Here is a 57,671-nt window from a genome sequence, read left to right as displayed (position 1 = left end):
GCGCCCAAGCCCCCGCTACCGTCTGATAAGGCGGTTTCTCGGTTCTGTGTTGACATGAGGGAAAGATAACCACTTGCCCCGAAAATTCAACCGCATAGCCCTAAAAATCACGAATTGCGGCGCGCGGGATCAGCAAAATAACGCCGGATGAATTCCCGATAAGAACACTCAGTAAAAGACAGGCCTGGGGCGCTATCACGTTCTATTGTCATTCAGCTTGTCAGGTTAGCGTGCTAATTTGTTGGGACTTCGCAACAGCATACGCAGCCGCGTTTTGCAGCCTAGCAAGGGACAACCGGCTAAATGTCAGCCGTCTTATCGCAGCACACTCTCGCCAGCTTACAGGCCAGCCAGATATCGACCAGACCGTCTTGCGATTGCGTGATTTATAGCACGCGACACCCCAGCCCGGCAATAGCGAAATATCCATTCGGACATATCGCGGCGATCCGCCGCAGACCTACCGAAATTCCATGCGCCGCCCGCCTGGGCGATCTGCGCAATCCCAAAACGGTAACCCACTGAGAAAAGGAAGGTACCATGTTCGAGCTATCGATCAACGGCCAGAAGGTCAGCGTTGACGTTGACGACGACACCCCGCTGTTGTGGGTCGTCCGTGACGAGCTGGGCATGACCGGCACGAAATTCGGCTGCGGCATCGGCATGTGCGGTGCCTGCACCGTGCATATCGACGGTGTTGCCCGCCGCTCTTGCGTGACGACGGTCTCGCAGGCTGTCGGGGTCGAGATTACGACCATCGAAGGCCTGTCGGCCGATGCCAGCCACCCCGTCCAAGAGGCGTGGCGCAACCTGCGCGTGCCGCAATGCGGCTACTGCCAGTCGGGTCAGATTATGCAGGCCGCATCGCTGCTGGCCGGCAATCCCAACCCCAGCGACAGCGAGATTGATTCGGCCATGACCGGCAACCTGTGCCGCTGCATGACCTATGTCCGTATCCGCCAAGCCGTCCGCGAAGCCGTGACGGCCATCAACGAGGGAGCTGTTCAAAATGGCTGACACCAAGTTCCAATCGGGCGGCAAGCGCCGCTTTGGCATCGGCAAGGCTGAAACGATGGAATTGACCCGTCGCGGCTTTCTGATTTCGGCGGGCCTTGCAGGCGCGGCCTTTGGCTTTCCGCGTTCCGGTCTTGCAGCGATGGACCCGGCGACCGCCGATGGTCTGCCCGTGCAGGCCGCTGGCGCGCGTTTTGACCCGACGATCTGGTATTGGATCGACGAGGCTGGCAAGGTCAACGTCCATATCAAACAGGCCGAGATGGGCCAACACGTCGGCACCGCCATCGCCCGCATCCTTGCGGACGAGCTGGGCGCGAATTGGGCCGATGTCTCGATCGAGCATGTCGATACCGACGCAAAATGGGGCTTTATGATGACCGGCGGTAGCTGGTCGGTCTCGCAAAGCTGGCCGCTGTATCGTCAGGCCGGTGCGGCGGGTCGCGTGGCTTTGGCGGATAAGGCTGCCGAACTGTGGGGCGTCGACGCATCGACCGTCACCATCACCAATGGCGTTGCAACCTCGGGCGACAACACCGCCACCTTTGGCGAGCTGGTTGCCGCAGGCATCACCCGCACCTTTACCGCTGACGAGCTGACCGCCCTGCCCCTGCGCCCGCTGTCCGAGCTGACTTTGGTCGGCAAGGATGTCGAGGCGCTGGATATCGCGACCAAGGTGAACGGCCAGGCGATCTATGGCATCGACGCCAAGATCGACGGCATGGTTTACGGCGCCCCCCTGATGCCGCCGACCCGCTATGGCGCTGAAATCACGGCGATTGATGACACCGAGGCAAAGGCCGTGCGCGGCTATCAGCAAACGCTGAAGCTGGACGACCCCTCGGGCATCGCGCCCGGCTTTGCGGTTGTGATCGCAGATACGATGTGGGCGGCGAAAAAGGCCGCAAAACTGGTCAAGGTCACCTGGACTCCCGGCTTTGGTGCAGACCTTGGCGAGGATGATTTCCAGGCCGAGAACGCCCGCCTGATCGCCGATCCGGCCAGCGGCGGCGTGCTGGACACCGGCAACAGCGATGTTGATCCGGTCTTTGCCAGCGCCGCGAACGTGTTCGAGCAGACCTATTCCACCGCGACCGTGCTGCACTTCCAGATGGAGCCGCTGAACGCGCTGGCCTTCCGCAATGATGATGGCATCTGGGAAGTCCACACCGGCAACCAGGCGCAATCGCTGACGGTTCCGTGGCTGCAAGCCGCACTTGGCGTCGGTGACGGTCAGGTCATTATGCGCAGCTATATGCTGGGCGGTGGCTTTGGTCGTCGTCTGTCGGGCGATTATGCGATCCCCGCCGCGCTCGCGTCGCAGCAGTTGGACGGTCGCCCCGTCAAGCTGGTCTTCTCGCGCGAGGATGACGTGGCCTTTGACGGCCCGCGTGCCCCCTCGATGTCGCAGCTGCGCATGGCGTTCGATGCCGACAACAAGGTCGTCGCGATGGATTCGGCCTATGCCGCTGGCTGGCCGACCAAAGCGAATATGCCCGCGGGTCTTGCGACGGGCACCAATGGCGAACCCTATGACCCGTTCGCGGTTGACGGCGGTGACCACTGGTATGAAACCGGCGCACAGCGTCTGCGCGCGATTTCGAACGATCTGGCCGTGCAAACCTTCCGCCCAGGTTGGCTGCGCTCGGTCGGGCCGGGCTGGACGAACTTCAGCCTTGAAAGCTTCATGGACGAGGCCGCCCACCATATCGGCGCTGACCCGCTGCAGTTCCGTCTGGATCACCTGACGGCCGAGGGCCGCAACGCCGGTGGTAACAGCCCGCTGGATGTTGGCGGTGCTACGCGTCAGGCGAATGTGCTGCGCCGCGTGGCCGAAATCTCGAATTACGCGAACGCCAGCCTGCCCGAAGGTTCGGCCCTTGGCCTTGCGACCACGTTCGGCCAATCGCGCGGTATGCCCACCTGGGTCGCCGCCGTGGTGCAGATCGCGGTCGATAAGGAATGGGGCGAGATCAAGGTCGAAAAGATCTGGATGGTCGTCGATTGCGGCGTCGTGGTTGATCCCGATGGCGCGCGCGCGCAGTTGGAAGGCGGCGCACTCTGGGGTGTCTCGATGGCGCTGTATGAGGGCACCGGCTTTGAAAACGGCATGGTGCGCGACCGCAACCTGGCCAGCTATACCCCGTTGCGCCTGATCGACACGCCGCCCGAAGTGCATATCGAACTGGTCGAAAGCACCGAGGCGCCTGTGGGTCTAGGCGAGCCGGGCGTGACCGTGATTGCCCCCGCAATCGCCAACGCCCTGTTCAACGCGACCGGCGTGCGGATGCGTCACCTGCCGATGACCGCAGATGATGTCGTCGCCGCGATCGAGGCCGAGGCTTAATCATGAAACAGGGCATGGCACCGAATTTTCACTGTGAATGGCCAGCGGCACCGCCGCTGACCACCGCGACCGCTGCCATGCCCACCCCCTTTCCGCGCATCCCGCCCTTGCCGATCCGTGGGAGGCCGCGCTGGCCTTTGGCGAGGGCACCGTCATTGCCCTGCTGACCAAGACCGAGGGCGCCGCCTATCGCAATATCGGCACCGCCATGGCCATCGCCCCCGACGGGCGCTATGCCGGTGCCATCACCTCTGGCTGTATCGAGGCGGATCTGGTCCTGCGGGCCGAGGCACAACGCCTCTCGAACGCCCCCACCTTGCTGCGCTATGGCGAGGGATCGCCCTTTTTCGACCTGCGCCTGCCCTGCGGCGGCGCGGCGGAAATTACGCTGTTTGCCTTGCGCGATCTGCCGGTGATAGCGGATCTGTCCCGCGCCCGTGCCCAGCGCATCGCCACCGGCCTCTTGCTCACCTCAGATGGGCGGCTGTCGCTGGCCCCCAGCGGGCAAACCGGTTTCAACGCCGATGGTTTCCTGACCCATTTCCAGCCCCCCTTGCGCTTTGTCGTCTTTGGCGCGGGGCCCGAAGCAATTGTTTTCTCGAACCTTGTGGCCAGCATGGGGTATGGGCAATTGCTGTTGTCCCATGCTGATAACACGCTGGACGTGGCCCGCACCGGCGGGCTGAATGTGCGCGAGCTGGGCCGTATGGCCGATATCGCTGCGCTGGGCATCGACCACCACACCGCCGCGCTGCTGTTTTATCACGACCACGATTACGAGCCCGAGATCCTGCAAGCGCTGCTGCAAACGCCCGCCTTTTATATTGGGGCGCAGGGCAGCCGGAACACCCAGCGCACGCGCCTTGGCCGTCTGCATGAGGCGGGCGTGCCCGAGGATCTGCTGGCCCGTATCCATGGCCCGATCGGCCTCATTCCCTCGACCCGCGACCCGCAGGCGCTGGCGGTCTCGGTGATGGCCGAGGTCATGCAATATGACAGCCAATTCAGTGCCTAAGACGGTCGGAGTCCTGCTGGCAGCCGGTCTGTCGCGCCGCTTTGGCCCTGAAAACAAGCTGACATTCGCGTGGCAGGGTCAGCCGCTGATGTCCTATGCCGCCGATGCGCTGGTGGGCGCTGGCTGCGAAAGCCTCGCCGCCGTAGTGTCTGACCCAGATGTTGCAGCGCTGCTGCCCGCCGGTTTCACCGCGATCGCGCTGCCCACCGGCCTGCCGATGGCCTCGTCCTTTGTCGCGGCGGTCGATCATGCGGTGGCGCTGGGGGGCCAGCGCCTGCTGATCTGCCTTGGCGATATGCCGGGGATCAGCGGCGCGCGGCTGCGCGAACTGCTGGCAATGCCGGGCAGCGCCGCCTGCACATGCGAGGGCGCGCGGATGCCGCCGATGGTGCTGGAGGCTGCAGATTTTACCCGCGCCCGCGCGAGTGCAAAGGGTGACCGCGGCGCGCGGGTGTTTTTGCAAAGCCTGTCCCCCCAGCAGCTATTGCCGCTGGAGGCATTCGAGGCTGTAGATATCGACCTAAGGCCCGATTCTAACTAAGGCCCTATTCTAACTAAGGAATGGCGCGCCGTAGCCGCCCGCCCGCCCAGCCGCCCAGCAGGCAGAACAGCCCGAACACCCAGCCCGACAGCGCGCCGGACATCGTGCCTGAGAGCAGCACCCCGACCGTGCAGCCCAGCGCGATCATCGCCCCGAACCCCAGCAGCATGCCGCCCACCGCCAGACGCGGAAGGCTGACGGCCCTTGGCAGCACCGGTTTGAACTGCCCGGCGATCTGCGCCGCAACAGCCGCACCCAGCACCAGCCCCAGCACGAATACCCCATTGCGCGAAGCCAGCGTTTCCTTGACCACCGCGATGCAGCCCCGCAACGTATCAAGGCCGATCAAGCGCTGCGGCAACCAGCCCTGACCTGCGGCATAGGTGCGGGCGATCGAGCCGACTTCGGCCGTCACCCCAAGGGGCGCGACGCGGAAATAGGCGATGATGGCAATCAGCGCGACGATCACCCCCGCCGTCACGCCGGGCCAGCGGTGCTGGAAAATCGCCTGCACGGGCTGCACAGGCTGTGCGGGCGCCTCTGGCGCAGGAAAGCGGCCAAAGCGGATCAGCAGCGCGGCCAAAGCCGCAAACCCCGCCAGTGCCAGCGCCAGCGCGCCGCCATGGCCGAAAATCGCAGGCAGCCAGATCACCGGCCCCGCCGATCCGAACAGCAGGTACAGCGGGTTCCACGCCAGAAACCCCAGCACGAACCCGACCAAAACGAAAACCAAAACGGGGATCGATGCAACGCTCCCCTCGCCCAGCCGATACAGATGCGCGCTGATACAGGACCCCGTCAGCCCCATGCCAAGGCCAAAACACGTCGCGCCCAACACCAGCGGCAGACCGATCGGGCCGATAAAGGCATCGGGCGGCAGCCGTCCTGCAAAGGGGTCAGGCACCCAGCCATGCAGCACCGCCGCATAGGCGATGGTGCCGCCCGCCAGCGCCGTCAGAATCGACAGTAGGCCGCGCGGATCGCGATCCGTCAGAAAATCGTTGTAATTGCACCAAAAGCAAAAGCGCGACCGCTGCAGCAGGGCGCCGAACGCCACCCCCAGCAGCATCGACAGTGGCAGTGGGCGGTTCAGACTGTCGCGCGCCGGGATCAGCACCAGAAACACGACGATCAGCAAAGCAAGACCCGCCGCAACCCAAAGGTTACGGCGGGCGGCAAAGGAAGCAGTCACCATCTGGATCAGAGACCCGTCCAGACTGTACCAGCCGGGTTTGTTACCGGAACGCCGACAGAATTACCATATTCCGTCCACGACCCGTCATAGTTTTGCACATCGTAACCCAGAATACGGCTGAGGGCGAACCACGTGTGGCTGGAACGCTCGCCAATGCGGCAATAGGTGATGACGGGTTTCGAGCCGTCGACGCCGGCGGCGGCATAGATCGCGCGCAGCTCGTCGGGCGATTTGAAACGCCCGTCTTCGGCCACGGCGGACGACCACGGCACGTTGACAGCGCCCGTCACATGGCCCGCGCGGATAGCGGTTTCTTGGAACCCTTCGGGCGCGATGATCGTGCCGCTATATTCATTGGCCGAGCGGATATCGACAATCGCATGGCTGCCGCTATCCGATGCGGCAACAACCTCGGGCAGGAAGGCACGCAGATCGTTATTCGCCTCGGCCAAGGTCACGGTGCCAGCGGCGGGTGCGGGCACGGCGCTGTCCAGCGGGCGCCCCTCGGCCTCCCACGCGACGCGGCCACCATCCAGCAGCTTCACATCCTCAAGACCGTAAACGTCAAACACCCAAGCGCCCCAAGCGGCGAACCAGTTGTTCGTGTCGCCATAGAGGATGATCGTCGTATCATCGCTGACACCAGCCGCTTGCAGACGGGCCTGCAAATCCTCGCGCGTGGCAATGTCGCGGCGCACGGGATCGACCAGGTCGGTATGCCAGGCGAAATTCACCGCGCCGGGGATATGGCCACGTTCATACACGCCGGGGTTCACGCTGACCTCGATCACGGCAATATCCGCGCTGCCGAGGTTTTCCTCCAGCCATTCGGTCGTCACAAGGGGGCCTTCATTGGCGTTTGCGACGCCAGCCATCAGCGCAAAGGCACCGACAGCAATCAACTTGCGCAGAAACATAGCTCATCCTCCTGTATTATAACGACATCCATTTGTCCGGCAGGAAGGTGGCAGAGCGGGCGGCACCGATCAATGAAACAGCTTGCCCCATTTTTCGCCCGAAAAAGAACGCGCGCGCCCGGTTTGCCAAGGCGCGCGCATAATTTTCACTTTTTCGTAGATAGGGGCGACGAATCAATCCTACCTTGCGTAAAGCCGGTCTAGGCGCAGGAACTTGTTCAGCACGAACAGCGCGATCAGCGTCAGCAGCATCGTCATGGCGGAAACGGCATGGACAGTGGGTTCCAGCATAAAGGTCGAATCCGCATAGATCCGCACCGGCAGCGTCGTCATCCGCGCCGTGGTCAGAAAGCTGGTCACGGTCACCTCGCCAAAACTGGTGAGGAAGGCCATGATCGAGGCCGCGGCCATCCCCGGCGCAAGACCCGGCAGGATAATGCGGAAAAACCGCTGGAACCCGTTCGCGCCAAGGCTGGCGGCGGCTTCCTCTTGGGCGCGGTCAAGTTGCAGTACCGATGCCACCAGCAGGCTGATGCAGAACGGAATCACAATCGCGACGTGCACCGCCAGAAGGCCAAGGAACGGCGGCAGGCGGAAAAAGATGCTCAGCAGTTGCAGCATCCCGACCCCGATCGCCACTCCGGGCAGCGACAAAGGCAGTGCCCAGAATACCGCCAGCCCGTTCAACCCCGGAAAGCGATAGCGCACCAGCGCAAAGGCCGCCGGGATCGACACCGCCAGCGAGATCAGCGTCGAGGCGACCGCCAGCCGCACCGAATTCAGGAAGGCCGCGGTGTAATTGCCGTTTTGCAGGACGATCTCATACCATTTCAGCGTGAAGCCGACGAATTTCGCGGAAGACGCCTGCGGCACGTCGTTAAAGCTTTGCATCACCACCAGATACAGCGGCAGCAGCAGCAAGATGATCGCGATCACCAACAGCCCGCGCGATATAAGTGGCCCGATCAGATCAAGACCGCGCACGAGCCATACAGGAATAGCGGGCAGACTGCTATTCGCACGCCCCTCGCCAGCGCGAGTCCAGGGCGTCAGCTTGCGGAACACCAGCAGCACCACGGCCGAAAACGCAAGGCTCGCCACCGTCATGACCAGCGTCAGCGCGGCGGCGATGGGATAGGACAGGTTTGTAATCGCCTCGCGATAGACCAGCATTCCGCTGGTCAGCACCCGCCCGCCGCCAAGGATCGTCGCCGAGACATAGGCGGTCGAAGCCATCAGGAACACGACCACGATCCCCGCCCGAAGGCCCGGCAGCGCCATCGGAAAGCGCACCGTCCAAAATACCATGCTGGGCGAGGCACCAAGGCTTTCCGCCGCCTCTTTCACGCGGGGCGATGTGCCTTGCAACACATCATACAGCGCCAGCACCACATAGGGCATAAAGACCTGCGCCAGTGCGATACAGACCGCGCCGTAATTATACAGCATATTGCGGAACGGCCCGATCCCCAGCCAGCCAAGGACGCCGTTCAAAATCCCATCGGGGGCCAGCAGCAGCACGATCCCGAGGGACCGCACCACGACGTTCGTCAGCAGCGGGATCAGGATCACCACAAAGGCCAAGGCGCGCCATTTTGCGGGCACCGAGACCAACCACAGCGCCAGCGGATAGCCGATAATCACCGACAGCGCCGTCACCCCGCCCGCCAGCGTCAACGTTTCCAACAACACGCGCAGGTAAAAGAAATCGCCTAGCACCATCGCATATTGCGCTGTGCTGGGGGGCCGCAGCAGCGGGCCGAACGGGTCGGAATAGGCATGCATCGACAGCAGCACGACAACCGCCATCGGCACCGCAAATGCGACCAGCAAAACCAAGGTGACCGGGGTTGCTAAACCCCGGCCGATATTGCGCGATGAGATCACCCTGCGATTTCCCGGGTAAAGCGGCTGGACCATTCAGCCTGCGCCGATGCGATATGTTCCCAGTCAAAACTGGCCAGACGGCTGACCTGATCGGGGGTCAGGATCTTGTCGGCGATATCTGCGGGGATCGCGACGTTGCTGACGGTGGGCGAGTAATAGGTCTGGCGCATATAGGCCTGCATGCAGGGCTCGGACAGGTGCAGGTTGATCCATTCCTCGGCCAGCACTTGGTTCTGCGTGCCGGTGGTGATGCAGGCGACGTTCATCGCAGCGCAGATGCCCTCGACCGGATCGGCGATGGTGATGCCGGGCAGCACGCTATCCTTGGCCATATTCGCCAGCGAGCCAAATTCGATCGTGATATCAGCGATATCCTGTTCGAACATCTGCCATGCCGCCTCGGCCGAGTTCTGGATCGCGGCAAAGGGCTTTAGCTCTTGCAGCTTTTGGAAACCGACGTCGATATTGAACTCATCGCCGCCATAGGTCTTCGCCAGCATCAAAAGCGCGGCAATGCCCTGCATCCCCGGCACGGTGGGCGAGGCAAAGCGGCCTTTCCATTCATCCTTGAACAGATCAGCATAAGAGGTGATCGGCGAGGACGCCTTATCCGTCTTATAGACGATGGTGCAGGGGTTGAATGCAACGCCGTAACCGCCCTGTTTGGCCAGCGGATACAGGTATTCGGCATTGGCGACGGCATCGGTCGGCGCCTGCGTCACGCCATCCGTCACCGCCTGACGCGATTCATAAATGTTCAGATAAATGACGTCAAAGCTAGGACGGCCGCGTTCCGCATAGGCGCGGGCACGACGCTCGCCCGTGCCGCCCAGCACATAGCTGACTTTGCAGCCGTATTTGTCGACCAGCGCAGGCTCGACGAATTCGCGAACGATCCGCTCTTGCGCGCCGCCCCAGATGCCGACGATCAACTCGTCCCCCGGCTGCGGCTGCGCGACAGCACTGCGGACAAAGTGGAAAGGCGCGGCAACCCCTGCCCCAAGGACCAATTTACCAAAGGTCCGACGTTTCATGATACTCATAGCTAAACCCCTGTTGTTCTTTTGTTTTTAGATGAACGTCACACTGCCGGGCAGCGCATGGACGGCGCAGGACGCCCCCACCGGCGGCACCGGCTGATCCGAAGGTGTCAGCAGCCGCACCCGGCCCGAGGCTGTCGCGACATCGGTTTCCACCGCATCGCCCAGATAGGCCGAGGCGATGACCGTCCCCTCCAGCACCTTTGGGCCGGCATTCGGATCAAACCTGAGGCGCGCGGCGCGCAGGACAGCGCGGGTCGATCCCGCCGGCGCGCCTTGCCAGTGAAAACCGGGAGCGGTGAAAATGTCGCCCGCCGTCGCGCCCTCGATCACCGCACGCTCGCCCAGGAACGAGGCGGTGAAGGCGTGGCGCGGATTGTCACACAGATCGCGCGGCGCGCCAATTTCGACAATCTCGCCCGCATTCATCACCACGACGCGGTCGGCCATGGCCAGCGCCTCGGCCTGATCATGGGTCACGAAAACGGTGGTGATCGACAGACGCTGTTGCAGGGCGCGGATCTCGGATCGCATCTCGCCGCGCAAATGCGCATCAAGGTTCGACAAAGGTTCGTCCAACAACAGGACCGAGGGCTCGATCACCAGCGCGCGTGCCAGCGCCACGCGCTGTTGTTGACCGCCCGAAAGCTGGCCCGGATAGCGGTCGGCAAAGCGGCCAAGACCCACCAGATCCAGCGCGGCGCGGGCACGCTCGTTCCGCTCATCCTTGGATACCGCGCGCATCGACAGGCCAAAGGCGACATTGCCCAGCACAGTCAGATGCGGGAACAAAGCATAGGATTGGAACACCACGCCGATATTGCGTTTATGGGGCGCAAGGCGGGTCACATCCTTGCCGTCGATGATCACCTCGCCCGAGGTCGGCTGCACGAAACCCGCGATCATCCGCAGCGTCGTCGTCTTGCCGCAGCCCGATGGGCCCAGCAGGGCGATCAATTCGCCCTTGCTGATATTGAGGGAAATGTCATGCGCCGCCAATGACTTGCCATAATGGGCATTCAGGTGCTGAAGGCAAAGGTAGTCTCGGCTCATTGGGGGCTTACCTGATAATCTGCGGGTTGCGAGAGGCGCGATAGCGGGAAGGCGGCGGTCTCATGGATCAGTTGCACCAGCCGGTCGGCGGCGCGCTGCACAAGCGCCTCGCCGCGGGCGGCGTCCGAGGCGGCGGCATTGCCGCTGACGCCCGCGGGGTGCAGATCCTCGGCCATCCAGCCGAACAGGCCGGGGCGCAGGATCTCGGCCTCGTCCACCATCACTTGCGAGAGTTGGCGGAAATCTTCGGCCTTTGTCATATCGACCAGCTCGGGATGCAGGGCCAGCATCATACTGGTTTCAATCTCGCCGCCATGATAGCCGTGCAGATCCTCATAGGCCGAGAAAATCCCCTCGACCGGCGTGATGCGAAACCATGTCGCGGCCACGGCCAACATGCCCAGCTTTGCCCGCAGATCACGGGCGACGATCTCGCTGAGGGCGACCTGACCGCCGTGCGAGTTGAACAGGATAATTTTGCGACACCCGGTGCGGCGGACGCATTCGCCCATCTCGAACCAGATTTTCGCGACCAGCTCCCAGGACAGGGTCAGGGTGCCGGGATAAGACAGATGCTCGGTCGATTTGCCCACCGGGATCATCGGCAGCGTGAAAACCGGCAGCGCGGGGTCAATCTGCGCCATCACGCGGGCGATGATTCCCGCGTTGATCATCGAATCGACACCGACCGGCAGATGAGGCCCATGCTGTTCGACCGTCGCAATCGGCAAGATCGCCACCGCCTGCGACATGTCGCGCCCGGCAAATTCCGCCGTCGAAAGGTTCCACCAATAGTCAGCCATATCTGCCCTGTTCAATCGCACGCAAGTCGCACAGAAATATTAACACAACCCAACATAAGGACACTTATTTCGCCCATACCGGCGGGACATCCCTGTTGGACTGCCTAAAAATAGACCAGTCCGCCCACTGCTGCTTAACGCAGCGGCAGAGTGTAGATCCTAGGCCTCGGGCATGACGGGATGGCGCAGCACTTCGGCCAGAAGGTCGAGGAACCTATCGACATGGTTCTGCGCGATTGCCGCGCCTTTTTCGGCGGTGCCAAGCGTCGCATTCCCGATCGCGCCCGAGGGATGGACATCGCTGGCGATCCACGACCACGCATGGGTGCCAGTGGGACGCAGATACGTATAATCGACCTCTTCGGCCGCCGCGACGGATGTAAAATTGCCCGCTTTGGCCATATCGACCAGTTCGGGGCGGAAATGCAGCACCAGTGCCGTCTCGACCTCGCCGCCATGAATGCCCTGACGTGCCTCGGTGTCTGAAATCAGGCCGGCAGGTGCGCCAAAGCGTGACCAACTGGTTTTAACCACAAAAAGCCCGCAGCGAACGCGCAATTCGCGGCCGACGATGCCCATGATCTCCTCATTCCCGCCGTGCGAGTTCACGATAACCAGCTTGCGGATGCCCGTACGCGCGACGTGCAGGCCGATCTCGACCCATGAATCAATCAGCGTCTTTGCCTCGTGGCTGACGGTGCCCTTGGCCCAGATATGTTCATTGGATTTGCCCACCGGCTGCACCGGCAGAATGCGGATATCCAGATCAGCAGGCGCCGCTTTGGCCAACATCTCGAGATGGCCGGTATTGATGATGACATCGGTCCCGACCGGCAGATGCGGCCCGTGCTGTTCCACCGCCGCGATAGGCAGGATGGCGATGGTTTTCATCGGATCGATGGCGTCAAAGTCGGATGCGGAAAAGTCATTCCACCAGATTTTACGGGTCATTTAAGCCTCAGATTTAAATTCGAACAAAATCACTCAATCACAATCCAACATGCCCAACATCTCGCGGGCATAGGGGGTGAGGGTGATGCAGGGCGTGTCGACCTGCGCGAGGGTTGGGATCAACTCTGCCTCTTGATCCAGAAACAGGGCGCGCGTCAGGCCGCTGGCAAGGCGCGCCGTGCCAAAGCGGTGGCTGCTGATCGACACCGCCGCAAGCCCGCCCATCGACGGCATCGCCAGTGCATTGAACGCGAAGATGCGGTCAATGCCCGGCGCTGCGCCCGCCGTTTTCGGCTGAAAGCGGTAGTAATCGTCCAAATAAGGAAAATTCAGCCTTGCAGAGGCGGTATTCCCATCCGGCGGCGTGAAGCGATCCCGCCACAGCAGTGCATCCGCTGCCAGCCGGTGCAGCTCGGGCCGCAGCATCATATTGGTGGTGACGCCCGTCGCGGTGATCAGATGGTCGAAATGAAAGCTGCCTTTGGGCGTGGTCACGGCGATCCTGTCCCCGTCCATCCTCACATCCAGCCACGGCGCACCGCTGTGGAACCGGAAATTCGCGAAGGCCAAGGCGCGGTAAAAGTGATGCTCCGCCGGAGCCTGCGACAGGCCAGACAAAAACAGGCCCAATTCCCACTTTGTCTCGTCCGACAGGGCATGGGCATGATCAAGAAAGCCGCCGTTTTCAAATTCACGCACCAGATCCAGTACCGAAATCGCTGGCCGCCGCATAAAGGTCTGCACACTGGCCGCCCCCGCATCCAGCGCCGCCACGGTTGCATCAAAGGCCGAGGCCCCCGCCCCCAAGACCCCGATATCCTTGCCCGCAAAGCGGCTGGCATCGAAGGCCTCGCACGAATGATTATAGCGATCCGCAGGCAGCGCATTGCGGATGAAATCGGGGACAACCCAGTTGCCGCCACCCTCCATCCCCGTCGCCAGCACGACATAACGGGTGCGGACCTGTGCGCCGTCCTGCAGCGTCAGCGTCACGCCATCCGCATCATAGGCGATATCCATCACATTGATATCATTTCGGATATTCAGATCCGCAATCTGGCGGTACCAACGCAGATAATCCATCCAATGCGCGCGCGGCACGCGGGTCAGCGCATCCCATGCCGCCTGACCATGCAGCGCCACGAACCAGCTTTGCACCGTCAAGGACGGGATACCCAGCTCAAGCCCCGTGATCGTTTTGGGCGAGCGAATCTCGTAATTGCGGGCATAGGTGTCCCAAACGCCCTCATATCCCGCCGGATTGCGATCCAGCAACAGCACATTGGTGACGCCGCGCCGCTTTAACATATGCCCCAGCGCCAGGCCCGACTGCCCCGCGCCAATGATCACCACATCGGGGACCACCTGCCCCAGATGGGCGCGCGGCAGCACCCAGGGCTTGGTCGCATAGCCCATCATCGCCAAATCCGCCGTCACCTGTGCGGTCAGCGCCGCAAGGCGCGCTGCGGCGTCTGGAAGCTGCGGAATCGGCGCAGGTGGCGCCGTATCGGCAGGCTGGAAATGCGTGAAATCGGCGGTCAGGGATCTGGTCGAGGCTTGCATCGGGAGGGCTCCTTGCGGGCCCGCATAGGGAGAAATGCAAACCCGCATCCCGATAGTGGCGCGCCGCGCACATGAGGTGGTAGCATTCTGTCACGCACACCCCGTTGCCGTTTCGGCAACGGCCGGGGCTAGCTTGCCCCGGTGCTGATCCCGCCAAGCGGCATTTGCGCACCGGCCAGATCCCAAACGCGCTGACTGAAAGCGGGCAAAGCTTCGCGCAGCATTTCCAGCATCACCGCGCCGCCACTGGACAAAATCCGACCGCCACGCACAAACAACGTCAGCGACGGGTGCGGCGCCAGCGAATCATCCAGCGGCACAAAGCTGAGCTCGCCGCGCGACAGGTCGGACATAATGCCGATCGGGCTGCGTATACCAATCCCCAGCCCCGCCTTGACCATCACGCTCATAATATCGGGCGAGTTTGTTTCCAAAATCGCGGCCTGCGGTGCGCCTTGATCGATGATCTTTTGCCAGCCATAGCCGCCACCCATCCCATCCTTGGCCCGAATATAACGCTCACCGCCAAGGTCTTGCAGGCGCAGGCTGGATTTCGCGGCCAGTGGCCAGCCGGGCGCCGCGATCACGCCCAGCGGCATCAGGGCCCGCCCGCCAATCGCCGCTTCGGGTCGCGTGGGCGGCGACATGGCGATCCCGATATCAATCTCATCCGTCGCGACCTGTTCCAGGATTTCCAGCGCGGATTTGATCTCAACCTTATAGGTCACGCCGGGATGGCTGGCGTGAAAATCGGCCAGCACGGCCGGCAGGAAATCGCGACCGATCCCTGCCTCGCAGGCGATATGGACATGGCCGCGCCGTAGGCCCCGCAGATCGTCGATTTGCCCAATCGCGCGCTCTAACTCGCGATCAAGACGGCGGACATATTGATACAGAACCTCGCCCGCAGCGGTCAGGCGAACACCTTCGGCGCGACGCTCGAACAGGCGGCACTGCAACTGATCCTCCAGCTTCATGATCTGCCGATTGATCGCCGAGGCCGAGACCGCCAGAACCTCTCCCGCCTGCCGCATCGACCCTGAGCGCACCGTCTCGCTGAAATAGCGCAGGGCGACCAGATGGACATGCACGAATGAATTTGCCACTTTTTTCTCCCTGCCGCGGCGAAAGTCAGAAAAAAGCATCACGGCCGCCATTAAACTGACAGAATTTTTCGCAAAGCTACCAGTGTCCGCGCGTCCCCACAGGAGGCCGCCCCGCGAGACGTCAGGCGATTCCCAAAATTTCGCCCAAAAATTAGCCATACATGCGCAAGAATAAGTATCTTTTGCTCAGAATCGTGTCTGCGCAATTTCGCAGCAATTTGTCGAAAATCCGGCACAGTATCCAGATGGCAGCGCACGCTTTTCCACCACGGAATTGCTCCTATTCCGTGTCGCGAAATATTTCGCAATATTTCCAATTAGATAATTGCAAATACGCCGCAATTTTTTAATGCGACCGCAATTAATTAACTCATTTTTCACAATTTAGATCCGACGCAATACGTCGCAAAATGCCCTACAATTTTAGGATGATATTAACGCTTTTCGAAAATTTCGCCGTTAATAATTTATTAACCAATTCGGGTGAAATGCGAAATTAATACGTTTCTCTGAGACACCCTCCCAGAATTAGGAGAAATTTTTATGGCATATACCGGCGCTATTATTTTCACTGGCGAACACCTTGCACGTTTCACCAGTCAACCGACAAATCAGGGCAACCCTGGAGACGCTAATTTCGCGATGGTGCTGACTGGCGCGCGTGCAATTGGCACGTCTAGCGACACATATCGTCTGGTTTGGTATCAAAACACCGGCTCGCAAAGCACGACAGATAACTTCCTGAATGGCCAGACTTGGGCGATTCAAACCTATAATGCGGCCAATGATCCCGACGGCAATCCGTCTGTTGGTGAAGATGGCTGGACCACAGCCTATACCTATAGCCAGATGACCCCGCACCCCGACCTTGTTGCAGGTTTGGGCAGTGGCACCGGTTATATTGTCTTCAGCGGAAATAACGGCAACTGGTTCATTTTGGACATTAATGCCGACTTTAATACCACCGCCGAGACACTGTATTACTATGGCCCGGTGACACCGAACTCGCTCACTTTCACGCAAGTGCAGGCGGTCTGCTACCTGCGCGGCACGATGATTATGACCGATCGCGGCGAAATGCCGATCGAGCAATTGCGCGAAGGCGATCGCGTTGTGACCCGTTTTGGCGGCCTGCGTGAAATTAAGTGGATCGGTCGCCAGCAATTTCGCGGAAATAAAACATTTGGTAACGAAGCAATTCGCTTTGCACCGGGCGCCATTTCGCAAAACATGCCGCAGCGTTCACTCTATGTTTCTGCTGGCCACTCGATGCTGGTCGGTGATGTTCTGGTGTTGGCGCAAGACCTGGTTAATGGCATTACCGTCACGCGCGAAAGCAGCCGTGATACGTGGGATTACTTCCAACTTGATTTGGGCACCCATGATCTGGTGCTGGCCGATGGCGCCTGGTCCGAGGTCTTTGCCGATTGCGGCACCTTCCGCAGCAAGTTCGACAATGCCGAGGATTACCGCCGCCGGTTCCCGACCAATATTGCGCCGCTGCTGCCGCAATTCTGCCTGCCGCGCCCGAATGATGGCGCTGCATTGCGCAACGCAATTGCGACCGTCGCACAGCGTGCATTGGATAAGCGCGGCGCCGAAGTGATGGGCCGCCTGGACGGTCAGGTTGAAATTATCGCATCCCCCTTCCGCGTCGAAGGCTGGGCCCGCGATCAGGACTTCCCGAACCAGCCGGTCGCACTGGAAATCTTGCTGGATGGCGAAGTGATCGGCGCGACACTGGCCTGCCTGCCGCAACATGGAAACGCCAGCCGTACTCGTCAGCGCTTTGTCTTCGAAGGTGACGCTGCGCTGACCGAGGCCGAACTGCGCCGCGTTGTCGTGCGTCGCACATTGGATGGCGTTGTCCTGAACAGCCAGACCGCGGATCAGATGGGTCAAATGCGCGGTCACCTTGATCTGGTGTCGGCAACCGGCGTTATCGAGGGTTGGGCGCGCGATCTTGAATTCACCGAGACGCCCGTGACCCTCGAAGCCTGGCTGGACGACAGCTATCTGGGCACCGTCACGGCCAATAAGGCGCGTCGCGACCTGACCGCCAACCATGGTGATTGCGCATTTACCCTGCGCCTGAACCGCAGCTTTACCGCCGCCGAGGCGCTGCGTGTGACGCTGCGCCGCGTCGGCAACGATGCGCAATTGAACCGCTCGGTCAACACCAAGGTACCTCAAGAATTGGCCGCCTAAGCGCGCCCTTTCAACAGGTATACAATATCGAATGCGCCGCCATCTGCCTGATGGCGGCGCATTCATTTATGGGGTAGCAGCCGCTGTTCATATTTACCTGCGAAATACCTTATATACCTGCAACGAACCCCTCGACAAAAGCTGCATCTGCACCGATGTTCGTATCTGACACGAGGGTTTACCTATTTAGACTAGGACGCTGTATTTGGCATGAAGATATTGGTTTTCGGCCGTACAGGCCAGGTTGCAACCGAGCTGCAATCCCTTGTTCCAGAGGTGGTTTTTTTGGACCGCACGCAGGCGGACCTGCTTGATCCTGCCAGCTGCGTCACGGCCATCAATCGCCACCGCCCCGATGCAATCATTAACGCCGCCGCATGGACCGCCGTCGACAAAGCCGAGACGGAGGAAGGCAGTGCCGCTTTGATCAACGGCGATGCGCCTGCCGCCATGGCGCGCGCGGCGGCAGCGCTTGACGTGCCATTCATCCACATTTCGACGGATTATGTGTTCAACGGCGGCGGCAATACCCCGTTCAAGCCAGATGACCCAACCGCGCCGCTGGGGGCCTATGGCCGCACCAAACGTCTGGGCGAAGTCGGGGTCGAGGCGGCGGGTGGACGCTATGCCATTTTACGCACCTCTTGGGTGTTCTCGGCGCATGGGGCGAATTTCGTGAAAACCATGCTACGCCTTGGCGCGCAGCGGGATCGTCTGAATGTGGTCGCCGACCAGATCGGCGGCCCCACATCGGCGCGGGCCATTGCGCAAGCCTGCCTGCGTATGGCAGAGCATCTGGCCGCCGCGCCGAACCTGAGCGGTATTTACCATTTTTCGGGAACGCCAGATGTGTCCTGGGCCGATTTCGCGCGCGCGATCATGGCGGCCGCGCAATTGCCATGTACGATCCACGATATCCCCAGCACCGATTACCCAACACCTGCCGCCCGTCCGCTGAACAGCCGGTTGGATTGCAGCAGCCTCGCCCGTTTTGACCTGACCCGTCCAGATTGGCAGCAAGATTTATTGGTCGTATTGAATGAATTGGGAGCAGTGAAATGACGAAGCGCAAAGGCATTATCCTTGCAGGCGGCTCTGGCACGCGGCTTTATCCGATCACCGTCGGCGTATCAAAGCAGCTGCTGCCGGTTTATGATAAGCCGATGATCTACTATCCCTTGTCCGTGCTGATGCTGGCCGGCATTCGCGAGATTGCCATCGTCACCACACCGCAAGATCAGGACCAATTCCAGCGCACCTTGGGTGATGGCAGCCAATGGGGCCTGTCATTGACATGGGTTGTGCAGCCCTCGCCCGATGGATTGGCGCAGGCCTATATCCTGTGCGAGGATTTTCTGGATGGCGCGCCGTCGTGTATGGTCTTGGGCGACAACATCTTTTTCGGCCACGGCCTGACTGATCTGCTGATTGCAGCCGATGCGCAGGATAGTGGTGCCAGCGTGTTCGGCTATCATGTCGCAGACCCCGAGCGCTACGGCGTCGTCAGTTTCGACGCCGATGGCCGCGTTGAAAGCATCATCGAAAAGCCCGAAAAGCCCGGATCACCCTATGCGGTGACAGGGATCTATTTCATGGACGGCACGGCGCCTGCACGCGCGAAACAGGTGCAACCCTCGGCACGGGGCGAGCTGGAAATTACCACGCTGCTGGAAACCTATCTGCATGACGGCTCGCTCAGCGTGCAGCGCATGGGGCGGGGGTTTGCATGGTTTGATACGGGCACCCATAGCAGCCTGCTGGATGCCGGTAACTTTGTGCGCACGCTGCAATTGCGCCAAGGGATGCAAGCTGGCAGCCCCGACGAGATCGCCTTTGAACAGGGTTGGATCGACGCGGAGGGGTTGAAAGCCCGCGCCAAATTGTTCGGCAAAAATGACTACGGCAAATATCTGGCAAGCCTGCTGAACAATTGATCAGAACCGGTCCAGCCGCAACCGATCGCGGTGATCGGTCAGCCGCAGAATAGCGACACCCACCACGCCCGCCGCGCTGATCAGCGCGGCGACACTCAGCAAAAGCGACAGGAAAATCTGCGTATAGGCTGCCTGCACGGGATCGGCACCGGCCAGCACTTGACCACTCATCAGCCCCGGCAGCGTGATGATCCCCGCACCCGCCATCTGGTTCAGCGTGGGGATGATCCCATTGTGCAATGCGCCCCGCACCACCGGTGCCAATGCCCGAAATCGCCCGACGCCCAGGGCCAATTGCGCCTCGATTGCCAGCCTTTCGCGCCGCAGGTTGTCCAGCAGCGTGTTCAGCGCAAGGCTGGCCGCCGTCATCGCCGTGCCAAGCACGATCCCGGCAATCGGCACCAAGACACGCGGCTGCAGCACATCCTGATCATGCCGCAACGTCGCCCCCGCCAGAACCACGATCAGCATCACAGATGCGCCGATTCCAGCCGCGCTGGCCACCGCATTAAACCTGCCCGCCATGCGTTGCTGCGGACGGGCGGCCGTCTCGTAGATCGCGGCGCCAACCATCAACACCACCAGCCCCAGCCCGAGCAGCATGGATTCGCTTGCAAAAAGCGCGCGCAGCACCAAGCCAACCAACAAAAGTTGCGCGATCAGGCGGCCCGCAGCCCATAATAGCTGGCGGTGCACGCCCAGCGACAACGCCCAAGAGGCCGCCGCCGCGCAGATCACCAGCAGCCCCGCAACCGACAGATCGAACACTGAAAATGTGACGCCCATCAGCCGCGCCCCGCAAGGGAAATGACCTGATCCGCCAGCCGCGCCACCTGCGCCGCATCATGCGAGACCAATACGATTCCCATCCCGCCGCCCATCAATTGGCGGACCAATCCCTCGACCGCGCGCGTCGCCGCCTCGTCCAATGCGGCGGTTGGCTCGTCCAGCAATAACACGGCAGGCCGATCCGCAACGGCACGTAGAATCGCGACGCGCTGCCGCTCGCCGGTCGAGGCACTGTCAACGCGGCGCGTCAGGATATCATCGGGCAGCCCCAACGCACCCAGCAGCGGGCTGGGCCCAATGTGATCCCCGATCAAAGGCGCCCACCATCCCGGCTCGCTTTGCACATAGCGCACCTGGCGCCGCCACTGGGTCGCGGGCATATCGGCGCAGGCCACCCCGCGCAAAAGCAATGCGCCGTCATGCGGCAGCAAATCGGCAATCATCCGTAAACGCAGGCTTTTCCCCGCCCCCGAAGGCCCCGTCACCGCCACGCACTGCCCCGCATCCAGATCAAAGCTGAGCGGCGCTGTCAGATCACTGCGCAGATCGCGCACCGATAAAAGAATAGGTTGATCCGGCACGTGAACACGCTTTCGTCGCTTGCATTGCAGCCATCTGTTGCGTAGCGTTTGTAGCGTTCACAACACAGGTTGGCAATGCAGGACAGTGACCTCTCGCAGCGGATTCGCAACCAGATCGGCGGGCTTCCCCCGACCATGCGGCGCGTCGCGCAATATATGGATCGCAACCGCCCGGAGGTATTGGCCATGTCTGCGGCCGAGCTGGCAGCCGCGTTGGAGACATCGGACGCAACCATTATCCGCACCGCAAAGGCGCTGGGGTATGACGGCCTGTCCGATCTGAAACGGCTGCTGACGCGGGAAATGTCGGCTGGCACCCCGGTCGAGAATTTCCGGCGCACCGTCTCGGCCAGCCATGCCGACCAGCGCCGCGCCGCCTTGCGCAGCCTGCAGATGACTGGCGATGTGCTGACAAACCTGCGCGGTGAGGAAAACCTGGCGCAGCTTGACCGGATGATCTCGCTGCTGGATCAGGCGCAACGTATCGTACTGTTCGGCATCGGGCCGACGGCGTTTTTGACCGGATATGCCGCCCATCAACTGGCCCGCAATGGCCGCGAAACCCTGTTGTTGAACCGGACAGGGCGCGATCTGGCGGATCAACTGCTGGGCCTGCGCGCGGGCGATGCGCTGCTGATGATCAGCTATAGCCAACCTTATGCCGAGGCGCTGGCAACCATGGAGGAGGCGCTGATGCAGGCGCTGCCGATCATGCTGATCACCAATCGCACCGAACACCAGCTATCCGCCAAGGCAATGGAAACACTCGTCCTTCCACGCGGCGGCGCGCAGGGTACGGCGCAAAACGGCGCGACCTTTGCCTGTCTCGAGGCATTGATCATCGGCCTGTCGATCCGCGACCCCGATCAAACCCACCAGGGCCTGAATCGGCTCGAGCAGTTGCGCGCCAGCATTGATCGGCTGGGCTAAAACAGCAAAGACACCAGCCAAGCCGCCAGCAGCGCCCAGATCAGCAGCACTGCGATCAGGCCCGCGCGGCTAGCGGGCACGCGGCCACGCGCGGCGGCCAACGCGCGAAAATCCTGCATCAGCACCGCAGGAATGAACCGGATGCACAGCGCCAGTCCCAACGGCACCAGAATAATATCATCAAGATACCCAAGCACCGGGATGAAATCCGGGATCAGATCCACCGGCGACAGCGCATAGGCGACCACGACGATTGCCAGCCCCCGCGCAGCCAGCGGCGTGCGCCGATCCCGCGCCGCGATCCATAGCGCCACCAGATCGCGCTTGAGGCGCCGTGCAAAATCTTTCAACCGCTCTCGCCACATCAATGCACCCTTTCCGCGCGATACTGCCGCAGGGCGCGCGAAAAGGCGCCGCGTCAATTCCTACCATTGTTATCAGGATTACACCATGGTAGCGAATGCGACATTATATCGACAATGCGAGACGGCGTGATGCTGGCATCTGCGGCCGTAAGCTTTGACAATGTCTCGTTTGGTTTTGGCCAGCGCAGGTGCGGCATGATTTCACCCAAGCCTCGCGTAACTCGGACCGCGTGGCCATCATGCACGAGGGTCGCCCAATCAGCATTGGCCGCCTGCCCCCATCTGATGCCCGAGGGCGGCACCCCGGCCTATGTCGCCATCACCCCCCGAGGATGGCTCGATCCGTATTTTCCAGGCGAATGGCGCACAGACGCAGGTGCTGGACGATCTTGGCTTTGCCCATGGTGCGATCATGGCCGACGGGCGCGCGGGTCATTTCATCTCGATGCCGCGTTTTCACGTCTATCCTACGACGTTTGCCGCGATGAACGACACGCTGGATCAGCTCGAGCAGCATTTCTGATCTGGAACTTTGGCGAGGCCTGCGCCACAATGTTGCGAACAAACAACGATCACAGGCCCCGCTATGCGTCGCATCACCGACCTCGATCCCGCCTATGTTGCGGCGCTGAACGCAGGCGCAATCCCCAGCGCTACATTGACCGAAGGGCTGGCGATTGATTTCGCCGCCCTGCTGCAAGCCGCCGTGCCCGCCCTGCCAAGTGCCGCCTGTGCGCAGATGCACGCGGCGGCGGGCGAGGGTATTACCCGCCGCATGGCCAAAGCCGCGCAGTTGATTGCAGACCACCAAGGCCTCGCCGCGCTGCCTGCACTGATGGATCATACATCGGACACCGTGCGCGGCTGGGCCTGCTATCTGATCGGCGGCGCCGACAGTCTTGCCCTGCCCGCGCGGCTCGAGATGATCCGCCCGCTGGCCGATGATCCCCATTTTGGCGTGCGCGAATGGGCGTGGATGGCCGTTCGCCCCCATATCGCAGCTGATCCTGCGGCGGCGATCAGCTATCTGACCGGCTGGACGGATGACCCGTCCGCACGAATCCGCCGTTTCGCAAGCGAGGCCACCCGACCGCGCGGCGTCTGGTGCGCGCATATCACCAGCCTGCGCCAAGACCCCGGCTCTGCCCTGTCCCTGCTGCAGCCCCTGCGCGCCGATCCCGCGGCCTATGTGCAGGATTCGGTGGCAAACTGGTTGAATGATGCCAGCAAGGACCGCCCCGATTGGGTGCGCGCGCTTTGCGCAGACTGGCTGGCGGAAAGCCCCGCCCCCGAAACCGCGCGCATCTGCAAACGTGCGCTGCGCACGGTTAACAAGCGCTGATCAACGGATGCGCCCTGCCCCAGATCTTGGGGCAATCCTTGGCCAACATCCGCGCCTCGGCCAGGTCCATACGGGCCAGCGCCCGCGCGGGATCGCCTCCGCATTCGCGCAGCGCGCGCCGCCACAGCTTTTGCACGGAACGCGGGCTCCACGGCAGCGCCGCGCGCGCAAGCCAGGCGCGGACATCGGGCGGCAGGCGGTCGAACTGATCCATCGGACGCGGATCAGCCCGCCGGCGCAGGGATGTCGCGATATTGCGGCGCGCAGGCATCAACGGCGCCACTGCGGAAAGGGATCGGGCAGTTTGGCCCAGACCTTGGGCTGAAAGCCGTCCGTATCAACCAATGCGGCATCCAGCAGTGCCACCAGCGCCGCCTTGTCCATATCCGCGCCGATGAAGACCAGCTCTTGCCGGCGGTCGCCCCAGACATCATCCCAGCGGGCGCGCATCTCGGCCAAACTGTCGGGATGCGTCGGCCAGCGCTCTTGCGGCACTGCGGCCCACCAACTGCCCAGCGGCACCACGGTCGACATCGCCCCGGCAAGCGAAAATTCCACCGCCCAATCGGGCCGCGAGGCGATCCAGAAATGCCCCTTGGCGCGAATGACGCCCGGCAGATCCCCATTCAGCACCGCATGGATTTTCTGCGGATGAAACGGCCGCCGCGCGCGATAGACAAAGGATGAAATGCCGTATTCCTCGGTCTCGGGCACGTGGTCGGCAAAGCCGTAAAGCTCCTTTGCCCACATCGGATGCATATGCGCCTGATCAAAGTTGAACAGGCCGGTGTCAAAGATCGCATCGCCGTCGACGCGGCTGTAATCCGTCTCGATCACCCTCGCATCGGGGTTCAAGGCGCGGACGATCTTGCGCGCCTGATCCAGACGCTGGGGGCCAGCCGCGGTCGCCTTGTTCAGCACGACGACATCGGCGAATTCCATCTGATCGGTCAGCAGATCAACCAGCGTGCGTTCGTCGCCCTCGCCCAAGGACTCGCCACGGTCGGCGATGAAATCATGGCTGGAAAAATCGCGTGTCAGGTTTACGGCATCAACCACCGTCACCATCGTATCAAGACGCGCAACATCCGACAGGCTTTCGCCCAGCGCATCGCGAAAATCAAAGGTTGCGGCGACGGGCAGCGGCTCGGCAATGCCGGTGGATTCGATCAGCAGGTAATCGAACCGCCCCTCGGCGGCGAGGCGGCGCACCTCGACCAGCAGATCGTCGCGCAAGGTGCAGCAGATGCAGCCGTTGGTCATTTCGACCAGCTTTTCCTCGGACCGCGACAGCTCGGTGCCACCGCGCACCAGATCGGCGTCGATATTCACCTCGGACATGTCATTGACGATGACGGCGACGCGGCGGCCGTCCCTATTGTTTAGAATATGGTTCAGCAGCGTGGTCTTGCCCGCCCCCAGAAACCCCGAAAGGACGGTCACGGGCAGACGCGTGTCTGTGTTTGGCGATCTCGCTGGCATGGCGCTCTCTGGTGTAATGTTATAATATTACACTTCATAAGCAAATCACGCCGCAAAGGCAAGCGGGCAGGATAACCTGCCCGCCTTAACGTTTAGCCGAACTGGTAGCTGGCCGGCACATAGCCAAAGCCAGTGCCGCGCGTTTCGATAAAGCCAATTCCGGGGAACGGCATGTGATAGCCCGCAATCGCTATCCGATCCGTTGCCGCCAAATCCAGCAGCCTCCGTCGAGTCGCAGCGGCAGCGGCTTTGTCGGCATCGAACACAACCTCCCATTCGGGGTTTGCCAGCGAAAAGACGTAATGCGTCGCAGCATCTGCAATGAACAGCAATCGCCGCCCTTCGTTTTCCAGATGAAACGCCATATGGCCCGGAGTGTGACCAAAAGCTGCGGTAGCCGTGATACCACCGACCACGGTGTCACCATCGTCCAAAAAGGTGAAACGCTCGGCCAACGGTCGCACATTCAGATCGAACCGTTCGTTCGCCTGCGTCGCCCAAAAGTCAAATTCCTGCTGCCCTGTAAAATAGCGCGCATTGCCAAACACAGGCGCGCCATCGGCCCCCATTACGCCGCCAATGTGATCAGGATGCATATGCGACAATACGATATGCGTTACATCGTCCGGTGTATAACCCGCGCCCTGAAGGGCCGATACAATACCTTCGGGCGATAGACCGGTATCGAACAGAACGACCTCTGCGCCGGTGTTCACCACGATCGGCGTGAATGAATTGACCGAGCGGTCGACAGGCACAAAGCCTGCCTCGGCGACAGCCGCAAAGTCTTCTTCGCTGGCGTCGGTGGCGTAAATCTCGCGCGGGTTATCCATCGGCATTGCCCCTGTCAGCAAGGACGTCACGCGGAAATTGCCCAGCGCGTGATCGCGGGCGGGGCCACCGGCGGCGGCCTGCGCATGGGCGGCGGCGGGGATCAAGGCGGGCAGCGCGGCGGCGGCTGGCAGGGCGGCCCCCGCAAGAAGGGCTTGTCGGCGTGTCAGCGTCATCGTCGTCCTCCATTATTGCATTTTTGCAATGGTAGAGGTGCAGGACGCTAGGGAAACTCACATTCCCGTGTTTACGCCAGCAAACCTTTGATGCGCATCTGCGCGATGACATCGCCCGGATCTGTCCCCTCGGGCAGATCAAAGAACCAGCCTTTGGCCAGCCGCTGCGTGCGGGCGTCCCACAGGGCCTGATATTGCGCCAGCATCTCGGGTGTCAGGGCGATGGTCAGCTCCTGCCCGGTTTCGGCATCCGCCAGCACCAGAACCCCGGAGCCAAGGCGGGTGGGGTCGACCTCGACCGCAGTGGTCAGGCGGATCACCACAGGCTCATGCCCGGCGCGGCGCAGCATATCCAGGTGATCCAGCGCCGCCGCATCCTGCCAGTCGCTGATCAGCAGCACGAGGCCGCCGCGCGGCAGATCGCGGGCAAGCGTGTTAAGGTGATCGGTGAAACGCGCCGCCGCGCCCGCCCGCGCCAGCCAATCAAGCAGCAGCGGCGCGCGTTGCACGCCCGACAGCAGCGGCGAAGGCACCCCGCCGCGCCAGACCCGCAATCCCTCGCCCCCGGCCAGTGCGACAAACCCTAGCATCGCCGCCAGTTGCAGCGCCACATCCCTACGCGCCGCCCCCATCGAGGCGCTGCCATCCACCACCACCGACACCGGCAACTGCCGATCCGCCGCATAGCTGCGCAGATAGGGCTGTCCAAGGCGCGCCATCAGGCGGTGATCCAGATCGCGGATATCATCGCCGGGCCGATAGGGACGGTGATCGATGAATTCCAGCCCCGCGCCGCGCTGATCGGATCGCCGCTCGCCCACGCCTGCGCCCGGTTTTGCATAAAGGGGCGCAAAGCGCAGATGGCGCAGGCGTTCTAGTGTCGCGGGCGCGATCGGCTGCATCGCATCAAGCCCTTGCAATCCGGTCGAACAGCTCTCGCGCCAATGCCTCGACCGACAGGCCGGCTGCCTGCCCTTCGAAATTCAACTGCACCCGGTGGCGGGTGATGGCGCCCAGCACGGCGCGCAGATCGTCAAAGCTGACATGGCTGTGCCCCTCGAGCAGCGCATGTGCGCGCGCGGCGGCCAAAAACGCCTGTGCCCCGCGCGGGCTGAGGCCCATGCGGAGATAGCGTTTCACCCGATCATCGCGACTGGCGCTCGGCTGGGTCGCCACGGCAAATTCCGCGATTGCGGCCAGCAGGTGGCTGGCGACCGGCATTGCGGCAGCCAGATCCTGCAATTGCACGATATCAGCGGCGCTCATGACAGAACTGGCCCGCGCAACAGCAACCTCGGCGCGGCCCCCAAGGATGCGCGTCAGGGTTTTGGCATCGGGGTAGTCCACATCCAAACGGAAAAGAAAGCGGTCGATCTGCGCCTCGGGCAGAACAAAGGTACCGTCCATCTCGACGGGGTTTTGCGTCGCCAGCACAAAGAACGGCCGATCCAGCCGCATCGTCTTGCCGCCTGCCGAGACGGTGAATTCCTGCATCGCTTCCAGCAGGGCCGATTGCGTGCGGGGGGTGGCGCGGTTGATCTCATCCGCCAGCAGCAGTTGGGTAAAGATCGGGCCGGGCTGGAATTCCAGCGTATTGCGCCCATCTGCATCCACCGCCAGCACTGTCGAGCCGGTGATATCGGCAGGCATCAGATCGGGCGTGAACTGGATACGCGCGAAATCGAGGCCGGTGGCCGCCGCGATCGTGCGCACCACCATCGTCTTGCCGACGCCCGGCGGCCCTTGCAGCAGCACATGGCCGCCCGCCAAAAGGCCGGTCAGCAGATGGGTCACCATCGCCTCTTGGCCCAGCACGATCTCATTGATCATCTGGCGGGCCGCGACCAGCTTGCCATGCACCAGCGCGAAGGCCGCCGGATCATCCAGCGCAGGAATGGAAGATACGGTCATAAGTCACCCCTTTCGGTGTAAAGTCAGGCGCGGCAGGACATAGCCGTACCGCCGCAAAATCTCGGCCAAAAACAGCGCCAACGCCAAGACGATCAGCCAGGGCCGCAGCACCAGATCCACCGTCGCGGCGCGCGCCTGCGTCGGGGGCCGCGCGGCGATCTCGGCGGCCAAAGCGGCGCTGTAATCTTGCGCCATATCGGCGGTCGGAATGATCCCGGGCAGGCCAAGGCGGCGCATACCATCACCGTCGTGCAGCATCAGACCCTGCGGCGCGGGACCAAGCGGCACGGTGACCTCGACCAAACCGCCCGCCGCCGCGCGCTGGGGCAGCGCCGTGCCATCCAGCATGACCTGCTGACCCGCAAGCAGGCTGACGACCGCCGTATCACCGGCGCGGCGGATACCCTCGGGCTGCGGCGCGGGCAGCACTTGGCGCAACGCCTGCGCTAGCAATAGCGGCGTCAGCCCCTGTTGCTGCCAATCTGCGCTCCACCGTCCGGTCATCGCCGTCGCCAGCGCGACAACCTGCCCCTGTCCATAGTGCCATCGCGCCAGCAGCGGCAGGGCGGTGCCATCGGGCAAAGCGGCTGACAGCAAGGGCGTCGCCTCATCCTTTAGACGCGTCCGCACCAACCCGCTGATCGGGCCGGGCGTATAGGGAACCGCGGCCTCGGCCATGACGGGGAACTGCCCCTCCTCGATCACCGCGCCGCGCAGCATCAGCGCCTCTTGCGCAAGGATCGAGGGCAGCGCCCCGAAATCGCGCGTATTGTGGAACCGCCCGCCGCCCAGCAGAGCGATATCCTCGGCAATGCTGGTCTCGGATGTCGAGCCGATGGCGACGGACGAGACCGTAATCCCCTCCGCGCGAATGGCGGCCAGCAATCCGGGGAAATCGGCCTCATCGCTCATCCCGTCAGTCATCACCACGATATGGCGCGCATCGGCGTCCGAGGCCCGCAGCGCCTGAAACGCCAGTTGCAGGCCAGGATAGATATTCGTGCCGCCCCCCGGTTGCAGATGGCCCAGCGCGGCGGCGATCCCCGCCGCATCGGGCAGCGGTCCCAGCGGCAGCGCAACCTCGGCCTCTGATCCGAACATCACAACGCCAAGGCTGCCGGTCTGCGGGTCCAGCAGGTTCGCGGCTGCGCTGACCGCCTGTTTCGCCACATCAAGGCGCGTCACATCACCCACCGTCTGGCTCATACTGCCCGAGCGGTCGAGGACAAACACCATCGCGATCCCCGGCCCCTCATGCGGCAGGCGCGCTGACAGCGGCGAGAGCGTTTCCAGCGGAGTCTCCAGATAGCCGCCGGGGCCGAAACTATGCGGGCCGCCCGCGATGACCAGCCCCAGCCCGTGATCCTGCACCCGGGACGCCAGCAATTCAGACTGGCGCATTTCCAGCGCAATCGCGGGCAGGTCCAGCAGCAGCGCCGCGTCATAGCGATCCCAGATATCCGGGTTCACGGGCACACGGCCGGGGGTCAGGGGGATCGCATCGAACCCCTGGTCAATCAGCATCCCTGCAACGGCGTCGCGCGGGCCATCATCTTGCGCAACAACCGCGATACGGGGCGCCGCTAGAGTGTCGCGCGGCAGAACCAGCCGGTTGTTATCGGGTGCGGGATCACCAACCGCCTGCAGCTCAATCACCACATCGACAGCGCCAGTGTCAGCCATGGCCAGCGGCAGATCGACCCGGTTCGCGCCAAGCTGCACATCCACCATTGTGCTGATCTGCTGTTCGCCCGCTGTCAGGGTCAGCGTCGCCTGCGTCGCCCGCTGCGCCGTTATGCCAAGGCGCGCAACCACCTGATCACCGGCATAGATCACCTGGGGCAGATAGGCTGCGGTCAGGGCGACATCCCCCGCCGGCGGCTCGGGCGCGGCGATATCGACGGTGACGCCGCTTGCCGCCAGACGCGCCAAGGGCTGCGCCAGATCATCGGGCAGCGCACGAGTGGTGAGTCGCAGCGCGCCGCCATGGGGCATCGCGGCGGCGGCCAAATGCAGCGCCATCGGATCGCTGCTGGTCAGCTCTGCCGTGCTGGGTGCCATGCGGGGCAGCGGCAACACGGGCCAAGCGGCGGACAAGGCAACCGCGCCCAGCGCCGCGCCGCGCCAAATCAACAACCCGCGCCCCGCGCCCGCGCGGCGGGCAAGCCAGCCCTCGGCCACCAGCGCCAGCGCTGCCAGGCCTAAAAACCATGCGGTCAAATCAAGAGGAAAGCGCAGCACCGGCAGCTCTGCCGCGATCGGGGCGACCAGCGGCGCGGGGCTGATCTGCAACACGGCGCGGCCCTCAAACCCATAGACCCCCGCCTGTTTGGCGATGACCCACGGCGCATCGACTGGCATCTGTTGGCCGTCCGCAGAGGTCAGCACCTGCCCGATCAGCGCGCGCGCCATGGCACAGGACTGTCCGATCAGACAGTGGCGCGCCCCCGACAACCCGGCCCAATCCAGCACACGGCCCGCCAGCAGCAGCGGCAATGTCTCGGCCATATTGGACTGCGCCGGATCAAACCCTAGCCGCAGGTGGCGCGGGCCCGCGGCCATCAGCGCGCCTTGGTCATTGGCCAGCAGCGTGATCTCATCCGCAGCGGGCGTGAAAGGCGCGGCGGTATCCAGCACCAGTGCGGGCCAGTCGATCCCGCGCAGCAGCGGGTGGTGGTCCTGCCAATAGGTGATGTGATGCGGGCCCGGGCGGACACCCTCGGGCAGGATAAGCCGCAGCCCGCCCCGCGCCGGATCGTCGCGCCCCCGCAACAGCGCGACATCCGCCGCATCGGCTGGCACCGCCCCATAGGCGGCAAAAGCCGCGTGCCACATTGGATCTGCGGCAGCAAAGGTGGGAGGCGCAAAGCGGAACTCTGGCGCGGGGGCTGCGTTATTTTCATGCGCGGCCAGCGGGATATGTGACGCGCCATCTGGCGCACCTGTAGGGGCGTGTGTGCTGAGGATGACAATCCGGCCCGGGTCCAACCGCTGCGCCAGTGCAAAGGCGCCCGCCCAATCGGGATTGCCCTCGCCCTGCTGGGGCGCAAGGCCCGCCAGCAGACCGGCCCGCGCGGATTGCTGCACAATCAGCGGCAAGGCTGCGCTATCTGTCGTGATGACGGAAACCTGCCGCCCCGCCGGGATCGCGTGATCCAGACGCGCCAGCGCGCCCGCCAGATCATCCCGCGCCGTCAGGGCGCTGTCATCGGCGATCACGAGCCAATGCTGATCACCCGCCACCTGCCCCCAAAAGGGCCGCGCCAGCGCCAGCACCAGTGCCAGCAGCGCCACGATCTGCCAGAACAGCGCCCAACTGGGACGCGGCCAGACACGCGCCGGACTCACCGCCTGCTGCGTTCCCGCCAACGCCTGCCACAACCCAAGCCCCGAAACGGTCACCCGCCGTTGCCGCCGGCCATGCAGCAGAGTAATCGCAATCGCCGGAATACTCAGCAACAGCGCTAGGGGATGCAGAAAGCTCATTCTGTTGCCCCCAGTTTCTCTGGGCCCAGTGTTTCTGGCCCCATTGCTTCTTGTCCGCGCGCGAAAAATCGCGCTGCAGCCCGTGCATCGGCGGCATCAAAGCCCTGTCGCTGCGCGGGGGGCAGGGTCTGGCGCGCATAGGCAGGCAGCCCGCCCACCGTGACATCGGCATAATCACCTGCCGCGCGGTCGGCGGCGGTCAGGTAATGCACCGGCGTATCGCGCGGCGTGATGCCCGAATAGATAATCGCCAGTGATTGCCCGGTTGCGGCAGGCGGCGGGGGTGGCGGCGCACCCGGCGGTGCGGCTCCACCCCCGCCGCCTGTGGCCTGCATACTTTCCTGACGCGGCGCATCCCCTGCCCCAGCCATATCAATCGCCAAACCGGGCTGCGGCGCGCCCTCACGCAATTGCGGCGGGATAAAGGTGGATTGGCCGGGCGCAGATGCGCTGCGGCTGTCCTGTGCCTGATCGGCGGTGGTCAAATCCAACGCATCCACCTCTAGCGACGCATCAAGGCGATTGGGTCGGCTGCGCTCACCCTCGCCCGCTGTAGCGCCGCCGCGCGCGGCAAGATCGGTTGTGACGCGCGGCGCGGCGCGGGTGGCGGGCGGCGGCGCATTGGCGGAAAATGTCATCTCTTGCCCGGCCCAATCGGCCAGGCGTTGCTGCGCCAGCGTGCGACTGACCGCAATGCCCGGATCGCCATCCGCCGTGCCGCCCAGCGCGCGGTTGATCGCAGCGCCCAAGGCTTGCACCTGCTGCGACGCCTCTGGCCCCGCTGTGCCCGCCGCAATCTGGCGCACCAGATCATCCATCTGCTGCGCAAGGGACTGCAGCCCCGCATCGCCGCGCCGCGCGGCCTCATCCGCAACACGCGCCGCCAAAGCCGCGGCATTCGCCAAGGGTGGCGGCGCGACAGCCTGCGCGCGCGGGCTGATCAGGATCAACAGCGCAACGGGCGCGACAATGGCCAAGGCAACCGCAGCCCGGCGCTGCACATGAAGGGCGGGCGATACGACTGATTTGAAAATCAACGGAAAACGCGGCGCGAGGGCCAGTGCCTCGGCATGGACGCGGCGGGTGAATAATGTCTGCGCGCCGGCGCGGGCCTCATGCTCCAGCCCCGTCGCAAGGGTGGCCGCACGGCCCAGCGCACGGTCGAAATCACGGGCCAGATGTAACGCGGTTGGCGCATCGCGCCGCAACCAAACCCAAGCCGCCAGCACAACCAGCGCAAAAGCCGCGATGGCCACGCCCCAGATCATCGCGGGGACAAGGCCAAAAAACCACGCAATCAGCGCCGCGATCAGGGCCGCAGTTGCCCCGATCAGCAGCGCGGCGCGCAGGCGGCGGTTGCGATCATGCGCCAGATAGGGCGCGAAAAGGGCGGCGATCTCACCCTCAGCGTTGATCACCGCCGCCATCATCCGCCCCTAGCGGTCGCGGATGATGAAATGCCCAATGGGCAACATGCCGGGCAGCAGCAGGGTAATCTCGCGCACATCCAGCGTCGGCGCAATAAAGACAGCGGTCCATTCCCCGACAATCTCGGGGTTCGGGCCGCCGGAATGGGGGGCCAGATGCAGCGCATCGGGCAGTTGCAGCGTGCCGCCTTCGCTCCAGACGCCGAAATCACGGTCGCCGGTTTTCAGATAGACACCTTGGATGACCTCGGACGGGGTCAAGTTCTCGTAAATCACTTCGCCTGCATAATCAGGCTCGAACGCGGTAAAGCGCGCCGTCACGGTTAAAATCTCACCCTCGCGCTGGGCGCGGGTCACTTCTGCGACCGCCCCAGCGGGGGTGAGTGTAAGGAATGTCTCGCGGATCTGCGCCAGCGCAGGCAGGCCTGCAACCGAAGCGGTAACCCCCGCGAGAAATAAGCGTCGAGAAATAAGCGTCATCACAATCCCAGGGCTAAACGCCGTAAAGGGGCAGCGCGCCGCCCCCTTTGGTTGGTATCTGCGGGTTACTGGGCCGCGACTTCGTCGATACCCATGGCGGTCAGTGCGCCGCGGAAGATATCGGTGTTGTCGAACCAGATTTGCGAAGCCGCATCAGTGGTATAGCGCGACAGACCAGTTTCCTCGGCCGCGATACTGCGGAAGTATTCCGAACCTGCACCATGGGCGAAGACCGGCACCAGCTCGCGGGTGTGGGTGTCCGAGTGCCAGCGCACCAGCGGCATTGCGCCTTGGCCTTGGTTCACGATCGGCTGGTAGGCGACGGTGTCCGACAGCGGGCCTTGCAGCAGGCCGTTGCCGTGGTCGGTGGTGACGATGATCATCGTTTCTTCCCACGACGAATTCGCCTCGACCCATTCAGCCGCAGCTTCGACAGCCATGTTGAAATCGATTTGCTCTTCGATCAGACGCGGCAGGTTGTTGGCGTGGGCCGCCCAGTCAACAGCGCCGCCTTCGACCATCAAGAAGAAGCCGTCTTCGTCAGCGGCCAGCACGTTCAGCGCGGCGCGGGTCATGGTCGGCAGGTCGGGCGAGTTTTCCAGCCAGTCGCCAAGGCCAACGCCCGGACGGTTGAACTGCAGCGTGGCCGAGTTCTGCACCAGACCGAACACTTTATCGCCGGTCAGGGCCAGATCGCCGTTTGCCAGCGCTTCGAAGTCGTCTTTGGTCTCGATCAGTTGGTAGGCGGTCTCGCCAGCAACCAGACGGTCCCAGACATCGCGGCCACCGACATAGCGGTAGGCGTTGTCCGACGGGGTAGCGACAGCTTGGCCGGCGGCGTCGAACAGCGGGTGACCGGCGCCCATGACGACAGTGGCCAGACCCGATTCAACGATTTCAGCACCGATCGCCGCATAGTCGTTACGCGACACGTTATGGGCCAGGAAACCTGCGGGGGTGGCGTGGCTCATTTGAACCGACGAGACGACGCCCAGCGCGCGGCCCGAGTCGACGACATATTCGCCGATGTGACGCAGCGATTCGCCGTTGTTCGACCAGTTGATCGAGTTGTTGTACGACTTTTGGCCCGAAGCGATAGCGGTCGCAGCAGCAGCCGAGTCGGTATAATCAGCGCGGGCATAGTCATAGCCCGAGAAGTAGCCAGCGTAGTTGCCCAGCGCGCCTTCATAAACGGTGTCGACGGCGGTGTCGGTCCACAGTTCAGCCGGGTCGAACGTCACGGTGCCTTCGTCCGAAAAGGTCGGCTCGGACGAGGTGTTCAGCGGATGCGTCGCCATATAGGCTTTCAGGTCAAAGCCGTCATAGACTTCGTGACCCAGTGCACCAAAACGATAATAGGTGCCGGCGCTCCAGCTTTCAGGGCCGGCGCCGTCGGTGATCAGCAGGATGATGTTCTTGGCTTGCTCTTGCGCAAGGGCGGGCGCCACAAAGGCAGTGCTAGCCAGCAGGGCGAGCGGAAGGGCTTTGATCGTTTTCATCGCGGTTCCTTTAAAGATCGGGATGCGGTTGCATCTGCGCGACCTTTAAAGCGGCGATCAGAACAGAAAGATGACGCGTTCGTGACAGTTTCGTGAAACGAAACTTCCCATAGGGCAGCTGAAAATCACCTTAAAATCCGCTGATTTACCCTGCCCGGCGCTAGCCCAGCGCCAACAGTGCCGCGATTGTAACAATTGAAAGAAGGGTTGTTTTCAGCACGACACGCCCGGTCAGCAATCCATTGCGGCCGTAAAATTCCGCCAACATAAAAGGGCCCGTGCCGGTCGGCAGTGCAGATAGCAGGGTGACCAGAAACGCCTCTTGCGCGCCAAGGCCCAAGGCCATCGCCGCCCCCCAGGTGACCAGCGGCTGGCCAATCAGCTTGGCGGCGATCAGGCCCCATTCGACGCCCGCCCCCTGCGGTGGCTTTTGCCCCGCACTGCCCGCCAAAAACAGGCCCAGCGCGATCAGCGCACAGGGCGAGGCGGCGCCGCCCAGCAGTTTCAAAAACGCATCGGCGGGCTGCGGCAATGTCCAGCCCGCGCACATGAACACAAGGCCCAGAACCGGCGCGATCAGCAGCGGGTTTTTGACCAGCGACAGCCCCGTCCGGGCAAATATTGCGCGCCGACTTCCACCGGTTTGCAAGGCGATCTCGATCAAGATGATCGCAACCGCGAACAGCACAGATACGGTCAAAATCGTTGCGACCAGCGTCGGGGCCATCGCCTGCGCCGATGACGGCCAAGGCCAGCGGAAAGCCGACGAATCCCGTATTGGCATAGCTGGCGTTCAGCCCATCAATCGCCGCATCCGCCAGCGGCGCACCCGCCCGCATCCGCAGCATCAGCGTCAGGCCGAACACCACCGCACAGCCAATGCTGAAGGCGGCAATAAAACCCGGGCGCCAGACCGCCGCCAGATCCGCCGTCGCCATAATATCGAACAGCAGCGCGGGCAGAGCCAGATAGACCACCAGCCGGTTCACCTCGCGCGTGGCATTGGGGCCCAACGCCCCCGTGCGGCGCGCCATAAACCCCGCCAGAATCAGCGCAAAGATTGGCAAGACGACAGACAGATTGGACAGCATGGCGAGCCTCGTGGAAAAGACAGGCTTCTCCTACGCCCCGGCACTGATACAATCCAATCCAAAGATCAGACATGATCCATGCTTTCAGGGTATCAATGGACAGCCGCCACCTGCATTATTTCATCGCCTTGGCCGAGACGCTGCACTTTGGTCATGCCGCCGCACGTATGAACATGACCCAGCCGCCCTTTAGCCGCCAGATCGCGCAGCTCGAGGCCAGCCTTGGGGCGCAATTGGTCGCGCGCAATTCGCGCCATGTGCGCCTGACGGCGGCGGGCGTGCATTTCCTGCAAGACGCGCGCCGCATTCTGGCCGATCTGGACAAGGCGGGCCGCGACGCGCGGTTGATCGCGGCGGGACAAAAGGGCGAGCTGCGCCTGGGCTTCATGATGCATGCCGCTGACAGCATCCTGCCCGATCTGGTACGCCAGTACCGCGCCGCCCATCCCGATGTGCGGATCACCCTGCGCGAGATCATCCCCGCCGATATCGCCAGCCATGTGCTGCAAGGCGAGATTGATGCGGGCCTGACCTTTGCCAGCCCGAATGTGACAGGCCTCACGCGCCTGCCACTGCTGTCGGATGTGTTGCAACTGATTGTGCCCAAGGACCACCCTTTGGCGGACCGCGCCGATGCCTGCGCCCATGACCTGCAAGATCAGGACATCATCCTTGCGCCCGCCCATATCGCGGGGGCATTGCGCGATGCGGTTATGGCATATTTCCTGCAAGCAGGCCTTGTGCCCCGCATCGGCCTAGAGCCCGGCCTGCAACACAGTATCGTGCAGCTGGTCGCGGCGGGCCTTGGGGTGGCGTTGGTGCCCGCATCGGTCAGCCGCACCGCCCGGCCCGATATTGCGACCATTCCCCTGATCGCGCCGCCGCGCCTGGATATCGTGCTGTTAACCGCCTTGCGCAATACAAACCCCGCGGTGGCGGGGCTTGAAAGCATTGCAGTTACAATGCGTTGATCCGGTCAAGCAGACCCGCTGGCCAATTGCGCGAAAAGTCCGAGTTCAGGTATTTCTCGTTCGAATAGGCGCGGAAAGCGTCAACATCGGGGGTATGAATGCGGATGCCCTCGCCCTCGAAAAAGGTCAAAAGCTCGGATTCTTCGCGGATATATTCGGCATTGCTCCATTCAAAGGCCTTGTTCGCGGCGTCTTGCAGGCTCTGCTGCTGCGTGGGCGTCAGGCTGTCGAACAGCGCCGCGTTGATCATCAGCAGACCAAAGCCGACATTATGGCCGGTCAGCACGATCTGGTCGGTGACCTCATAGAATTTCATAATGCGGTTGTTGGACAGCGGGTTATCCTCGCCATCAATCGCGCCGGTTTGCAGCGCGGTGTAAACTTCGGCATAGGCGACGGCGGTGGGATTCGCGCCCAGCGATGAGCCCAGAAACTGCCACGCCTCGCCGCCCGGCATCCGCAGACGCAGACCCGCCAGATCGGCGGGCGTGTTCACCGCGCGCGTGCCGCGCAGGTTCAGGTTGCGCGTGCCGTAATAGGCGGGGGCAAGGATATGCACGCCCATCCGCTCGCGCGCCATCGCCTTGAATTCATCGCCGACGTCGCTTTCGAAAATCCGGCGCATGTGATCGGCGTCGCGCACCAGATAGGCGGCGGTCAGGATGCCGAATTCGGGCACTTGTTCCGCGAAATCCGAGGGCGGCATCAGCGCCATTTCCAGATTGCGGCGCTGCACGGCGACGATCTCGGTGCCTTGGCGGTACAGCGTGCCGCCGAAATAACCCTCGAAGGTAAAGTCGGGCGCAATCTCGGCTGCGAAAATCTCGACCAGCGCGCGCGAGCGGGGCGCGTCCGCCGTCGTGCTATCGGCAAAGCGCAGGTTGATCGGCTGCGCGCTGGCCGCCGCTGCGGCAACGGCCAGTCCAGCCGCCAGAAACAAGGAACGGAGCATGGGGAACCTCATAGGGTGAAACGATGCTCGGGCAGGCCCTGCCCGATGCCTTCGATGGCCAAAAGCGCGCCGGCCAAAGGCTCGCGCTGCAATTGGGTGCTGTTCAGGAATTTGAACGCGGTCGTGATATAAAGCGTGCGCAAATCCGGCCCGCCAAAACACAGGCAGGTTGGGTTCGATATCGGCAGCGGAATCTCGAAGTCGATCTGACCATCGGGGCGATAGCGGACGATCTTGCCACCGCCAAAGAACGCCGCCCACAGACATCCATCCACATCCATCGCCGCGCCATCGGGGCGATCTTTGGTGGCGCTGTAATCCGCCCACAGGCGGCGGCCGGTGATCTCGCCATCATCCGGGTCGATATCATAGACCCAGGACATATAGCGCCGCGTATCGGTGAAATGCATCTGCCGCCCGTCAGGCGAAAACGCGATTCCGTTCGAGACGATGACATCACCCGCGATCTTGTCGACACGGCCGCTGCCCGCCACCCGATAAAGCGCGCCTTGCGGGCGGTGCAATTGGTTGTCCATGGTGCCGATCCACAGCCGCCCCCAGCGGTCAACACGGCCATCGTTCAGCCGGTTATCGACACCGGTCTCAATCACGGCAAAGGGCGTCATCTTGCCGCTATCCTCGTCCATCAGATGCAGCGCCAGATCCTTGGCGATCAGCCGTCGCCCGTCGGCACATAGCGCATGGGACCCAAGCCAGTCGCAATCGACACCCAGTGCCTGATGCCTGCCCGTCGCCGGATCAAAGCTTTGCAAGCGGGGCTGTTCGATATCGACCCACAGCAATTGCTGACGACGATCGCACCACAGCGGCGTCTCGCCCAGCTTGTCGCGGGTAAAATGATGGACCACCTCGACAGGGGCCGTCATGATTGCGCCTTTGCGGCGATCAGATCCTGCATCGCGCCGACAGCCGTGGCGTAGCCGCGTGGCCCAAGGCCCGCCATCACCGCTGTTGCCACCTTTGACACCAGCGAATTGTGATAGATCGCCTCGCGCCGGTGCACATTCGAGATATGCAATTCGATAATCGGGCCGTCGAATTGCTTGAGCGCATCCAGAATCGCGATCGAGGTAAAGGTGAAGGCGGCGGGGTTGATGATGATGCCTGCCGCCCCCTCCTCGGTTGCCTCATGGACCCAGTCGATCAGCTCGTATTCGCGGTTTGATTGGTGAAAGCGGATCTGCACGTCCGCGCCAGCAGTATTGCGGCAGAGCGCCTCGACCTCGGCCAAGGTGGTATGGCCATAGATATGCGGCTCGCGCTTGCCCAGACGGTTCAGGTTCGGGCCGTTCAGAATATAGATGGTGTTGGTCATGGTCTTTCCTCAGATCAGCCCGAATAGCCGAACATACGCGGCATAAAGAGAACGATGTCAGGGATCAGCGTGATCAGCAGCAGCGCTGCGATCAGCCCCAGCAGGAAGGGCATCGTATCGCGCAAAATCGCCCCCATCGACGCGCCCGAGACACGCTTGACCACGAACAGCAGCAAGCCATAGGGCGGCGTCACCAGGCCGATCATCACGTTGAACACCACGACGACGCCAAAATGGATCGGATCAATGCCCAGCGCCGCAGCGGTCGGGATCAGCACCGGCACGATGATCAGAATGATCGTCGAGCCCTCGAGCACCGCGCCGATCAGCAGCAGAATGACATTCACGATCAGCAGGAAAGTCAGCGGCGTCAGATCGAAACCCAGTAGGAATCGGCTGATACTATTGGGGATATTCTCGACCGTGACGATATAGTTGAACACCAAAGCCGCGGCGATCAGCATCCCGATGGATGTGGTGGTGCGCGCCGCAGACAGCAGCGAGGCATAGAATTCCCGCAGGCCCACATCGCGATAGATGACGACCGAGACGAATAACGCATAGCCCGCCGCGACCGCTGCCGCCTCGGTCGGGGTCATCACCCCGCCGCGCAGGCCCACGATCAGCACCACCGGCAGCAACAACGCCGGCAGCGCGCGCAGCGTGATCATCGGCAACTCGCGCACCGGCACCGGCGCCTCGGTCGGAAAGTTGTTGCGCCGCGCGCTCCAGCCGACGATCAGCATCTGGCTGGCCGAGATCAGCAGACCGGGCAGGATGCCGCCCAAAAACAGATAGCCGATCGAGACGTTCGAGACCAAAGCATAGATCACCATCGGAATCGACGGCGGCAGGATCGGGGCCACGACAGCGGTCACAGCGGTCAGCGCGGCGGCGAATGAGGGCGTATATTTCCCCTCTTGCGTCATCATGCGCATCATCATTTTGCCCATGCCGCCCGCATCCGCGATGGCAGATCCCGACATGCCCGCAAACAGCAGCGATTGCAGCACGTTCACCTGCGCCAGCCCGCCGCGAAACCGGCCAACCAGCGCATTGGCGAAATTGGTCAGCCGCGTCGTCATCGAACCTGAGTTCATCAGCTCGGCCGCAAGGATGAACAGCGGCACCGCCAGCATCGTATAGCTGGTGTACATGGAATTCAGCAGTTGTTCGGCCGCCGTGCCCATATCGAGGCCCGCCATCAGCAGATAGAGGATCGAGGCCAAGATCATCGCATAGGCCACCGGCAGGCCAAGGACCGCCAATGTGATCAGCAAGACGATACAGGCGGTAAAGGGATCGGTCAGGCTCATATCGAGTGTCCCGTGATATCGTCTTGTTCGGCGGTCGCAGGCGGGGTGCGGCGCACCACCACGGCCTGCCACAGCAGCCACAGATAGCGGCACACAACCGCCACGACAAAAATGATGTAGATCGAGAACAGCCAGTCAAACCGGATCTTGAGATAGGCCGAGGACTGGATTTTCATGAAGGTCACATAGTCCCAACTGGCGGGCAGCGAGACGAGGAACAGCGTGATCAGCACCAGCGCGGTCGCGATGACAAAGACACGCTGTAGCCCCTTGCGCACCGATCCATACAGCAGATCGAACCGGATTTCTTCGTCCTCACGGGCGACAAAGGCGGCCCCCCATAGCACCATCCACAGCCACATGATGACCGTCAGCTCGGACGTCCAACCCGTTGGCAGGTTGAAGAAATAGCGAAAGACGACCTGAATGATAAAGGCAAAGAACATCACGGCCAGCATCAGGGCTTGGATATTCTCGGCCCGGCGCACCAGCCAGCCGCCAATTGCAGATAGTCGCATGTTTTCCCCCTCGCGACGCTGCGAAAATGCGCCGTGCCACCAAGGGCACGGCGCGCCGCGACCGTTAAAGACCGTTGATCTGCTCGACGATACCTTCGGGCCAGCGCGCGGCCATGCCCGAGGTCTGATACAGCTCTTGGGCATGGGTGCGGAACGCATCCAGATCAGGCTCGACAATCGCCAGACCCTCGCCCTCGAAAAAGGCGATCAGATCAGCCTCGTTCTGCAGATGTTGGGCGTTCGACCAGGCAATCGCCTCGTCCGCGGCGGCCTGCACCTGTGCCTGCTGTTCGGGCGTCAGGCTGTCCCATGACGATTTCGAAATGGTCAGCACGTCAAAGCCCACCAGATGCGCCGTCTTTACGATCTGGTCCATCACCTCATAGAACTTCATGTTCTGGACGTTGGGCATCGGGTTGTCTTGGCCGTCGATCGCGCCGGTTTGCAGCGCGGTATAAACCTCGGCATAGGCGACGGGCGTCGGGTTCGCGCCCAAAGCCTGCCCCAGGAACTGCCACGAATCGCCGCCCGGCATCCGCAGCCGCACCCCGGCCAGATCGGCAGGCGTATTGACCGCGCGATCCCCGCGCAGGCCCACATGACGCACCCCGAAATAGGTCGGGCCCAGCACGCGGATATTCAGGCGATCCTCGGCCAGTTGCTTCATCTGCTCGCCCGCTTCGCTTTGGAAAAAGGTCACCAGATGATCGGCGTCGCGGAACAGATAGGCCGAGGTCAGCACCGACCATTCGGGCAATTGCTCGGAAATATCCTGCGGGGCGATATTGCCCATTTCCAGATTGCCGCGCTGCAAGGCCACGAGTTCCGTGCCTTGGCGGAACAAAGTCGCGCCATAATAGCCCTGAAAATCAAAGCCCTCGCCAAGTGCTGCGGCGAAACGCTCCATCATCTCGGCGCGGATGTCTTGCTGTGAAAAAACCGCCGAAAACCGTAGCGGCACGTTAGACTGCGCCATCGCGGGCGCGCTGGTCATCAAAGCCAGCGCAGCACCTGCCGACAGCAGCAGACGTCTTGTCAACGCATGCGTCATTACGTCCTCCTCCCTGATTTCGTCTTGACGGCCCTCCACTGCCGTCGTGACGCAAAGCCTACACAAGACGAATAACCGATCAATAGTTAAATTTGAAATCATCATATATTTTAGATTACATCATTCACCCGCACCGCGCTTGTTGCGGCAAGGTGCTGTCGATAGACTTGGCCCGTAACCCGCATAGGATGATGCTGTGACCGACGCCGATCCCCTTGGCCTGACCGCTGGCGAAAGCGCCTATCAGCGGATTCGCAGCGATATCATCTTTGGCCGCTTGGCGCCCGCCCTACGGCTAAAGCTGGATCAGGCGCGCCAACATTATGATATCAGTGTCAGCACGTTACGGGAAATCCTCTATCGTCTTTGCGCCGAAGGTCTGGTGCAGGCCGAGGGGCAAAAGGGCTTTACCGTCACGCCGGTGTCGCAGCAGAATTTCCGCGATATCGCCGCCATGCGCGACTTTCTGGAAACATACGCGCTGCGACAATCCTTTCAGCGCGGCGATGTCGAATGGGAAGCCGAAGTGCTGGCCGCGCATCATCGCCTGTCGCGGCTGGAAGCGAAAATGCTGGCAGGCGGGCGCGATCACGCCGCCGATTGGAAGCGGTATGACTGGGCTTTTCACCGCGCGCTGATCGGGGGCTGCGGCTCGCAGGTGCTGCTGGCGACCCATGCGCGCATCTTTGACCAATACCTGCGCTATCAGATTATCGCGGTGATCTTTCGTGGCGAGGTCGCAGCGGACGAACATCGCGCCTTGCTGGATTGCGCGCTGCGCCGCGACGCGGATGCGGCAGCGGCGATCCTCAGCCGTCATATCCATGCCTGCGTCGAACATACGATCAGGAATGGCCTGCTGCCTGCAACGCCGCTATCATAAGGCAGTTTCATCAGAGATTGCCGCAATATCATGACACGTGCAGAAAACGACGGCGAAAGCGCCGCTGGCCTGACCATCAGTGAAAACGCTTATCGCCGGATCAGGTCGGATATTATCTTTGGTCGCCTGCGCCCACGGCAAAAGCTGAAGCTTGATGGTCTGCGCGACAGCTATGGCATCAGCATCAGCACTCTGCGCGAAATCTTGAACAGGCTTTCATCCGAGGATCTGGTTGTCGCCGAAGGTCAGCGCGGCTTTGAAGTCGCACCCGTTTCTGTCGAAAACCTGAAAGAAGTCGCGGCCTTACGCCTGCTGTTGGAAACCCATGCGCTTGAGCAGTCCTTTGCCGCGGGCGGCGTCGAATGGGAGGGCGATATCGTCGCCAGCCATCACAAGCTGGCAACGCTGGAACGCCGCATGGCCACCGGCGACATGTCGCAGACCGAGTTGTGGAAGCGCTATGACTGGGAATTCCATCAGGCGCTGATCTCGGCCTGCGGCTCGCAGGTCTTGATGGACACACATGCGGCGATTTTCGACAAATACCTGCGTTATCAAATGATTGCCCTATCCCATCGCGGTGATATCGCGGCAGGCGAGCATAAGATTCTGTTGCAGGCCGCGCTGGATCGTGATGCGCCAATGGCCCGTGCGGTATTAGAGCGACATGTGCAGGGCGGGTTGGATCACGCGCTGGCCACCGGAACAATCGCCTGACCGCCCATAAATTCAAAAACAACCGATAAAATGAAAAACAGCATTTGAAATACAGATTGCCAAATCATATCCTTCGCGCGAATGCAGCGCGAAGGAGCGGGACGTGATCAGGCTGGGGTTGATCGGTGACAATATCAAACAATCGCAATCGCCGGCCCTGCATCGTCTGGCCGGCGCGCTGGCGGGGCTTGATGTCAGTTACGACCTGCTGATCCCCGCCGCGCAGAACCGCGATTTCGACGCATTGTTCGCCTGGGCCCACGACAACGGCTATCACGGGCTGAACATCACCTATCCGTATAAAGAGCGCGTCACGCCCATGCTGCAAATCCCGCAGCCCGCCGTCGCTGCGCTAGGCGCCTGTAATACGGTGATTTTCGGCGATACCCCCGTGGGACATAATACCGACTATTCGGGCTTTGCCGCCGCCTTTCGCCAGCGATTTGGGGGGGCGAAACCGGGCGCGGTCGCGATGGCTGGTGCGGGCGGGGTGGGCAAGGCCGTGGCCTTTGCATTGGCGGATCTGGGGGCGGCGCGGCTTGCGATCTATGATCCCGACACGGCCCGCGCGCAGGCGCTGATCACCGCGCTTGCCGCCTATCAGCCCAGTCTGGATCTGCGTCTTGCGCCCTCGATCACGGCCGCTTGCGAGGGTGCGCGCGGGTTGGTCAATTCGACACCGCTGGGCATGGGCGGGATCAACGGCTCGGCCTTTCCAGAACACCTGCTTGCCGGTCGCGACTGGGCGTTTGATGCGGTTTACACCCCGGTCGAGACTCAGTTTCTGCGCGAGGCGCAGGCCGCTGGCCTAGACATCCTGACCGGATACGAGCTGTTCTTTCACCAAGGCATCGACGCGTTTCGCCTGTTCACCGGGGCCTCGGTTGACCCCGCCGCACTGCGCCGCGCCCTGCTGGCACCCGCAGCTTAACGCTTGGGCAGGCCCGCCGGCCGCAGGTGGCGCTTCATCGCGGCAATGCGAAAGGGCGCGTTCGGGCCGCCATAGCCACTATAGCCGCCCGCGCGCTGAACGATCTCTAGAAACAGCCCGCCCGCCAGCGGACGGCTGAACACCTGCCAGAATCGCCCCGCTCCGTCTTCGTCATATAGCAGGTTCAGCGCCTGTAGCTGCGCGACCTCATCCGCGGGCAGGCCAAAGCGGGCCGCCAGATCACCGTAATAATTGTCGCCGATTTGCAGCACCGGGAAGCCGCGCGCGGCAAGCGCCGCAGCCGTTGCAAAAATATCCTGCGTTTCAAAGGCGATATGCTGCACCGAGGCACCATAGGTTTCCTCGATAAATTGACCGGCCAGCGTGCGCCGCGCCTCGGCCCCATTCAACGTGACCCGCAGCGCGCCGCTTTGCAGCGCTTGGCTGCGCACCAGACCATCGGGGTCGATCACATCCACCATCGGCGCGCGCGTCGCCTCGAACAGCGTGGTGTAAAACAATGACCAGCTGAGCATTTCGTCATAGGCCATCGTTTGCGCGATATGATCCACCCGCTGGATACCGATGCCAACGGGCGCGGGCGCCGTCACATCGAAATCACTGTCCCAGATCGAGGCCTGTCCGGCATCCAAAAACCGCAAAACGCTACCACCGGCATGGCGAATACCAGGAAAGTCCCGCTCGCCCGTCGCATGGGGTGCGCTGACATGCGCCTGCGCGCCCAGCGCCATCGCCCGCGTCGCCGTGTCTTTCGCGTCCGGCATGGTCAATCCGATTTCCGACACGGTGGTGCCGTGGGTGCTCCAGCTGGTCAGGTTGAAATCCGCGCTGCTGGTGTTCACCAGCAGATTCACCGCGCCTTGCCGCCACAAAGTGACGGGTTTGCTGCGGTGCCGCCCCGCGACGCTGAACCCTGCGGCACCCAGCACCTGATCCAATGCGGCCGCATCCGCCTTGCTGCTGGCGAATTCCAAAAACTCGACGGCACGGACGGCGGCGGGCGCGGGCATGTTTGGCAAGGGCACCGACAGGCTGGGTTCGGCGCGCCTGACCTGATCCATCAGTGCCATCAGGCTGCGATAGCCCGATTGCGCCACCAGGCGCGGACGCCCCGCCCGGAACTGGTCGTTGAAGATCTCGAGGCTGAGCGGCCCGTCATAGCCCGTGGCCAGCACGGCGCGGGTAAAGGCAGTGACATCCAGATCCCCCTCGCCCGGCATATTGCGAAAGTGGCGCGACCAATACAGCAGATCCATCGGGATCGCAGGCGCATCGGCAAGCTGCACGAAAAAGATCTTATCCCCCGGAATGCGCCGGATGGTCTCGGGGTCGATCTTGCGTCCAAGTGTATGAAAACTATCAAGGATCAGGCCGATATTGGGATGATCGGCGCGGCGCACCACCTCCCATGCATCGCGGTGATCGTCGACATGCTTGCCCCAGCACAAAGCCTCATATCCCACACGGATGCCCCGCGTCGCCGCAATCTCGCCCAGCGCGCGAAAGTCATCGGCGGCGCGGTCGATCCCGCCCAAAGCCGCCGGATGCACCGACGAGCAGAACAGCACCAGATCTGTGCCCAGCTCGGCCATCAGGTCGAATTTACGCTCGGCCCGCGAAAAGGCGCGCTGGCGCAAAGGCGCGGGCAGCCCTTCGAAATCGCGAAACGGCTGAAAGATCGTGATGTCGAGCCCATGATCGCGCACCATGCGCGCCGCCTCGCGCGGGGACAGATCCGAGGCGAGGAAATCCTGTTCAAAGATTTCGATCCCATGAAAGCCCGCCGCCGCAATCGCCGCCAGCTTGTCCTGAAACGTCCCCGAGATCGAGACGGTCGCAATCGAGGTTTTCATAAGCATCACCCTCATATCAGCATATGAAAACTATAACACCAGATGATTTTATAATCATAGTGCGCTTTGCGCACATAAATCGACCATGAGCCGCCGGTTGGTAAGGATTTGTTCACTCTGTGACGTTTCACTGACGTGATCAGGCCCTGCTGCTTCAGTAAAGGTTAGCATAGCGATGAACAGAAACATTCATCCGATCCTGTTATGTGGCGGCGCAGGAACGCGCCTGTGGCCATTATCGCGGCGCGACTATCCCAAGCAATTTGTGCGCCGCACCGGGGCGGAAAGCCTGCTGCAAGGGGCGGCGCGCCGTGTAAGCGGCCCGCTTTTTGCCCCACCCATCGTTGTCACCGGGCATGACTTCCGCTTTTTGGTGATCGAGCAACTGGCAGGCGTGGGCGTGCAGCCGCAGCGCGTCCTGATCGAGCCTGAGGCACGCAATACCGCACCTGCGATCTTGGCCGCTGCATTTGCACTGTCGCAAAGTGACCCCGATGCCCTGATGCTGGTCGCACCGTCGGATCACGTCATCCCCGACACCGAGGCGTTCCGCGATGCGGTCGCCAAAGCCGTGCCCCGTGCCCTGGCCGGTGATCTGGTGACTTTTGGCATCACACCGACGCGCGCTGAAACCGGCTATGGCTATCTGCAACTGGCCCCCGATGCAGAACCACGGGCTGATGCCCCACAAAATCTGCTGCGCTTTGTCGAAAAGCCGGATGCCACGCGTGCCGCGCAAATGATCGCGAGCGGTGATTTCCTGTGGAATGCTGGCATTTTCCTGTTCACCGCGCGCATGCTGATTGCTGCGTTTTGCGCCCATGGGCCCGCGGTGCTGATCCCCGTCGAGGCTGCCGTGCGCGCCGCCTGCTGCGATTTGATCTTTATGCGTCTTGATCCTGTGGCCTGGGCCACGGCCCCCGATATTTCGGTCGATTATGCCATTATGGAAAAGGCCAGCAACCTGGCCGTGATGCCGTTTTCCGCCGGCTGGTCGGATCTGGGCGATTGGGATGCGGTTTGGCAAGAAAGCGGCCCTGATGCGCGCGGCAATGTGGCAAGCCCTCATAGCACGGCCATCGCCTGCGCCGATACGCTGCTTTACAGCACCAGTGCCGGTGTCGAATTGGTCGGCATCGGCCTGCAAGATATCATCGCCGTCGCCACCCCCGATGCTGTGCTGGTCGCGCATCGCTCGCAGACACAGCGCGTGAAAGAGGCCGTCGCCGCCTTGCAACACAAAGGCGCGGTGCAAGCGACCCAGTTTCGCACGGCGCACCGCCCGTGGGATGAAAATCCGCACGGTCTGTGGGCCAAGCGGATCGAGGTTGCGCCAGGGACCACATTCAATCTGCAGCCGCAGCATCACGCCGCCACGCATTGGATCATCCTATCTGGCGTGGCGCAGATGACCCATCGCGATCAGGTGCATCTGCTGTGCAAGAACGAATCGCTTTATGTTGCTGCGGGGGGGCTGCACCGCCTGGATAACCCCGGCAATGTGCCCTTGATCCTTTTGGCCGTCCAAACCGAGGCCGAGGGCGGCGTTACCACAAACCACCCGCAAAGCGCGGTGGGTTAGAATGGTGCCAAAATTTGGCACATCAGGCTTACGCGGTCGGGCGGATGCGCTGACGGCAGACTGCATCACGGCCTATATACAGGCCTTTGTGGCCGCCTGCCCGATCGGCAACGGCGTCTTTGTCGCGCGGGATCTGCGCGAGAGCGCGCCGCGCATCGCCAAAGATGTCATCGCAGCGCTGCGCCAAACGGGAATCACAGTGACAGATTGCGGCTGCGCGATGACGCCCGCGCTTGCGCTTGCATCCTCTAGGGCGGGCGCTGCGGCCATCATGGTAACCGGCAGCCACATTCCCGCAGCTTACAACGGGCTGAAATTCTATACGCCTATGGGCGAAATCACCAAAATTGACGAAGCTGCGATCCTTGCTGCATTGGGCGGGCCCGCGATCACGCGCCCGCTGGGGCCGCTGCGCTATACTGATATCAGCGCCGCCTATCGGACCCGCTATACCACCGCCTTCGGGACAGCGGCCCTCGTCGGGCGCCGCGTTGGCGTCTGGTCACATTCCGCTGTCGGGCGTGATGATCTGATCGCAATCCTGCGCGCGCTTGGTGCAGAGGTGGTCGAATTTGGCCGCGCGGATCACTTCATCGCCGTCGATACCGAAGCGGTCACCGACACTACGCGCGCGCGACTGCGCGCAGCCGCACGGATGTATCGGCTGGATGCGATCCTCTCGATGGATGGTGACGGCGATCGGCCATTGATGACAGATGCAGGCGGCACGCTGATTGCGGGCGATATATTGGGCCAGATCACCGCCCGCGCACTGGGGGCGACAAGCGTGGTCACGCCAATCTCGTCAAATACCGGGGTCGAGGCACTCGACTTGCACGTGCTGCGCACACGGATCGGCTCACCCTATGTGATCGCTGGGATGCAAGCGCAGCCCCGCGCCATCGGGTACGAGGCGAACGGCGGCGTCTTACTGGGATATGACGCCCAATGCGCGGGGCCACTGCCTGCGCTGATGACACGCGACAGCCTGTTGCCGATGCTGGTGGCGCTGATCGCGGCAGCGGGTGGAACGCTGGCCGCGCGGGTCAGGGCAGAGCCCGCGCGCTTTACCGCAAGCGGCCTTCTGCCCGATATAGATCCCTGTGCGGCGCAAAGACTGATTGCTGATCTGCAGGCCGACAGCCGGGCTTTCCTTGCGCCATTCGGGCTTGAACCCGCATATATCAACAGGATGGACGGGCTGCGTATCACCGCGCTATGTGGCCAGATCCTGCACATACGCCCCTCTGGCAATGCCCCAGAATTACGCCTTTATACCGAGGCAGCCAGCCCCCGTAGCGCGGCACGATTGTTAAAGGCTGGCTTGCAGCACCTAAAGGCGCGGCTGGTCCAGCAGGTCGTCATAGGGGTAGCCGATCTCTAACAAGGCCGAGCGCGCGCTGTAGCAGCGCAGCGCGATCCCCCGTTCTTGCGCAACATCACGCGCGGCGGCAAAAAACGCCAAAAGGCGCGGCAAACCACTGACAATACCCGAGGGCGCGCGGCTGTCGGCACTTTCGTAAAAACGCGGCGCATTGGCGTTCGACAGATCAATTCCGGCAAAACCGATCACCTTGGGCTGCGCCGCCAGCGCGAATTGCAGCGCCGTACAAGCGACGGACCCCGCGATCATGACCCCCTGCTCAGGGTCCAGCGACACCAGTCCTGTGCCATCTACGCCCGCAGACACCGCGCGGCGACGCAGGTGATGCACTGGCTTTAGCAGATTATCGATCAGCATCACCCGGCGGCCCTGCAAAAAGCCATCATCCCGCTGCAATATCGCGCGGATCACCGCAGCTGACAGCGCAAGTGGCACAGCGGGATCAAGCCGCGACAGCATCGAAAAATGGCGAAAGACAAAGCGCTCATCCTCGACAAAGACCGCGGCCGGGTGCAGTTGATCCGCTAGGCTTATGGCGCCATTCAGTAAAATGGTGCACGCCGGCGGCAGCGCGGTCAGGTTTTGCCCGGCAAGCGACGGGCCCGAACCGATAATATGCACGGCGTCAATCGAAGGCAGCGCAGCCGGCACAAGCTGCCCCACCTTGCGTCCGAAATAGCGGATCTCGCCAGATGCGCGGTCGATGCGCAGCCCCGGAAACGTGTCCTGCCAATGCGCACGACCGCGCAACAGCTGAAACCCCAGCCTGATCAGCCGCCGCGTGACGGGTCGATCCGAGGCCTGCCCCTTCATTAGCCGAACTGCTTGTCGTAAAGGTCCTTGAACGGCCCATCCGCGCGCAGCAGCGCATCCACGCTGCCGCTTTCAATGACGCGGCCGTCCTCCATCACATAGACCAGATCGGCGGCCATGATCGTCGACAGACGGTGCGTGATCGCAACACGCGTGCGGCCACGACCCAGAACCTGCACAGCATCGCGGATCTTTTCTTCCGAAATCGCATCCAGCGCGCTGGTTGCCTCGTCCAGCAGCAGGATAGAGGCATTTTTCAAGAATGCCCGCGCGATCGAGATGCGCTGCCGCTGGCCACCCGACAAGAAGGCGCCATTTTCACCCACTTGGGTTTGATAGCCTTGGGGCAGTGCGATGATGAATTCATGCGCGAAAGCCGCCTCGGCCGCGGCCTTGACGTCGTCGTCACTGGCATCGGGGCGCGCATAGCGGATGTTTTCCAGGATCGAGGTCGAGAACAGGAACGTATCTTGGCCGACATAGGCCAGCGCGCGTCGCAGCGACGATGCCCGCAGCCCGCTGATGTCCTGCGCATCAATGGTGACCTTGCCCTCGGTGGGATCATATAGACGCATGATCAGGTTCATCACGGTCGATTTGCCTGCGCCCGAGAGGCCCACAATCGCGGTCAACTGGCCCGCAGGAATGTCCATATCGACATTTTGCAGCACCTTACGCTCGCCATAGGCGAAGGTCACATCCTCAAGCCGGATATGCGCGGGACCCGGCTTCAGCGCAGGGCCATCCGGGTTCTCGTTCAGGCTGGTTTTCATATCGATCAGGTCGAACAACATGCGCACGCCGACCAGCATCGCCTCGGCGCGAACGCGCATTTGCGACAAGCGGCGCGCCGGATCGTAGCACATCAGCATCGCGGTGATAAATGACATCAACTGACCTGCGGATGCGCCATCGGCGCCGCCCACAATATTCCACGTCGACAGCCACAAAATCCCGGCGATTGTCAGACCCGCAAGAATATCCATCACGGGCATGGTGATCGATTCCAACCGTGTGACAGCATTCGAGCGTTTTTCAACCGCACGTACCGCGGCGCTCATGCGGCCACGCATCAAATCTTCCAATGCGAAGATCTTAACGATACGGATTCCAGCCGACGTTTCCTGCAGCACACGCAAAATCTCGGCCAGTGACATCATCTGGCGCGAAGTGACGTCACGCACGCGCCGCACCAGCGTGCGGAGCATTAAAAACGCCATCGGTCCGACCGTCATCGCGGCCAGCGTCAACACCGGCTGCTGATAGACCATCACCACCAACAACGAAATCAGCGTCAGCGAATCGCGCACCGCCGAGGTGGCGATAATATCAATCAGGCCACGCGCCGCCTGCGCGCTTTGTGTCACCCGCATCAGCGTGTCCGAGGATTCGCGCAGGTTAAAGAAATCGACACCCTGCTCCATCAGCTTATTGAAAATATTGCGCTGTTGATCCGCGATGATGCCGTTGCCGGCCTTGGCCATGGCGACGGCCTGCACATAGGCCCCGATGCCGCGCAGGGCAAAAATGCCGACCACCATCATCGACACCGTCGCCAGTTGCGCGCGATCGTTAGGATTGCTCATCGCATTGATGATCATCTCCATCGACCACGCTGTCAGGCCCGCACTCGTAGCGACAATAACCATCGCCAGAATGCCGATCGCGTAATATCTTCCCTGTGTGGCAACACCATATTGCAAGAGTCGCTTCACCACATTGCCATCGACATCGTCTTTGACAAAACGGCTCATAATCTTTTGTGTTAGCTGCATCGGCTCATCATTCTCCGCCCCGCCCTATGGCAAAGCATGCTGACGCGCTTGTAGCAGCGATCCCGCTTCATAGCCATGGCAGGCATTGCTTGCGCAAAACCTCCGCGCTCTCAGATCCTGCGACGGCCCAAAAACAAGCGGCAGATGCGCCCAACTTCGGCCAATTTCCGCCAGCGCAGCTGAAACATCGGGCGCGAATCGCGCGTCGATGACGGGCAAATTCGCGGATAACAGCCGATCCTGTACCTGCCCGTCGACGACTATAGGCGGGCGCCTTTACAGAAGGTATGTGTCGCATATGTGAACATGGTTAGGATTTACGCTCATCTTAACCTTTTATGCGATTATCCTTCGTCACCGCTTGTACGTTGTATAAAAATTAACGATGATCACAATTAAGCAAGCCGCCCCGAGGTACCAACGTGCAAGCAAGCTCAAAGCTATGGCGCGAGATCTGCCGCGTTAAAAAACAAACCTCCGGTCTTTTCCATTATTTTGGCGGAAACCTGCGCCGTCGTCGCTATGATATCGAGCGCGCGCAGAACGTCACCGTCCTTGAAGGGCAATGTGGGCCTCAGCGCGAAATGGCGGTTGTGCTGTTATTCCAACCCGATGGCCTGCTGGACTCAAGTCTTCTCACATTGACCGAGCTGAACGCCCTGGGCATCGGCTGTGTCGTCGTGTCGAACGCACCGCTTAGCTTAGACGACCGCAACGCTCTTTTGCAGCACAGCTATCTTGTGATTGAACGCCCCAATGTGGGGTATGATTTCGGCGGTTATCGCGAGGGTGTTCTGACCCTGATGGCCCGCAAACTGCCGATTGATGCGCTTTATCTGATGAATGACAGCATCTGGTTCCCGGTACACGACGCAAAAGATACGATTGCCGCCTGCCGCGCGACCAATGCTGATCTTTATGGCCTGCATATGAGCACCGTATCGCGCCATAAATCGCGCAGCTATGTGCAGTCCTATTTTCTTCGCTTTTCACATAAAATTCTTAGCAGTAAATCTTTCATGCGGTATTGGGAAAAGCTGCATTTGATTGACAATAAAAGCACCGTCGTGCGCTATCATGAATGGCATCTGGCGCAATATTTTATAAAGCGCGGCTTTAGTATTGATGCTTTGGTGCATAGCCGTGATCTGATCTCGACAATTATGAATATTACGGATGCAGACGAGATGCGGCTTATGCTGGAACATCAATCTGCAATCTGCCCAAAAGAAGCAAAGTATATCCGTCCTGTTTTGGCGCGCAGTAAAGACGCGCTTGAGGCGCGCGATAGGTTAATGGACGACATCAAGGCCAGAAAGATCTTTGTTACCCTAACAACAGTTCATCCGATTCTTTTATTGCGTATGAAACTGCCTTTTTTAAAGAAAATGAGGCGTGGTGACTTTGCAAGCCAACGCGCGGCGCTGATCGTCCTTGGCCTGACCAAAGGCTTCAACCCGGCTGTGCGCGCCGAGATTGCCAATTGGGACTCGCGCAGGCCAGAATATCGCGATACGGTCAAGCTCGCCTCATTGTGAGTGCCCCCATTGACCAAGATAGAAGCAAGACTTGCGCGCCTCGCAATCCAACCATCCTCAATTCGTCCTTGTCACTGATTCAGGACTACTGCGCCCCACCCTTTTTACGGCTTGGGGCCTTATGCAGCATGTCAAGGGCGACGGCCTGCTCCACATCTGGGGCGATGGGCTCAGCCCTGCCGAGGTCGCGCTGATTGCGCAACTTCAACCCGTCAATCCACGACTACGCTTGGAATTTTCCGCGCTGAGTAAGGCCGAAATGGCAGGCGCTAAAGGCCCTGACGCGCGTATCTCCGGGGCCTCAATGGGGCGGTTGCTTATCCCTAAAAAGCTAGATGGCCGTGTGCTTTATATCGATGGAGATACACGCATAACAGCGGACCCATCGCAGATTTTCGACCTGGATATGCAGGGTAAGCCTCTGGCTGCGGTGCGCGATTATGTCGTGTCAAAATGGTGCCGCAATGGCGCGCCGCCCGATAAGCCGCGCGTGCGCGAACTGCGCCAGCTGATGGGACAGGAAGATATCTCCCACTATTTCAATTCCGGCGTCTTGTTGATTGATACGTCCGCAGTACGTGCAACTCCTGCGCTTTTTGACGCGATGACGGATGTTATTCGCGCTTCTGCGAGCCCTTGGGGGGATCAGGACCATCTGAACAGCATTTTCACGGGCAATGTCCGCCTGCTAGACCCTGCCTGGAATTCCTCTTGGTCCCGTACGCGTGAGCAGCGTGCTTTCATCCGTTCGTCTGGCGCCTTGGATAACGAGCTGACGGGTCTTTCGGATGTGATTGTGCATTTTCACGGCTCGAACAAGCCATGGCTTGGTCCGCGGTATGACTTTTGGTCGCGCCGCGGGCGTGCTGTCATGGCCTATCGTCGCGTTCAAAAGCGCTTTCAGCGCGCCTTTCCGCTGCTACGTTTCTAGGTTGTTGTCTATCGTTTTGTGTTTGAGGGTTGTCGCGGCTGGTGTGCTGTATTGGGCCTTTATTGCGGGAAGATCGCCGGCCTGTCGGCGGCGCTGAACCCGTCCGGGTTAAAGCTGGAAGCTGCTCAGCTTCTGCGCGGGTTGGTTTCGGAGGTGCGGATGGTGCGGGATCGTGCGGCGCCCAGCCTCCATCACATTGAACTTGTTGGGGATCTGGCGTGCATCCTGGCTCTGAGTGCCGCACATACAAAAAGCCCCGCGGGAGGCGGGGCGTTCTGGTGAGATCAGTTTGCGATCAGCAGCTGCTGATTTTCAAGCCACTGATTTCGCTAATGATTTAGTTCTGGTTGCGGGGGCAGGATTTGAACCTGCGGCCTTCAGGTTATGAGCCTGACGAGCTACCGGGCTGCTCCACCCCGCGTTGTTGGGATTTTGATCGTATTGAGAGAGAGAAGATGCTTCTTATCAGGTCTGGCGGTGACTTACTCTCCCACGACTTAAGTCGCAGTACCATCAGCGTAGCCGCCCTTAACTTCCGAGTTCGGGAAGGGATCGGGTGTTTAACGGCCACTATGGCCACCAGACCGGGAAAGAAGCATCATTTTTGTTGTCAAGTATACTGATTTGTATGATTTTTTGATTTGGTTGAGCTATTTCTGGATCAAACCAAGCCTATTGGACGATTAGTACTAGTCAACTGAATGCATTACTGCACTTACATCTCTAGCCTATTGACGTGATGGTCTTTCACGGTCCTCAGGGATACCTTGTTTTGAGGGGGGCTTCACGCTTAGATGCCTTCAGCGTTTATCCTGTCCGAACATAGCTACCCAGCACTACCGTTGGCACGATAACTGGTCCACCAGTGGTCCGTTCACCCCGGTCCTCTCGTACTAGGGGCAACTCCTCTCAAGTATCCTACACCCACGGAAGATAGGGACCGAACTGTCTCACGACGTTCTAAACCCAGCTCACGTACCTCTTTAAATGGCGAACAGCCATACCCTTGGGACCTGCTCCAGCCCCAGGATGAGATGAGCCGACATCGAGGTGCCAAACGATGCCGTCGATATGGACTCTTGGGCATCATCAGCCTGTTATCCCCAGCGTACCTTTTATTCGTTGAGCGATGGCCCTTCCACTCGGGACCACCGGATCACTATGGCCGACTTTCGTCTCTGCTCGACTTGTCAGTCTTGCAGTCAGGCTGGCTTATGCCATTGCACTCGACGACCGATTTCCGACCGGTCTGAGCCAACCTTCGCGCGCCTCCGTTACACTTTGGGAGGCGACCGCCCCAGTCAAACTCCCCACCACACAGGGTCCCGGATCCGGATAACGGACCGCGGTTAGACATCAAGCAAAGCAAGGGTGGTATCTCAAGGATGGCTCCGCAAGGACTGGCGTCCCTGTTTCAATGCCTACCACCTATCCTGCACATGCTTGGCCTGATGCCAATGTGAAGCTGGAGTAAAGGTGCATGGGGTCTTTCCGTCTAACCGCGGGTAGCCCGCATCTTCACGGGCAGTTCAATTTCGCTGAGTCTATGTTGGAGACAGCGGGGAAGTCGTTACGCCATTCGTGCAGGTCGGAACTTACCCGACAAGGAATTTCGCTACCTTAGGACCGTTATAGTTACGGCCGCCGTTTACTGGGGCTTCAATTCAAGGCTTGCACCTCTCCTTTTAACCTTCCAGCACCGGGCAGGCGTCAGACTGTATACGTCGTCTTACGACTTCGCACAGCCCTGTGTTTTTAGTAAACAGTCGCCACCCCCTAGTTTGTGCCCCCGCCCAATAGTTGCCTACTGAACGGGCCTCCTTCTCGCGAACTTACGGAGGTATTTTGCCGAGTTCCTTCAACATAGTTCTCTCAAGCGCCTTGGTATTCTCTACCAGTCCACCTGTGTCGGTTTAGGGTACGATCTTATGGAGGGCTATTTCCAGGGACCTCTGAGCAGCCCAATCAATCCGATAAGATTGAACTACCTTTGAGATCCGTCACCATCTCCTGGCCCAGGAATATTAACCTGGTTCCCATCGACTACGCCTTTCGGCCTCGCCTTAGGGGTCGGCTTACCCTGCTCAGATTAGCTTTAAGCAGGAACCCTTGGACTTTCGGCGAGAGGGTCTCTCACCCTCTTTGTCGCTACTTATATCATCATTCTCACTAGTGATCTCTCCACCGGATGCCTCACAGCCCGGCTTCACAGAAAGCGCCTTGCCTCCAAAACCTTCTTGCGAAGGCTGAAGAGGCATTGCGCTATGTCACACTACGCTCTGCTACCGCGTGCATAAATGCACACCCTAAGCTTCGGCTCATGGCTTGAGCCCCGTTACATCTTCGCCGCAGGACAACTTAATTAGACCAGTGAGCTGTTACGCTATCTTTAAAGGATGGCTGCTTCTAAGCCAACCTCCTGGTTGTTTTGGTCGTCCCACCTGCTTTCCCACTTAGCCATGAATTAGGGGCCTTAGCTGTAGGTCAGGGTTGTTTCCCTCTTCACGACGGACGTTAGCACCCGCCGTGTGTCTGCCAGATATTACTCCTCGGTATTCGGAGTTTGGTTAGGATCAGTAAGTCTGTGGGACCCCATTACCCATCCAGTGCTCTACCCCCGAGGGTATTCGTCTGACGCTCTACCTAAATAGATTTCGCAGAGAACCAGCTATCTCCAAGTTTGATTGGCCTTTCACCCCTAGCCACAACTCATCCCGACCTTTTTCAACAGGTGTGGGTTCGGACCTCCAGTTGGTGTTACCCAACCTTCATCCTGGTCATGGCTAGATCACTTGGTTTCGGGTCTGATCCCACAAACTCATTCGCCCTATTAAGACTCGCTTTCGCTGCGCCTACACCTAACGGCTTAAGCTTGCTTGTGAGACCAAGTCGATGACCCATTATACAAAAGGTACGCCGTCAGGACTCGAGGTCCCTCCGACTGCTTGTAGGCGTCCGGTTTCAGGTACTGTTTCACTCCCCTCGTCGGGGTGCTTTTCACCTTTCCCTCACGGTACTGGTTCGCTATCGGTCAGTAAGGAGTACTTAGCCTTCGAAGGTGGTCCTCCGATCTTCAGACAGGATTTCACGTGTCCCGCCCTACTTAATGCGTCAAATCGAGCTTCCTATACGGGG

50 protein-coding genes, 1 tRNA gene, 2 rRNA genes and 1 pseudogene (2 of these 54 only partly in view) are annotated in these 57,671 nt (G+C 61.5%); 18 read left to right on the top strand and 36 right to left on the bottom strand.

Annotated elements, in window-relative coordinates:
* Positions 1 to 8 carry the 5' end (the start) of a trehalose-phosphatase gene (gene otsB, locus KVU_RS12735; RefSeq protein WP_013382917.1) on the bottom strand. 835 nt of this gene lie to the left of the window's left edge, so 8 of the gene's 843 nt are visible here — the first part of the coding sequence; its start codon is at positions 6 to 8; the stop codon falls past the left edge of the window.
* Positions 9 to 540: 532 nt separating this feature from the next.
* Between otsB and KVU_RS12730 the strand changes: the two genes are divergently transcribed.
* Genes KVU_RS12730 through KVU_RS12715 form a run of 4 tightly spaced genes read left to right on the top strand, consistent with a single transcriptional unit; the run spans position 541 to position 4,917 of the window.
* A complete protein-coding gene (locus KVU_RS12730; protein WP_013382916.1) occupies positions 541 to 1,017 on the top strand; it encodes a (2Fe-2S)-binding protein in 477 nt (158 codons plus the stop codon).
* Entirely contained in the window at positions 1,010 to 3,361 is a 2,352-nt protein-coding gene (locus KVU_RS12725) for a xanthine dehydrogenase family protein molybdopterin-binding subunit (protein WP_014538095.1), read from the top strand. Before KVU_RS12730 ends, KVU_RS12725 begins: the two co-directional genes overlap by 8 nt.
* A gap of 37 nt (positions 3,362 to 3,398) precedes the next feature.
* Entirely contained in the window at positions 3,399 to 4,376 is a 978-nt protein-coding gene (locus KVU_RS12720; RefSeq protein ID WP_164928158.1) for an XdhC family protein, read from the top strand.
* Positions 4,354 to 4,917, top strand: a complete 564-nt coding sequence (locus KVU_RS12715; RefSeq protein ID WP_013382912.1) for a nucleotidyltransferase family protein — start codon at positions 4,354 to 4,356, stop codon at positions 4,915 to 4,917. Before KVU_RS12720 ends, KVU_RS12715 begins: the two co-directional genes overlap by 23 nt.
* Before the next feature lie 13 nt (positions 4,918 to 4,930).
* Here KVU_RS12715 and KVU_RS12710 read toward each other — a convergent pair whose 3' ends face one another.
* The 9 genes from KVU_RS12710 to KVU_RS12670 all read right to left on the bottom strand — a co-directional run bounded on the left by KVU_RS12710 (position 4,931) and on the right by KVU_RS12670 (position 15,432).
* Positions 4,931 to 6,112, bottom strand: a complete 1,182-nt coding sequence (locus KVU_RS12710; RefSeq protein WP_013382911.1) for a YeeE/YedE family protein — start codon at positions 6,110 to 6,112, stop codon at positions 4,931 to 4,933.
* Between the two features lie 5 nt (positions 6,113 to 6,117).
* Positions 6,118 to 7,029, bottom strand: coding sequence for a sulfurtransferase (locus KVU_RS12705; protein ID WP_013382910.1), 912 nt, complete (start codon positions 7,027 to 7,029; stop codon positions 6,118 to 6,120).
* A gap of 180 nt (positions 7,030 to 7,209) precedes the next feature.
* Positions 7,210 to 8,862 carry an ABC transporter permease gene (locus KVU_RS12700; RefSeq protein ID WP_197504077.1) on the bottom strand — a complete coding sequence of 551 codons (1,653 nt, stop codon included), beginning with the start codon at positions 8,860 to 8,862 and terminating at the stop codon, positions 7,210 to 7,212.
* Positions 8,863 to 8,912: 50 nt separating this feature from the next.
* A complete protein-coding gene (locus KVU_RS12695) occupies positions 8,913 to 9,959 on the bottom strand; it encodes an ABC transporter substrate-binding protein (RefSeq protein WP_013382906.1) in 1,047 nt (348 codons plus the stop codon).
* A gap of 27 nt (positions 9,960 to 9,986) precedes the next feature.
* On the bottom strand, positions 9,987 to 11,009 hold the full coding sequence (locus KVU_RS12690; protein WP_014538093.1) for an ABC transporter ATP-binding protein: 1,023 nt from the start codon (positions 11,007 to 11,009) through the stop codon (positions 9,987 to 9,989).
* Positions 11,006 to 11,812, bottom strand: a complete 807-nt coding sequence (locus KVU_RS12685) for a creatininase family protein (protein ID WP_013382904.1) — start codon at positions 11,810 to 11,812, stop codon at positions 11,006 to 11,008. The genes KVU_RS12690 and KVU_RS12685 overlap by 4 nt, the downstream gene beginning before the upstream one ends.
* A 159-nt stretch (positions 11,813 to 11,971) precedes the next feature.
* Positions 11,972 to 12,763: a creatininase family protein gene (locus tag KVU_RS12680; RefSeq protein WP_013382903.1), complete on the bottom strand. Its 792-nt coding sequence runs from the start codon at positions 12,761 to 12,763 to the stop codon at positions 11,972 to 11,974.
* A 33-nt stretch (positions 12,764 to 12,796) separates the two neighbouring features.
* Complete coding sequence (locus tag KVU_RS12675) at positions 12,797 to 14,326, bottom strand: NAD(P)-binding domain-containing protein (RefSeq protein ID WP_013382902.1); 1,530 nt, start codon at positions 14,324 to 14,326, stop codon at positions 12,797 to 12,799.
* A gap of 128 nt (positions 14,327 to 14,454) precedes the next feature.
* Positions 14,455 to 15,432 carry a LysR family transcriptional regulator gene (locus tag KVU_RS12670; RefSeq protein ID WP_236953117.1) on the bottom strand — a complete coding sequence of 326 codons (978 nt, stop codon included), beginning with the start codon at positions 15,430 to 15,432 and terminating at the stop codon, positions 14,455 to 14,457.
* Positions 15,433 to 15,975: 543 nt separating this feature from the next.
* On the opposite strand from KVU_RS12670, the gene KVU_RS12665 reads away from it, so the two are divergent.
* The 3 genes from KVU_RS12665 (at position 15,976) to rfbA (ending at position 19,574) form a co-directional block, all read left to right on the top strand.
* Positions 15,976 to 17,640 (top strand): Hint domain-containing protein, encoded by a 1,665-nt coding sequence (locus KVU_RS12665; RefSeq protein WP_236953116.1) that lies wholly within the window; start codon positions 15,976 to 15,978, stop codon positions 17,638 to 17,640.
* Positions 17,641 to 17,850: 210 nt separating this feature from the next.
* Entirely contained in the window at positions 17,851 to 18,702 is an 852-nt protein-coding gene (gene rfbD / locus KVU_RS12660) for a dTDP-4-dehydrorhamnose reductase (protein WP_013382899.1), read from the top strand.
* Positions 18,699 to 19,574 (top strand): glucose-1-phosphate thymidylyltransferase RfbA, encoded by an 876-nt coding sequence (gene rfbA / locus KVU_RS12655; RefSeq protein WP_013382898.1) that lies wholly within the window; start codon positions 18,699 to 18,701, stop codon positions 19,572 to 19,574. The genes rfbD and rfbA overlap by 4 nt, the downstream gene beginning before the upstream one ends.
* Here rfbA and KVU_RS12650 read toward each other — a convergent pair whose 3' ends face one another.
* Positions 19,575 to 20,360, bottom strand: coding sequence for an ABC transporter permease (locus KVU_RS12650; RefSeq protein WP_014538092.1), 786 nt, complete (start codon positions 20,358 to 20,360; stop codon positions 19,575 to 19,577).
* A complete protein-coding gene (locus KVU_RS12645; protein WP_013382896.1) occupies positions 20,360 to 20,944 on the bottom strand; it encodes an ABC transporter ATP-binding protein in 585 nt (194 codons plus the stop codon). Before KVU_RS12645 ends, KVU_RS12650 begins: the two co-directional genes overlap by 1 nt.
* Positions 20,945 to 21,019: 75 nt before the next feature.
* Between KVU_RS12645 and KVU_RS12640 the strand changes: the two genes are divergently transcribed.
* Positions 21,020 to 21,874, top strand: a complete 855-nt coding sequence (locus tag KVU_RS12640; protein ID WP_013382895.1) for a MurR/RpiR family transcriptional regulator — start codon at positions 21,020 to 21,022, stop codon at positions 21,872 to 21,874.
* Here the strand turns inward: KVU_RS12640 and KVU_RS12635 are convergent.
* Positions 21,871 to 22,239: a YkvA family protein gene (locus tag KVU_RS12635; RefSeq protein WP_013382894.1), complete on the bottom strand. Its 369-nt coding sequence runs from the start codon at positions 22,237 to 22,239 to the stop codon at positions 21,871 to 21,873. The two genes, KVU_RS12640 and KVU_RS12635, sit on opposite strands and share 4 nt — an antisense overlap.
* A 310-nt stretch (positions 22,240 to 22,549) precedes the next feature.
* Between KVU_RS12635 and KVU_RS12630 the strand changes: the two genes are divergently transcribed.
* Entirely contained in the window at positions 22,550 to 22,762 is a 213-nt protein-coding gene (locus KVU_RS12630) for a hypothetical protein (protein WP_013382893.1), read from the top strand.
* 63 nt (positions 22,763 to 22,825) lie between these two features.
* Entirely contained in the window at positions 22,826 to 23,581 is a 756-nt protein-coding gene (locus KVU_RS12625; RefSeq protein ID WP_014538091.1) for a HEAT repeat domain-containing protein, read from the top strand.
* Here the strand turns inward: KVU_RS12625 and KVU_RS12620 are convergent.
* The 11 genes and pseudogenes from KVU_RS12620 to KVU_RS16405 form a co-directional block, all read right to left on the bottom strand.
* Positions 23,568 to 23,852 carry a DUF6525 family protein gene (locus KVU_RS12620; protein WP_013382891.1) on the bottom strand — a complete coding sequence of 95 codons (285 nt, stop codon included), beginning with the start codon at positions 23,850 to 23,852 and terminating at the stop codon, positions 23,568 to 23,570. The genes KVU_RS12625 and KVU_RS12620 overlap by 14 nt on opposite strands.
* Entirely contained in the window at positions 23,852 to 25,063 is a 1,212-nt protein-coding gene (locus tag KVU_RS12615) for a GTP-binding protein (protein ID WP_014538090.1), read from the bottom strand. The genes KVU_RS12620 and KVU_RS12615 overlap by 1 nt, the downstream gene beginning before the upstream one ends.
* 92 nt (positions 25,064 to 25,155) lie before the next feature.
* A complete protein-coding gene (locus KVU_RS12610) occupies positions 25,156 to 26,070 on the bottom strand; it encodes an MBL fold metallo-hydrolase (RefSeq protein ID WP_014538089.1) in 915 nt (304 codons plus the stop codon).
* A 71-nt stretch (positions 26,071 to 26,141) separates the two neighbouring features.
* Entirely contained in the window at positions 26,142 to 26,972 is an 831-nt protein-coding gene (locus KVU_RS12605; RefSeq protein WP_013382887.1) for a DUF58 domain-containing protein, read from the bottom strand.
* A gap of 4 nt (positions 26,973 to 26,976) precedes the next feature.
* A complete protein-coding gene (locus tag KVU_RS12600) occupies positions 26,977 to 27,981 on the bottom strand; it encodes an AAA family ATPase (RefSeq protein ID WP_013382886.1) in 1,005 nt (334 codons plus the stop codon).
* 3 nt (positions 27,982 to 27,984) lie between these two features.
* Complete coding sequence (locus KVU_RS12595; RefSeq protein ID WP_013382885.1) at positions 27,985 to 31,467, bottom strand: vWA domain-containing protein; 3,483 nt, start codon at positions 31,465 to 31,467, stop codon at positions 27,985 to 27,987.
* Positions 31,464 to 32,894: a hypothetical protein gene (locus tag KVU_RS12590; RefSeq protein ID WP_014538088.1), complete on the bottom strand. Its 1,431-nt coding sequence runs from the start codon at positions 32,892 to 32,894 to the stop codon at positions 31,464 to 31,466. Before KVU_RS12590 ends, KVU_RS12595 begins: the two co-directional genes overlap by 4 nt.
* Before the next feature lie 9 nt (positions 32,895 to 32,903).
* Complete coding sequence (locus KVU_RS12585) at positions 32,904 to 33,374, bottom strand: hypothetical protein (RefSeq protein ID WP_013382882.1); 471 nt, start codon at positions 33,372 to 33,374, stop codon at positions 32,904 to 32,906.
* Between the two features lie 65 nt (positions 33,375 to 33,439).
* On the bottom strand, positions 33,440 to 34,873 hold the full coding sequence (locus KVU_RS12580) for an alkaline phosphatase (RefSeq protein ID WP_013382881.1): 1,434 nt from the start codon (positions 34,871 to 34,873) through the stop codon (positions 33,440 to 33,442).
* A gap of 160 nt (positions 34,874 to 35,033) precedes the next feature.
* Complete coding sequence (locus KVU_RS16275) at positions 35,034 to 35,600, bottom strand: AEC family transporter (RefSeq protein WP_236953115.1); 567 nt, start codon at positions 35,598 to 35,600, stop codon at positions 35,034 to 35,036.
* Between the two features lie 64 nt (positions 35,601 to 35,664).
* Positions 35,665 to 35,907, bottom strand: a pseudogene (locus tag KVU_RS16405) (AEC family transporter); the annotation flags it as partial.
* 152 nt (positions 35,908 to 36,059) lie between these two features.
* Between KVU_RS16405 and KVU_RS12570 the strand changes: the two are divergent.
* Entirely contained in the window at positions 36,060 to 36,935 is an 876-nt protein-coding gene (locus KVU_RS12570) for a LysR family transcriptional regulator (RefSeq protein ID WP_013382879.1), read from the top strand.
* Here KVU_RS12570 and dctP (KVU_RS12565) read toward each other — a convergent pair.
* The 6 genes from dctP (KVU_RS12565) to dctP (KVU_RS12540) form a co-directional block, all read right to left on the bottom strand.
* Positions 36,922 to 37,887, bottom strand: a complete 966-nt coding sequence (gene dctP / locus KVU_RS12565; RefSeq protein ID WP_014538086.1) for a TRAP transporter substrate-binding protein DctP — start codon at positions 37,885 to 37,887, stop codon at positions 36,922 to 36,924. The two genes, KVU_RS12570 and dctP (KVU_RS12565), sit on opposite strands and share 14 nt — an antisense overlap.
* A gap of 8 nt (positions 37,888 to 37,895) precedes the next feature.
* A complete protein-coding gene (locus KVU_RS12560; RefSeq protein WP_013382877.1) occupies positions 37,896 to 38,774 on the bottom strand; it encodes an SMP-30/gluconolactonase/LRE family protein in 879 nt (292 codons plus the stop codon).
* Positions 38,771 to 39,223, bottom strand: coding sequence for a type II 3-dehydroquinate dehydratase (locus KVU_RS12555; protein ID WP_013382876.1), 453 nt, complete (start codon positions 39,221 to 39,223; stop codon positions 38,771 to 38,773). The genes KVU_RS12560 and KVU_RS12555 overlap by 4 nt, the downstream gene beginning before the upstream one ends.
* 14 nt (positions 39,224 to 39,237) lie before the next feature.
* On the bottom strand, positions 39,238 to 40,539 hold the full coding sequence (locus tag KVU_RS12550; RefSeq protein WP_014538085.1) for a TRAP transporter large permease: 1,302 nt from the start codon (positions 40,537 to 40,539) through the stop codon (positions 39,238 to 39,240).
* Positions 40,536 to 41,057, bottom strand: a complete 522-nt coding sequence (locus tag KVU_RS12545) for a TRAP transporter small permease (RefSeq protein WP_014538084.1) — start codon at positions 41,055 to 41,057, stop codon at positions 40,536 to 40,538. Before KVU_RS12545 ends, KVU_RS12550 begins: the two co-directional genes overlap by 4 nt.
* A 64-nt stretch (positions 41,058 to 41,121) precedes the next feature.
* A complete protein-coding gene (gene dctP / locus KVU_RS12540) occupies positions 41,122 to 42,108 on the bottom strand; it encodes a TRAP transporter substrate-binding protein DctP (RefSeq protein WP_013382874.1) in 987 nt (328 codons plus the stop codon).
* A 196-nt stretch (positions 42,109 to 42,304) separates the two neighbouring features.
* On the opposite strand from dctP (KVU_RS12540), the gene KVU_RS12535 reads away from it, so the two are divergent.
* From KVU_RS12535 to KVU_RS12525, 3 genes are all read left to right on the top strand, one after another.
* Positions 42,305 to 42,991 carry a GntR family transcriptional regulator gene (locus KVU_RS12535; RefSeq protein WP_013382873.1) on the top strand — a complete coding sequence of 229 codons (687 nt, stop codon included), beginning with the start codon at positions 42,305 to 42,307 and terminating at the stop codon, positions 42,989 to 42,991.
* 30 nt (positions 42,992 to 43,021) lie between these two features.
* Positions 43,022 to 43,708 carry a GntR family transcriptional regulator gene (locus tag KVU_RS12530; RefSeq protein ID WP_013382872.1) on the top strand — a complete coding sequence of 229 codons (687 nt, stop codon included), beginning with the start codon at positions 43,022 to 43,024 and terminating at the stop codon, positions 43,706 to 43,708.
* A gap of 103 nt (positions 43,709 to 43,811) precedes the next feature.
* Positions 43,812 to 44,639, top strand: a complete 828-nt coding sequence (locus KVU_RS12525) for a shikimate dehydrogenase family protein (RefSeq protein ID WP_013382871.1) — start codon at positions 43,812 to 43,814, stop codon at positions 44,637 to 44,639.
* On the opposite strand, the gene KVU_RS12520 is transcribed toward KVU_RS12525, so the two are convergent.
* Positions 44,636 to 46,513, bottom strand: a complete 1,878-nt coding sequence (locus tag KVU_RS12520) for a bifunctional sugar phosphate isomerase/epimerase/4-hydroxyphenylpyruvate dioxygenase family protein (RefSeq protein ID WP_013382870.1) — start codon at positions 46,511 to 46,513, stop codon at positions 44,636 to 44,638. The genes KVU_RS12525 and KVU_RS12520 overlap by 4 nt on opposite strands.
* A 175-nt stretch (positions 46,514 to 46,688) precedes the next feature.
* On the opposite strand from KVU_RS12520, the gene KVU_RS12515 reads away from it, so the two are divergent.
* Both KVU_RS12515 and KVU_RS12510 read left to right on the top strand, forming a co-directional pair.
* Positions 46,689 to 48,095: a mannose-1-phosphate guanylyltransferase/mannose-6-phosphate isomerase gene (locus tag KVU_RS12515; RefSeq protein WP_013382869.1), complete on the top strand. Its 1,407-nt coding sequence runs from the start codon at positions 46,689 to 46,691 to the stop codon at positions 48,093 to 48,095.
* 1 nt (position 48,096) lies between these two features.
* A complete protein-coding gene (locus KVU_RS12510) occupies positions 48,097 to 49,479 on the top strand; it encodes a phosphohexomutase domain-containing protein (protein WP_013382868.1) in 1,383 nt (460 codons plus the stop codon).
* Here the strand turns inward: KVU_RS12510 and KVU_RS12505 are convergent.
* Complete coding sequence (locus tag KVU_RS12505; protein ID WP_014538083.1) at positions 49,429 to 50,292, bottom strand: glycosyl transferase; 864 nt, start codon at positions 50,290 to 50,292, stop codon at positions 49,429 to 49,431. The two genes, KVU_RS12510 and KVU_RS12505, sit on opposite strands and share 51 nt — an antisense overlap.
* A complete protein-coding gene (locus tag KVU_RS12500) occupies positions 50,292 to 52,046 on the bottom strand; it encodes an ABC transporter ATP-binding protein (RefSeq protein WP_236953113.1) in 1,755 nt (584 codons plus the stop codon). The genes KVU_RS12505 and KVU_RS12500 overlap by 1 nt, the downstream gene beginning before the upstream one ends.
* Before the next feature lie 443 nt (positions 52,047 to 52,489).
* Between KVU_RS12500 and KVU_RS12495 the strand changes: the two genes are divergently transcribed.
* Positions 52,490 to 53,605, top strand: a complete 1,116-nt coding sequence (locus KVU_RS12495; RefSeq protein ID WP_013382865.1) for a rhamnan synthesis F family protein — start codon at positions 52,490 to 52,492, stop codon at positions 53,603 to 53,605.
* A 121-nt stretch (positions 53,606 to 53,726) separates the two neighbouring features.
* Positions 53,727 to 54,536, top strand: coding sequence for a glycosyltransferase family 8 protein (locus tag KVU_RS12490; protein WP_013382864.1), 810 nt, complete (start codon positions 53,727 to 53,729; stop codon positions 54,534 to 54,536).
* Positions 54,537 to 54,880: 344 nt separating this feature from the next.
* On the opposite strand, the gene KVU_RS12485 is transcribed toward KVU_RS12490, so the two are convergent.
* The 3 genes from KVU_RS12485 to KVU_RS12475 form a co-directional block, all read right to left on the bottom strand.
* Positions 54,881 to 54,957: transfer RNA gene (locus KVU_RS12485), tRNA-Met, on the bottom strand.
* Between the two features lie 48 nt (positions 54,958 to 55,005).
* A 5S ribosomal RNA gene (rrf, locus tag KVU_RS12480) occupies positions 55,006 to 55,120 on the bottom strand.
* A gap of 78 nt (positions 55,121 to 55,198) precedes the next feature.
* Positions 55,199 to 57,671: ribosomal RNA gene (locus KVU_RS12475) — 23S ribosomal RNA — on the bottom strand (it continues 364 nt past the right edge of the window).

The sequence above is a fragment of the Ketogulonicigenium vulgare WSH-001 genome, from assembly GCF_000223375.1.
GTDB classification, from domain to species: domain Bacteria; phylum Pseudomonadota; class Alphaproteobacteria; order Rhodobacterales; family Rhodobacteraceae; genus Ketogulonicigenium; species Ketogulonicigenium vulgare.
This window is presented reverse-complemented; position numbering and strand designations above follow the sequence as displayed.

Excerpts from the sequence above, each read along its gene's own strand:
- KVU_RS12730 (WP_013382916.1), top strand. The coding sequence starts at position 541 with ATGTTCGAGCTATCGATCAACGGCCAGAAGGTCAGCGTTGACGTTGAC.
- KVU_RS12725 (WP_014538095.1), top strand. The coding sequence starts at position 1,010 with ATGGCTGACACCAAGTTCCAATCGGGCGGCAAGCGCCGCTTTGGCATC.
- KVU_RS12720 (WP_164928158.1), top strand. The coding sequence starts at position 3,399 with ATGGCCAGCGGCACCGCCGCTGACCACCGCGACCGCTGCCATGCCCAC.
- KVU_RS12715 (WP_013382912.1), top strand. The coding sequence starts at position 4,354 with ATGACAGCCAATTCAGTGCCTAAGACGGTCGGAGTCCTGCTGGCAGCC.
- KVU_RS12710 (WP_013382911.1), bottom strand. The coding sequence starts at position 6,112 with ATGGTGACTGCTTCCTTTGCCGCCCGCCGTAACCTTTGGGTTGCGGCG.
- KVU_RS12705 (WP_013382910.1), bottom strand. The coding sequence starts at position 7,029 with ATGTTTCTGCGCAAGTTGATTGCTGTCGGTGCCTTTGCGCTGATGGCT.
- KVU_RS12695 (WP_013382906.1), bottom strand. The coding sequence starts at position 9,959 with ATGAGTATCATGAAACGTCGGACCTTTGGTAAATTGGTCCTTGGGGCA.
- KVU_RS12690 (WP_014538093.1), bottom strand. The coding sequence starts at position 11,009 with ATGAGCCGAGACTACCTTTGCCTTCAGCACCTGAATGCCCATTATGGC.
- KVU_RS12685 (WP_013382904.1), bottom strand. The coding sequence starts at position 11,812 with ATGGCTGACTATTGGTGGAACCTTTCGACGGCGGAATTTGCCGGGCGC.
- KVU_RS12680 (WP_013382903.1), bottom strand. The coding sequence starts at position 12,763 with ATGACCCGTAAAATCTGGTGGAATGACTTTTCCGCATCCGACTTTGAC.
- KVU_RS12675 (WP_013382902.1), bottom strand. The coding sequence starts at position 14,326 with ATGCAAGCCTCGACCAGATCCCTGACCGCCGATTTCACGCATTTCCAG.
- KVU_RS12665 (WP_236953116.1), top strand. The coding sequence starts at position 15,976 with ATGGCATATACCGGCGCTATTATTTTCACTGGCGAACACCTTGCACGT.
- rfbD (WP_013382899.1), top strand. The coding sequence starts at position 17,851 with ATGAAGATATTGGTTTTCGGCCGTACAGGCCAGGTTGCAACCGAGCTG.
- rfbA (WP_013382898.1), top strand. The coding sequence starts at position 18,699 with ATGACGAAGCGCAAAGGCATTATCCTTGCAGGCGGCTCTGGCACGCGG.
- KVU_RS12650 (WP_014538092.1), bottom strand. The coding sequence starts at position 20,360 with ATGGGCGTCACATTTTCAGTGTTCGATCTGTCGGTTGCGGGGCTGCTG.
- KVU_RS12640 (WP_013382895.1), top strand. The coding sequence starts at position 21,020 with ATGCAGGACAGTGACCTCTCGCAGCGGATTCGCAACCAGATCGGCGGG.
- KVU_RS12635 (WP_013382894.1), bottom strand. The coding sequence starts at position 22,239 with ATGTGGCGAGAGCGGTTGAAAGATTTTGCACGGCGCCTCAAGCGCGAT.
- KVU_RS12630 (WP_013382893.1), top strand. The coding sequence starts at position 22,550 with ATGTCGCCATCACCCCCCGAGGATGGCTCGATCCGTATTTTCCAGGCG.
- KVU_RS12625 (WP_014538091.1), top strand. The coding sequence starts at position 22,826 with ATGCGTCGCATCACCGACCTCGATCCCGCCTATGTTGCGGCGCTGAAC.
- KVU_RS12620 (WP_013382891.1), bottom strand. The coding sequence starts at position 23,852 with ATGCCTGCGCGCCGCAATATCGCGACATCCCTGCGCCGGCGGGCTGAT.
- KVU_RS12615 (WP_014538090.1), bottom strand. The coding sequence starts at position 25,063 with ATGCCAGCGAGATCGCCAAACACAGACACGCGTCTGCCCGTGACCGTC.
- KVU_RS12610 (WP_014538089.1), bottom strand. The coding sequence starts at position 26,070 with ATGACGCTGACACGCCGACAAGCCCTTCTTGCGGGGGCCGCCCTGCCA.
- KVU_RS12605 (WP_013382887.1), bottom strand. The coding sequence starts at position 26,972 with ATGCAGCCGATCGCGCCCGCGACACTAGAACGCCTGCGCCATCTGCGC.
- KVU_RS12600 (WP_013382886.1), bottom strand. The coding sequence starts at position 27,981 with ATGACCGTATCTTCCATTCCTGCGCTGGATGATCCGGCGGCCTTCGCG.
- KVU_RS12595 (WP_013382885.1), bottom strand. The coding sequence starts at position 31,467 with ATGAGCTTTCTGCATCCCCTAGCGCTGTTGCTGAGTATTCCGGCGATT.
- KVU_RS12590 (WP_014538088.1), bottom strand. The coding sequence starts at position 32,894 with ATGGCGGCGGTGATCAACGCTGAGGGTGAGATCGCCGCCCTTTTCGCG.
- KVU_RS12585 (WP_013382882.1), bottom strand. The coding sequence starts at position 33,374 with ATGACGCTTATTTCTCGACGCTTATTTCTCGCGGGGGTTACCGCTTCG.
- KVU_RS12580 (WP_013382881.1), bottom strand. The coding sequence starts at position 34,873 with ATGAAAACGATCAAAGCCCTTCCGCTCGCCCTGCTGGCTAGCACTGCC.
- KVU_RS16275 (WP_236953115.1), bottom strand. The coding sequence starts at position 35,600 with ATGGCCCCGACGCTGGTCGCAACGATTTTGACCGTATCTGTGCTGTTC.
- KVU_RS12570 (WP_013382879.1), top strand. The coding sequence starts at position 36,060 with ATGGACAGCCGCCACCTGCATTATTTCATCGCCTTGGCCGAGACGCTG.
- dctP (WP_014538086.1), bottom strand. The coding sequence starts at position 37,887 with ATGCTCCGTTCCTTGTTTCTGGCGGCTGGACTGGCCGTTGCCGCAGCG.
- KVU_RS12560 (WP_013382877.1), bottom strand. The coding sequence starts at position 38,774 with ATGACGGCCCCTGTCGAGGTGGTCCATCATTTTACCCGCGACAAGCTG.
- KVU_RS12555 (WP_013382876.1), bottom strand. The coding sequence starts at position 39,223 with ATGACCAACACCATCTATATTCTGAACGGCCCGAACCTGAACCGTCTG.
- KVU_RS12550 (WP_014538085.1), bottom strand. The coding sequence starts at position 40,539 with ATGAGCCTGACCGATCCCTTTACCGCCTGTATCGTCTTGCTGATCACA.
- KVU_RS12545 (WP_014538084.1), bottom strand. The coding sequence starts at position 41,057 with ATGCGACTATCTGCAATTGGCGGCTGGCTGGTGCGCCGGGCCGAGAAT.
- dctP (WP_013382874.1), bottom strand. The coding sequence starts at position 42,108 with ATGACGCATGCGTTGACAAGACGTCTGCTGCTGTCGGCAGGTGCTGCG.
- KVU_RS12530 (WP_013382872.1), top strand. The coding sequence starts at position 43,022 with ATGACACGTGCAGAAAACGACGGCGAAAGCGCCGCTGGCCTGACCATC.
- KVU_RS12520 (WP_013382870.1), bottom strand. The coding sequence starts at position 46,513 with ATGAAAACCTCGATTGCGACCGTCTCGATCTCGGGGACGTTTCAGGAC.
- KVU_RS12515 (WP_013382869.1), top strand. The coding sequence starts at position 46,689 with ATGAACAGAAACATTCATCCGATCCTGTTATGTGGCGGCGCAGGAACG.
- KVU_RS12510 (WP_013382868.1), top strand. The coding sequence starts at position 48,097 with ATGGTGCCAAAATTTGGCACATCAGGCTTACGCGGTCGGGCGGATGCG.
- KVU_RS12505 (WP_014538083.1), bottom strand. The coding sequence starts at position 50,292 with ATGAAGGGGCAGGCCTCGGATCGACCCGTCACGCGGCGGCTGATCAGG.
- KVU_RS12500 (WP_236953113.1), bottom strand. The coding sequence starts at position 52,046 with ATGAGCCGTTTTGTCAAAGACGATGTCGATGGCAATGTGGTGAAGCGA.
- KVU_RS12490 (WP_013382864.1), top strand. The coding sequence starts at position 53,727 with ATGCAGCATGTCAAGGGCGACGGCCTGCTCCACATCTGGGGCGATGGG.